The organism is Paenibacillus sp. 79R4, from assembly GCF_013393165.1.
Lineage (GTDB): Bacteria > Bacillota > Bacilli > Paenibacillales > Paenibacillaceae > Fontibacillus.
This window is the reverse complement of record NZ_QJOT01000004.1, coordinates 288,241-345,911: the sequence shown is the minus strand read 5'-3', so window position 1 is coordinate 345,911 and position 57,671 is coordinate 288,241. Positions and strand designations below refer to the sequence as shown.

Here is a 57,671-nt window from a genome sequence, read left to right as displayed (position 1 = left end):
CGTGAGCCAACACCAAACATTTTATTTATTGGCTGCGGCCACAACAGGGTTTCTACATCACTTTTGGGTAACGTGAAAATTCCTGTTTCGTTTTTCTTTGCCCATATATCTGTTGCCATTTTAGCAAGTATCTTTGTTGAGCTTATACCTACTCTAATCCAGACACCTGTATACATCATTACCTTTACTTGGATTCTGCGCGCAATCTCCTCTGGAGAACCAAAGTAAGAGAGGGAACCAGTCACGTCTAAAAACTGTTCATCAATTGAAAAAGGCTCCACCAAATCTGTAAAGGATTCAAATATTTCCGTTATCATGAGTGACACATCAATATAAGTTTGCATATGTGGGCGAATAACTACTACATCAGGACATTTCCCAAGAGCCTCTCCTAATGTCTCAGCAGTTGTTATACCGTATTGCTTAGCAATTGGACATGCCGCAAGGACGATTCCAGATCTCCGTGTCGGGTCACCAGCTACAATTAGTGGCTTATCGCGATATTCTGGGTGCGCTGCTTTTTCGACTGACGCATAAAAAGATTGACAATCTGCTAACATAATAACGGGCTCCACAATGACACCCTCCTCTGGGATGCGAAAGTATGTTCCCGTATTTATTATATACCGAATATATGTTCGTAATTCAATGGTTAAATTTCCTAGTTAAAGTTTATTTTTCAAATTCTCCTTTTACGTGATTAATGATAAAGGTAATGTTTCATGATTTTGCTCGAGACAAGAACTTAATCTCATTGCCGATTTGTTAAAATAGAGTTAACAAAGCTCAATAGTTACGACATGAATGAATACCTAAAAGTTTTAACAATACACCGACAATACTAACTTCTTCAACCCAAGTGATATTTCAATAACAGTTTTTCCTTTCTAAAAAGGGAAGTTTTTTTGTTTATAAATCCCCTTAATAAAAGTATTTTGTCGATCTTGGCTTAAAGAAGTCGCAAAATCGCGGCATTTTTTTAAACGATATAAGTTCTTGTCTCGAGCTGAGGACAAAAACTTATATCGTTAGCCGAAATGAACAAAGAAACTATATCCTAAGACAATTTAAAGCTCTGAATAAATGATATTGAGTAAGCAATGGCGTTAAGCTAACGGGCAGGATAGCGCAAAAGTTTCGCGAATATCCTACATATGGAATTATTTGTGAAGTTCATGAAAAAGACGTTATCCGAAATACCCGAGAAATCTAAAAACAAGATAAAGCATAGATTTAATAGGAGGTTAAACGATGAAAGAAAATTATAAGGCATGGTGGAGATTATTTGCCAATTGAAGATATTGATTTTTCAATAATAGCCAATGATCTTAGGTCTCTCCCGTTTTATAGAGATGATATATTTCTTGGAATGCAAGCAATGAATATTGGTATTATCGATCCTAACATTACTCAATTTGAGTATAACCTATTAGAAACGTATATTGAGAAAGAGAGAACTCCATCTTTTGAAGCGATGACTGTAGGGGCATTCTCTCAAATGTGGATTTTTGCATTATATGAAGTTCTACGTTTGTGGCGAGAAAGAAAGTATGATTTTTCTAAACTGTTCAAAAACGCTGGAATTGAATTAAAACTAAAATCACTTGCTGATAATGAAGATCATATGAATTTAACTTTACATGCTAGAAGGAGACAATTGGAGAAATTTCGAGATGATCAGTTTTTTAGAGATGAAGTTGAATATTGTTGGGTTCAATTAGAACCTATTTACAAGTTGGTTGAATTATATAGAATGAATATGGCCAAATATGCGGCACCGGGCAAGAGTAATGCTATTCCAATCGCGCCTGGCTACGGCGAATTAACATGCTATGTGGCGCATTAGATTATGAGTTGCTTTTAGATAGAGATAGTTATGAATTGCTTAATAGAAGAGATGTTGCAGATAATTTGAGGGAAGCTCTGTTAGTTATTAGAGCTAATAAAAAATAAAATTCAATAGACTAATCGAGAAGTCGAGTACTTTGGATAACACCATATTCACGCATCGGGTCGACGTTGTCGTCCCTCGTTCCGGCAAGAAGTTAGAAGTGTATTGAATCCATTGACAGCCTTTGATTGCATTTACAACCCATGCACTGGAGTCAGCGTTTGTGACATATTTGGTGTAGAATTAGGAAAAGAATTATCTAGGTAATGGTTCTTAACACAGACTCAAAAGCAGCTTAATTATAGACAGGGGAATAAAGGTATGTACATAAATCTTAATTGCAACACATGCTTTAGGGGAGATCAAAAAAATAGAATACTAAAAGAAGCAGTAATGGAAACTGAATCACATTTTTTAGATTCTTATTTCGATCAAGCTAGTGAGGATGATGAATTAAAGTGTAAGTGTCAAAAAGATATTGCTCAAAATGCATATTACATATCTGATGATAATTTTTTCGATATTTGTATAAGAATTTTGTCTGAAAGTATTTCGAATAAGATTCACTATTGTTTTAATTGCGAAGGAGCTTTTATTGATCAAGTAATTAAAGATGATTCTGAATATAAAGGAATGTATGAGCTAAGCGATAACGATATACAAAATCTCACCTCATTAGGTCAACCAGTTGATAATTTAATATATTATCCACTTGAACCTAAAACGAAAGAAAGATTATTGTTAATGTTAAAATGTCAAAATTGTGGATTTGGTTATAATAGATATGACCCGTCAACAGATAGAACCAGATCCGAATATAAGTTTTTTAGAGAAGACACTGTCTATTCGGAAACAGACATCCAGCAATTTTATAAAATCATTAAATATTTAAGAATTCGAGACTTCGCATCCGATTATGGTGTGAAAATTAACATAGAGGATTTAACAGAGTTTGGAAGTTATTTAAGGGCTAATCATATGCTTGGTTATTTTCATAACGTAGGCCAAACAATCTTTACATTACTGAAAACACATTACGATAAAGCACATTATGAAGTATTAGAACCCGGCACCATTGTTCTCAGAGGTAGAACTGTCCCGAAAAACAGTACAGATTATGGAATAGAGCAGATGTGGAACCCCCCTCAATCATGGGCCAGTCATGGGCGTTTTAATCCTGTTGGAAGCTCAGTATTGTATTGTTGTGATAATATCGACTCAATACCTTATGAAATTAATCCTACTGCAAAACAAGATATCTGTATTGCTCACGTTTATATCCGAAGACCATTGATAGTGCTCAATATTGATAGGTTATTTTACAAATTTAATGATTTGGTTCGAGAAAGTTCAAATAATGATGGGATTTACAATTCCGATTATGCTTTAACCAATTATATTGCTGAATGTTGCAAGGAAATAGGATATCACGGTATTTCTTATAAAGGGGTAAGAGGTGAAGATTATACCAACTACGCTATTCTAAATTTCACAAGCACCGAGGATATGAGTATTACTCACGTTAAAAGAATGAAAATAAACATAAAATATGAAGTTGAAATTTAGAATATTATTAAGAATTTTCTTCAGACTGCTGTCAGGGGGACGAAAACTTGGTACCATTGAAAGTCGCTATTTTAGCGGCTTTTTTACTTTATCTGTGCAAGTTCTGGTTAGTCCCGAGATAAACAAGTTCCATTACCGATTAGGCACATATCTAAGCTAAGGTTGCAATCCTGCCGGGAATTTGGAAGTTGTAACACCAGAAGGGGACGTGATATGTCAGTGGACAAGAACATGGTCCCTTTAGAATCCGCGCCACGTAAAGCTTCGGAATTTTTTATGAAGAGAATTATACTAGCATCTAATGGTGTCGTTTGTTTAGTGTGGAAGGATATGAACACGACTATGGCTCATATACAACGCAGAGGTAAGGAAGGATTAAGCAATCAACTGTCGAATAAGGCTGACTATCATTATATAAATGAAATTTTAGGCGGTCATCCCATGGGCTTGTTGTTGGAGAATTTGATGTTTCCTCTGAAGCAAAACCAAATAAAAACAATCTAAGTCAAAGAAGGTGTGAGATTAAATGAGTTTTGATCTTAGGGAGGAAGTTCTGAGATTAATTAATTCTATGCGAGAAGACGATTACTGGGACTTCAAGGAGAAGTTTCATTCAAATGCAGCTGACCTGTTACATGATATTATTTGTATGTCAAATAACCGTGTTGATAGGGATGCCTATATCATTTTTGGTATTGCCGATAAAACCTTCGAAGTAGTTGGGGTTGAGAACGATGAGAATCGAAGGAATCAGCAACAGATGATTGATTTCTTGAAGAACAAAAAGTTTGTCTCTGGGATACGACCTCAAGTAGAATTACGCACTGTAAAGATCTCAAACCATGAAGTCGATGTTTTGATTATCAAGAATAGCACTGATACGCCTTATTATTTGACCGAAGACTTCCCAAATGCAGGAAGAAGGGTTCGAGCCAACCATATTTATACCCGCGTAGGAGACACAAATACTGATATTGATAAAAGTGCAGACATCAACAATATCGAATATCTCTGGAAGAAACGCTTCTTACTGACCAGATCTCCCTTCGAGCAGATCATGAAGCGTATTGAAAACAAGGACGAATGGGAAAATGATGAATATGTCTATTTCAATGTCAATAATCCAGAGTTCACCATTACGCTTGAAGACGATGATGAAGGGCCAGAACTGATTCCCGAGTTCTATGCATATGCGATGACTAATTCGTCAACTATGTACCAAACGTTGAGTATCAAATATTTTGGAACGCAGTTATTCCGTAGACAGATAGTGATTCTCGATGGAGGAAGGTATACTACACCTACACCTGAATGGGAATTTCTTGATTTTGGAGAATATAGGATTCATGTTGATTACGCTCTAAAGTATTTTACGAAGGATAGTCCTTCTTATAAATTGAATGAGTTTCTTTTTAATGAAGATAATCACGAACAGGGGTATGCCAGAAGGCGATTTTTCGAAGTAGTTCTGTTATTTGAAGATACCCTTGAGAAGGATACGTTTCTTAAATACGTCCACCTTCATAAAGACGATTTTTTGAATAGAATAGCTGCCCTAGATAGAAAGTATTCATGGATCGAATCTAATACTAAACGTCAGCAGGAACAGGTTGTGTTGCGATTGAAAACCGGGAAAGTACTGAACAAGTTGCTATATGAGTTTCGGCAAGTTGATGTCGAATGACACAAAGCTTTATAAGCTTTATACATAATATAGCAATAAAGGACTGAAATAACGATTAATAACTTGAACTTGCGGAGATTTTCTGTTTTAAGCGAGCATCAATTGACGCTCTTACACCGGTAATGGACAAAAAACACGATTCCATTGCCGATTGGTTCCTGATTAGTCAATAGACCGAGTTTAGGTGTTAAATAGGTAAAAGGGTGCTCCGAAAAAAGATTACATCTGCTGATTCAATTCTAGTTTTTCCAGGACTGGTGTATGGTTATATTGGCCGCACATTTACCATGAGACTCATATAGGCAATAATTAGAATGCTATAGTGTATGACGTGCAAATGGAGTATTAGTGTCAGTGGAGATTTATTTACAATTATGCTAGATAAATGATTCGCAAATTTACAAGATGTGTTGAACCTTGGAGAAAACCAAATGGAGGGAAATATGATTGATAAAGCATTACTTGCTGTTTTGCTGGAAGAACTAGAGGAGCACATTTCCCATATACACGAAGAATTTTGCTTCTTACGTCTAGATGAAGAGAAATTTATCTTTCTCCATAAAGACAGCGGCATAAAATTGGCTTTAGATTATTCTCAAATCATTCGTGATCAGAGGTATTCCTCATCACAAAGAATTCTCAAATCATTTAATAAAAAGAATATTGAACATGAGAACAAAACTATAGCAATTTACGAAGATTGTGGCATTGTTTCAAAAAAACAAAAATATTCTGAATTCCTTTTAACTTACGATTCTCTCTTTTATGAATATCCCCAATATGAAGATAGTTTTAATATCGGCAAAATTGAAATAATGATTTCTGAGCCGAGCTCACTATATAAGATGATTTTCAATTCATTTACAGATGACAAATCCTTTTATACTTGGGGTGATTTAAAAACAATAAAATTAATTGGTTGTCAATTTGAAGAGTTAGAAAAAACTATACAACAAGTGTTGTTTTTAATTGCGAAATATGATGCTCCTGAATTCGAATTCAAGGGTGATTATCCTAATATCATACCTTACCAGTACCATGGTGAAAGTACGATATGGAATAATCCTGATGAAAGTGAAGAGTTTGATGAATCTCTATATAAACCAATAAAATATCTTGAACCTATTGCATTCTACAATAGGGCAAGAAAATCAGATGATCCAATCTTCTATTATCGTACACTCGAATTTTTTTTCATAATCAATAAAAAGTCAGAACTAAAAAGAAATGTGGAAGCTTATAATGAATCAGAAGATTTAGATAAACTTATAAAGGATGTATCCTTCTTATACGGAACAAAAGAACCAGATTTGCTTAAGAGCCTTCTCAATAATATTGATGGTGTGGAGGAAATTGTTAAGTATGCAATAAGTGAGGGACTTACTGAAAATTTAGATATCTCAACTTTCTCAACAAGAATATACAATTTTAGAAACAGCATTGTTCATGGAAAAGGTGATACAAAATTTTCATTAAATATACCAGCACTCGAAATTTTACACCCAGAGTCAAAAGATAGATCTTGGACTGAAGTGCTAAAAAGGCTAGCTGATCAGGTTATCAAACAATTTTGCTATTGAAAATAATAGGCAAAGTAAGGATTGATAACTCCACGACTCCAGCAATATCGAAATCCCAATTATGACAATACAGGAAATATTATGGATTAAGGAAGTGGACAAAATGGCATTGACGGAAGAACTAATTTCGCTTTTTGAATTCAACAAGCAAAGAAATGAGTGGGATAATTGGCTTGACGATGAAGCAACTTGGAAGTTTATCAACGCGGTTGGTTCTGACCCTTCTTTTATAAACATTATGGATTCAGAACTGGCGGCTGACTTTTTACCTACATTATTTGATAATTTTGAGTTCCCCTCGAAAGAAAGCATCGGGGTAATGGAGGCGAACAATTTTCTCCAACTATTGAATAAAAATATGTTGATCAACATGTCCGATTATTGGATCATACTTCCTTTGCTGAATGCGGAAGCTACGAAGAGCATCAAAATCAGCGATTATATTTCTATATTGGTTGGGAAGCGAGAGGAAAAACTGAGGGAATTAACCCAAATTATCGGTTTAGAACTGCATGAGGCAGAATCTCGATTTGTACATACGGAAAAGTCGAGGTCGCCTAATTTTTTTAAGGATCCCTTGCTTGTGATAAAAATTAATCATCAGCATAGAATTGTCAACGAAAATGCAGTCGCGATTGCATATTATGCCGTCAACTTCATCAATGTCTTATACTGGGGGTATGTTACTCCAAATCATAAAGTAGAGAGTTCTTTTCGCTTGCTCAGGGGTGAACGAGAACACGTAAATCAGCATGCTGTGATACAAAACGTAAATGGCTCTAATTGGGGGCATAGACCGCTTAACTTTGAATATAACTGCAATTTCAATTTGGATTGGCTCAATGAAAAAGTTCATGGGGAGAGACTATCAGATTTAATGAATCTGATTAGTTTTAAGTATGAACAAAACGGGTTATCGGACCGATTTTTGCGGGGAATCCGATTTTTTGTGAGAGGAATTAATGTAAAAAGCGGGAACCGCTTCTTCGATGCAGAGTCAGACGCAATACTGCTATTGAATATAGCAAGCGAGTGCGTTCTTATTAAAAGCCAGGAGGAAGGAAGCAAATCACGGAAAATAAAGGGTAGGCTCTCTAAGTTGGGCAATATCGAGGAAGTAGGCATAGAGTCTCGCAAGCTAATCATTAAGCGCATGAGCAACCTAAGGGGGAGCTATGTGCACGAGGGTCTCTCTAATAATGTAAAGTCATTCTTGGATGGCGAAGAGAAATTAACTGAGCTTGAGGCGTTTAAGAAAATTGTGGCCAGATTTCTCTGTGGCGCGTTCGAATTGACTGAAAAATGCCGCGCACAAGCTGCTATTGATGGTAAAGATGTCGAAGAAATTTGGTTCGAGTCATTTCAGGGTTGAGAAATTTCTCCTTTACCAATTGGTGGATGAGAGTCTAACAGGTACGATACTTCAATAACGCAACCTGTCGAAGTGATTTAGAAGTTGTTTCAACTAGTTTTGGGATTAGGATTAGGAGAAGACGCTGCTGAATGGTTTATCAAATCCCGAGTTGAGGACAAGAACTTATATTCATAGCCGAATTACCGGCTCCTCAAACGGCGGGCTGCCCCAATATAATGCAGTGGAGCATAAGCGTCTTTGGGATCATAACAAATAATACACGTTGCAAATCTTCATGCCAAAAGAGGCCCGAGTGCTGAGCATAGTGGTACTCGGACCCATTTTGGCTTTTTTGGCACAGCATGAGTGTTACAGAATGCGAGCACTTGAGTCCGAAACATTAAACAAATTTCAATTGAAAGCCGATACATAAATGAGAACCTATGGAAAGAAAAGTAGTGAGTAATATGCGGCTTGAATCAGGCACCACGGCAAGTTTGAAATAAACAAGATATCCGCCGTCCAGATCTCCATCGGTCACTTCAATCGGTGGTAACCATGATGACATGTTCATAAATTGGTTAGACGGGAACAACTATCTATTGTCACCATATACTTCAGCTCGTAATAGGGTCAACACACGATCCGTTCATACTGTCCTTGGTATTATGACGAACAAGATGACGAGAAGGCTCGTTCTTTCACCATGGAACGGTTCACCCCGCAAGTCAATTTCCTGCGTAGCTTACCTGACCATCACGAGGATGCCAATCACATCTATGTACATGCCGGAGTAAATTCTCAGCTAAGTGATTGGAAGCTGACTACTGATGGGGGAGAACACAGAGGCAGATTAAATGGGCTGTCTCTTTTTATGTTGAATTACGTCGACTTAATAAAAGGGATTAGGAGGTATTCCGTTGAAATATGGAATATGATGGTTTGCAGTATTGGTTCCTATGTGGAGGAATCTTTCTTTTAAGGGCTAAACCCACCATATTCAAGATTAGAGCAGAGGACATATAATTATGAGGTTTAAAGTATTCGGTTATCACGAAAGATTTTATCAATGGATAGCTTACATCTCAGTTGTATTAATCACGATTGGTGGTGTCGGTTACTATTTAGTATTAAAAGAAAACAGTGTTGCAGGTACTAAGGATGCAAAGGGATTCTTGATTGAGTTTCAGGATTCCTCGTTTATCATAGGGGTTGCTTACGCACTTTTCCTTTTTATTATTGGTTTATATTTATCTTCAATGTCATCTAAAGTCCAAAACCTGTACTATCGTCGAAAAGAGCAGTACATAAACTTAAAAAGATTAAGCAATATGGTGTTAGATAAACGATTGGACAATGTATCAGATGATAAAGTGAAATCGAAGATTATTTTTCATCGAGGGGTTACTGGGAGGCTTGAGGAGAAAGAGCGGAGACCTTACATTATAGAGGACGGTTACAAATACACCCCAAAGTATTTGAAACTTGAAGACGATCTACTATTAATAGGAAGTAAGCTAACTAAGTTCTTTGATGTTAAAATCAACAAGTATATCGATTGTTACAGTCTAAAGAAAAGACACCCGTATGTATTTATACACGATCTGGACGATTTTTTACTTAATACTGAGAATTGGATTGATAAGCATCTTGACGTAGCTGAGGCGCAACGGACAGCACTCGTTGACTATATACGGAAGTTAGTTAATGCAAACTCGGATATTAAAAAACATAATAGGAACAAACGTAAGTTTAAGCGGGTATATATCAAGAATGATCGAAAGGTTAGAAACATTACCTCTAGGATAGAAAAGATTTATGGTGCTAGACTGCATAACGACATAAAGTTCGAGGACAATCTTACGATTAGTCTAAATGCACTTGAGGATCTAATTATAGGATTAGAGAATAAAACTCTTACAGATGAAGACCTTCTGGAAATGTTAGGTGATCAAAGTAGTGAGTTACTTGGTGAAATAAATATAATACATGCTCGGCTCCATGAATTGCAAGAAATCATCGAGGATATTAGAGGGTTATGATTTTGAAGCTGAACGTAAAAAGGACAATTTAGTTCTCGTTATTCGAGTTGTACTTTATCGAAACTTGTAAAAACCGAGATTTAATGCAATTGTTGTTCTCTCATCAATATCTACCTTCGGAGGCAGCGCTCATGCGCTGTCTTCATTTATGTTGATTTAAGTCGATTTGATGGAAGGTATTAGGAGCTTAGCTGTTGAATTATGGAATAGGTATAAGACGTATGTTTATAGAGAAAGGGGATCTACTTTTGAAGGATAAGGATCATTCTGTCCAAAGAAAATAAAGTGTTGGACTGAAAAATAAAGTATTAGACTCGGAAAATAAAGTTGTAGACTAAGAAAATAAAGTATTTTCTTAGTGCTTAGGTTAAGATAAGTCCCCTGTTTAAGCACTACATGCTACCCACGTACGTTCTTTAATAGGTGATTGGAAATGGAATATAATGAGGAGGACGTAACCCAAGCGAAGGCGGGGAGCGTTCTTTTTATTTGAACTAACGGGCAGGATAGATGAATTTTGTGAATATACTTCAGGTATGCGAACGATAAAAAAATAAGTTTAACTTTTAAGATTAAAGACGTGCTACAGTCTTCAGAGTTCACTGAATTCGTTAAAGGAAGTACGATCGCAGAAAAAAGAGGTCGAACCAGTAAGTTCTGGTGACCTCAAATCCGATCGGATAGGTTATGAATTCATGAGAGATACAACCGGGCTAAAGAACAGGGAATCTTGCTAGGCCTGACAGACATCCAATGCAAGTGACGATCTATTCTTTAGTGCTAAGTGACAACAAGTGTTTTAGATTGTCATCAATAAATTGATTATCGGCACTGTTGATTCCACGACCGGCAAAATGGCCCCAGATCGATTGGATTGGTTTCAAGACAGCATTAGGTATACGCTTAGCTTCGTATTCATTATCGTCCGCTGTGCAGAAGAGATCCGTGCTTCCCGGCATGATACAGGCAAGAGCTTTTATGCTCTGAAGTGCTTTATCAAAGTCTCCGTTATAGGAGGGGGTTGCACTGATATCTGCATGTTGGCCTGTCCATAACATTGCCAGAACATTATGAGGATCCATATTCATAAAGCTATCTTCCCAGACACCAGCTACAAAATCCTCCAATGTGTCAAATCCCATCTCACGGTAAAGCTCTTCTCTATAAAACGCATGTGATAGTCCCCATCCCGCATACACCCGACCAACGGCACGCATGTCTGTAGAACTTAGTTGGTTTAATTTACTTGAGTCGAAGCCGACTGCAGATAGCAGTGAGGCTTTTACACCTTCCAGCACTACATATGTGTGAGGCCAAGGTTTGGCGATGCCTCCGAAAGGTGCGATTCGTTCAACCATCTCCGGGTAACTTGCCCCCCATTGAAATGCCTGAATGCCGCCCATCGACCACCCGACGACGAGAGCAATCTTTTGAATACCGAATTTTTCGGTCAGCAGTTGGTGCTGGAATCGAACGTTATCATAGATGGTTACCTGTGGAAAGTTAGCCCGATCAAATGGAGGAGGCGTGTTACTGGGAGAGGAAGATAGCCCATTGCCTAGCAAATTGGGAACGATAATAAAATATTTCTCTGGATCGAGTGCCATTCCGCTGCCAATGAGCCATTCATTCTGAACATGCTGATCCCCAAAAGCCGTTGGATAGACAATAACATTATCCTTCTGTTCATTTAATTTTCCGTATGTTTTATAAGCAAGAAAAGCATTTGGTAACGTCACTCCTGATTGTAAGAGTACATCACCCAAATTAAAAATTTCATAGTCCATCGTATAGTCGCTCCCTTCAAAATGAAAAACCACATGTTCACTGTGATCTCTTGTGCTCAGTATAGAGCTGTGATACTCTCAATAAAAGTGAATAGAATTCAAGATAGCATTCAATAAAATTGAAAGATGAAGGGGGAGCATCGGATGGAATTGCGTCAACTGAATACGTTTTGTACGGTTGCAACAACATTGAATTTCACGCGGGCAGCAGAAGTGCTGAGCTACGTTCCTTCCAACGTCACGATGCAAATTAAAGCATTGGAAGATGAGCTAGGTGTTCGCCTCTTTGATCGATTGGGCAAGCAACTCGCGCTCACAACTGCGGGTAAACGCTTTTTAACACACGCCCAAGGCGTTCTTGAAAAAATGGACGAAGCTCGTAGTGCTGTCCATGATAATGAAAAACTAAGTGGTACCTTAACGATAAGTGCGAATGAGGTTATTTGCTCCTACCGGCTTCCACCTGTCTTCCAACGGTTTCGTTCGCAGCATCCGGGAGTTCGTCTAATCTTCCGCTCAGTTCCGAATCAAGAGCTCAAGCAAACGCTCTTTGAGGGAACCACGGATATTGTTTATATGTTGGATGAACCCATTCGCTCGAGTGGACTTTCCGTGGAACCTTTGCTGGAAGAACATTTCCGATTGTTAGCTGCTCCAGATCACCCACTCGCCAAACGAACTGTGCTTCAGTTGGAAGATTTTCACGGAGAAGTATTCCTGACGAATGAAAAGGGTTGTCCTTATCGAACTATGTTTGATCGATCATTTGAGAAAGAGGGCATTGATAGCATTACATATTTAGAGTTTCAAAGTGCTGAAGCCATTAAACAATGTGCAATTTCAGGAATCGGTATTGCCTTTCTTCCTGAGATCGTCGCGGAATCCGAAGTTGAACGCGGAGAACTTGTTGTCCTCCCATGGCAGATTCCGGACTTACAGGTATATACACAGATGTTGTGGCATAAAGACAAGTGGCTTTCACCAATCATGTTATCTTTCATAGAAGCAACCAGCGCAGTTTTTGGTTCACAGAATGAGAAACTAGTTTTTCCGACCAAGGGCAAGAACTTAACTCCATAGCTGAAAAGGTTAAGAACATGGACCAATGTCGATTAGAATATTAATCTGTTTCGTTAAGCTAACGGGTACGTTAGCTCAACAAAATAGCGACAGTCTAGGACTTTATTTTCTCGTCCTTGGCTGTCGCTGTTTCATTTTCTAGGCTCAGTCTAAAACTTATTTTAGGGAGTCTGACGGTATGACTATTCGAATAGGCGCGTGGAATAAAGTTTTCTGCTGACACATTCAATCTCTGATGAGGAGAAGTTAAAGATAATAGACGTCTTGAAAGGGGTTTTGGCGGCAGTACATCATATATCGCTTGTATTATGACGATGATCAGGACGACATCAACATATCCTGAAGATCAACAGGTTGGACAAGGAGAGCATTCATTATGATTCGGATCTGTCGAAGGACAAGAACATAGTCCTTTAAGAAACCGCGGCCCGCGCGGTTTTTCTAATTTAAGGGATCAAGTTCTTGTCCTTTGCTCGAGACAAGAACTTGATCCCTTTGCCGATAATGGACAAGAACTTAGTCTCATTGCCGATTTGTTAAAGTAGAGGTAACAAAAGCTCAATAGTTACGATGGATGAGTACCTAGTAACTGTAAATTAATCATTTCATAAGATTATCTTATTTTCTTTTCCTAAAGGTATATTACAAGAAAACATTAAAACTCCCCGCAAATATGGTAAAATTTCGGTATAGTTGAAAACATACAAAAGGAGCTGTCGAAATGACGCGAAAATCACGTTTTATGCGACCGCTGTCATCTGACATACACCTTTATACTGCGAAAATGGAACAGTCGACAATCGTTGTTTTTATCGTAGATGAGCTTGTCGGAAGCGGAAAAATCGAGGATATAACGGAAAATAGCGTGAGAATCGGCGGTGAGATGCTTCTTCGCGGACTGTGTACGTTTAAATATGCGGGGTAAAAGGAGGTGCTTTTATTATGGGCAAAATTAAAGTAGTAAGAAATATTGAAAATGTTGATTTAGTTGGTTTACTAGATACTCTTGCTAGCACTATAGATTCGCAGGTTGATTTTGGAACAACTGTAATTGAAATGATTATTGACAATCCAAGAGATGAATTTATAGATAGTACACTGATAGTATTACTAAGAGACTATCTTGAGCTTCTTGATGGAATCTCAGTGCTTGTCAGGCAGGGTTGCTCTGAGGCCGCTATACCAATCATTAGAGCAACGTTTGAATACTATTTAAGCATATTATATATCCTTCAAGAGGAATCTTATAAGCGTGCATTATCATACCAAGTCGGCACCCTCAAAGCAAAAAGCCGTGAACTAAACAAGACGAACGTAAAGGGTGGAGGGAGAAAATTCAAAAGGACTTTAGAGAAAAATTCTTATAAGGTTACTTTTAAGGGTACTGATAATACTGTGAAATTAACAGCATTGCGCAAATTACTAAACAGCGAGCCCTTTAAGGAGGTAAACATTGAATGGGATAGGGTTCAGAGAGGTATGACAGTACCTCCAAACTGGTACTCATTATATAATGGACCCGGAAATATTCAGAAGTTAGCTGACAGATTAGGCGTAGTCGCAGAGTACGAGTTACTTTATCGCAATTGGTCTTCTAAAATACATGGAACGGATTCATTTAGAAATCTTTCAAATAGAGGGTTAAAACAAATTCGAATGCCAGAGAGTATTCAGTTAGTTTGCACTTGGGCGATGACCTGGACACACAAAATAACTATAGAATTAATTACTCTCTATAAGCCGACAGAGAGGGCAGCATATTTTATATTTTACCTAGGGATAAGAGACATATATAAAAATGTGACATCTAGGAAACCTTTAATACTTTTTAAGGAATAAAGTATAAAAAAGCACCTTATCAAGGGTGTTTTTTATACGGAATGATTAACATAAATTGTTTCTAATGCTTCCATCTGAATAGGTTTGATTGATAGGATAGGACGAATTTTCTTAGCTTGAGCCTCGGCTACCTGCAAGTTCGTACTAATCCTATTTGCCTTAATGAATGATAGAAGTCCAATAAATAAGCGTCAAAAAGAATGGAATATCCGAGCGTTCTAAGGAGCACAGCATGTCTCTAATCAGAAAAACCTTTATAAATAGGAATCGAATAAATAGATTTCTAAAGTTGAATACAGATGAGTGGAGTTATGAACTCTTCAATCTGGATAACTTGAAAATACATGTGAAGGATTTCAATCTTCACGGCAAATGCGTTAGTTTCTCTTTACATGCAGGAAATTGTCATGCAATAAAAGATCCCTCAAAACAATGTTCATTGTTTCTTCAAGGTCTTTATGATCTTAGGGATCATAAAGAAGAAGATAAATCAAATCCGAGGCATTGCCCGTATATTAATCAGTTAATGTTGGAGCAGCCAGAGCGAATGTTTCCTATATACTTTTACAAAAACAAATGTAGGCATTACGGTACAGGTCAAGGTCAACACAGGATCTGTATCTCTGGAGTATTAGGCAAAGCATTACCCAAAATTCTTTTGGGTTTTGAAAGACACATAAATTGTGGAGCATGTAATGAACCAGACCAGAATACCTTAAAGAGTTATTAATAAGGATCATTAACCCCAAAATTTGAGATGAGAGGAATGCTATTGTGTTAGAGTCAATAAATGAGTTGAAGGAAAAAATATATCACCATAAGACCAGGTCATATTTTAACGAAGTCGTCAGTTCAATTGAACATAAAAACTATAGATCAGCAGTTGTTATGCTTTATTCGGTGGTAATATGCGATTTAATATTTAAGCTAATGGATTTAAGGGATATACATAACGATGAAAAGGCTAGAAAAATACTGGAAGATCTAAATGCAGAGAAGGAAGATGCCCCAGTTTCACCGGCATGGGAAGGTAGTTTAATTGAAAAGTCATTTAGGGAAGCAAAGCTTTTGGAAAATGATGTTTATACTCATATTATAACTTTGAAGAATTATCGGAATTTATCGGCTCACCCTGTTATTAGTTCAATAGATATATTATTTGAACCTAATACTGAATTAGCGGTGTCACTCACTACCAGTATGCTTGAAGGATTACTGACCAAGAGTCCAATATTATCGAAAAATGTATTTATCCCTTTCATGGAAGAGATAGAGCGAATAAAAAATGAGTTTGCAAATTCAGAAAGGCTTGAAACTTATATTCAGTCTAAATACTTGCAGCATTTTAATAAGGAATTGACAGAATATATCTTTAAGAATTTATGGAAATTTGTTTTTAGGAATAATGGCGATAAAGAAAGAAAAAATCGAGATATTAATTACCAGGTACTCATAATCATTTATCAAAACAACGAGGGCATCTTATTTCCGTACATAAAGAATGAGAGTACTTATTTTAGCGTGTTTTTGGACAATAGCCTTACAATTAATAAGTTCGTAGATTTCTTAACTCTATACCCGAATGTATACCCTTTATTAAGCGATCACGCGGCGGAACTATTAAGAAACCGAATCCGGGATAACTTCAAATTACTCATTAAAGCTCATTTTCTATCAGGATCAGTTGAAGAACATCTCAATATGCTCGAAGAAAAATTATGGGATCAAAGTTATTATTACCATAACCAACCTTACGTTCACAATTACGAACTACAATTAAATGAGGTTAGAGTTCTATATCAATTGTCTGAAAGAAATCAATGCGTATCACAATTTTACGATAACATGATTAGTTATTACGTTCACAGTGGTCAGTATAGTTCGGCTGAACAAGCTTTTGATTATTGTATTGAACCTTATTATAAGAACTTTACTGGAGATCAATTCAAGGATCTACTAAGTGAAGCAAATTATAATGAACAGTGTTACCAAAGAAGGTACGCTGTATCACAACATAATCATTTGATGGAGGAAGCGAAAAAACTTTTGGGGGACGATTTTGATTTTAAGAAAGAATACCCTAATTTATTTTAGTAATGCTTTTGGGAGGACAAATGGAAGAACTTAAGAAGGATATCAGACAATTCTATAAAGCGATCTTGCACACGGAGGATTTACCTTTCCCATACAATAATTTCCCACATGGATGCTGCCAAGATGCATCGTGGATATTGCATAGATATTTATATGAAAAAGGCTATATCTCTGTGGAGCTAGTTGGCGGAGAATATCACGGTAGTAATGGAGAATTCATGAGCCATGCATGGCTTGAATGTGATGGAACGATTATAGATATCACATACTCACAATTCAATGAAGTAGATGATATTGTCATTACAAAAGAACGGCATTTACATCAAAAGTTCAATGAGAATTACAGGTATAGAATGCCATACTGGGAGACCTATACGGATGATCATACTTCGATTATGCTTGACCTATTCTATAAGAAAGTCATCAAAAATATGAACGATAATGGTGCAATATCATGAGTAAAGATTTGATTGAACGGCTTAGACCTCTTAGTGAAGGATTCGATAAAGAGCCATTCGATGCGTATAAGTTACGTGTTGCATCGGAACTGCCAAATTTTCCTGAGTGTGCGTTGGAGAGTTGGATTTATAGACACTATTCTCAAATTAACGATTATTCGTTCCTAGGGTTTGGAAAGATGGTCTTTAACGATGAGCTATGGTCAAAAGAAGATATTTTCAATAACATCAAGTCATATTACTCTGATATGATTGATTCCTTGGGGTATCAGATTTATGAACGGCATGATAAAACATGGTTGCAGAAATATATGCTTGAGCATAGGACATGGAATGTGCCTATTATTGTATACCAGAACAACTCACATCCAAACATGGGTAAACCATATCATTTGATAGAAGGTCATCTTCGTCTAAACTATTTTAGGACGATTTACCGCAACGAGAAAGAGACACTGAGGGATACACATAGGCTTTGGGTGGTCACAATACCATGAGATAAGGATTATTAATAATATTTAAGTGAAGGAACGTGAGAATTCAATGGGAGATGGTTCTAAAAGCAATAGAATGAATCAGAAAAAGACTCTGTTCTGCACACGAGTGTATTTGATATGTGGATTAGACATTATGATGGGTCAGAAATATATCGCGAGGTAAAGTATGAAGCAGAACTAAACAAAAATGATCCTTGGAATGATAGAACTCTGCGCCAGATTGAGGCACAAAGGGCTTACTGTATTGAAAACAACTTTACATATGAAGTTGTAACAGAAAAGTCAACCGACATGAAGTGTCACAGGACAAGAACATAGTCCTTTAAGAAACCACGCCCCGCGTGGTTTTTCTATTTTAAGGGAACAAGAACTTGATCCCTTTGCTGATGATGGACAAGAACATGCTCTCATTGCCGATTAGATAGTTATTTATTCATATTTCGGTGGTAAAATCGCGCAGGTAAAGTATTCATTCAGATGAAATATCGACACTTTAGGCACCAACGAAGCGAGACAAGATCAGGCAGTTTCATATCAAGGACTCTGTTCTGGAAGTCTTGATCGAATACTGTTCGAAGTACCAGGTAAGTAACCCTAGTATTCGACTTTTTTAATGCTTCTCAAATTGGGCCTGAAACTCCTCCAAATCGATGCGGGAGAGAGAGCTCAGCAGTCAAGATCAATATCATAATAAAATTCAGATCCGCCCAAAGATGCCCCTCAACCGAAAAATATGAAGAGATTGGCGAAACAATTGACGTGTTTAACCCTTATATATTGACGGATACAAAGAAAAATCAAGATCGTACGAATTCACCCCTTAATTTAACGGATAATGAGACGTCTATAATACCCAAATTCTTCATGTTACAATTGAATCATGAATTGTGGAGGTGGAAAAATGTCAATCATTACTGCAGAGAGTCATATACGAAATTATATTAGTGATCCAGAGAAAGTCGAAAAACTCTTGTCTTATATGGATAGACACGAAACCATCGGAGAAGAGATATTTCCATACCTTGGTGAAAGTGATAACCGACTATATTTCAACGCTCCGTCAGTGCCCAAAGAAGTTTTTCTTAAGCGCATCCCTTTCTATTTTTACAAACCGGAAATAAACAGCCTTGAAGATATAGGTGATCTTAATGAATACATCATGGGTATATATAGTACGCCAAGGTTAGCCAAGAATGTTGCAGAAAATACGGACCTTCTATACAGCGTTATAGAGAAGATGCACTATCACCATCAACTCACAATGAAACAAATATTTAACTATCCTCATCAACAAACAGGCATGGGATGCCAGACTGAGTTTCTTTTTAAATGGTCGCACTACTTGGATCTGACAGAGTCCTTCCCAGGTGCAGAGAAAATGCCGAAGAAGTTTATTGTATCCTATAACAATATACTTGAAAGTGTCGGACTTCCACCGATAATTTATTATCTGCAAGAAAGTTACACATACGAATATATCAGTCGGAAGGGCCAGGTGTTCGAAGTTTCTGGTACATTCCCATGTGATGACGATGGGAGACCAATACTTAGGTGGATCGGGCTTAAAATAAAAAACCCAATGCGAGTATGGGCTGAAGTAAACAAACGTTTCAAGGGCAAGATTTTCATAGAGGCTGGTCCAAAGACAGCTATTTGGGGATTGAATCTATGGGATGAATCTGAAGATGTTGAGGAGCTATGGACTCCTTTGCACATAGGCCCGCAGCTTATGGAATTTGATAATATTGAACTCAAATATATTCGCGATCGTGAAGGGTACACTCAGAAAGAAGTAGCCACAGCAATCGGTACATCAATTCGCACTTATCAAAAATGGGAATCTGGAGATACCACACCGGACAGCCATAATCTACTTCGACTTATGAACTTTTTGGATATCAGCGATACTAAAGAATTAACTAGGTATATGGACATTAAAGATGTATCTACCGAATGATATTCTAGAAACTTCAGCATTAGGGTCCGTAGCTGGTCCACCAAATCTTCGAAGGCCGTTCTGTGCCGGCAGCCTTGGGGCATCCCCATAACGGCCCTGCAGGCACGAACTTAGTCTCATTGCCGATTTGTTTAGTAGAGTTATATTAATGATCAATCTAATTTTCTAACCTCGAGGAAGAGAGTATGGTCTCTTGACACCGGTGAGAATAATGGGTATATTTGTTAACAAATCCGAAAGTATCGGTCAAAGTGGTCTGCGAGTTCTGCTTGCAGACTTTTTTTGTTTATTATTCTCTCGCTATATCAATTAAATCCTTAAAGGTAGGTATTTAATATTATTAACTATATTTGCATAAAGGAGGGTTTAAAATGAAAGAAAAGGTTACGGTAAGAAGTTTAATAAAGCATAATGGTATCGACAAAGACTTTACACCTGTACCAACTGGATTGTTTGATAATGGTTGGATGGGGGTTCTTCCAGTTTATGACGCAAAATTAATCACTACGTTAGCTCATTTAATAAGTATGGGACTCACGAAATCCGAGGTTCTCGAGAAACTTGATCAGTATATGGATAAAGAAGATTTCAATACATTAGTTTTGAAAGATAGTTTTGAAACAGAAGAAGAGGAGGAAGATTTTTTAGTATCATATCAGCGTGAATTTTCAGTAAAAGAACGGTTAGAGATGAATGGATACTCTTATCCGAGTAACATAGAAGAAGCTCTAGCTTTATTTTTGGAATTTAATATATTAATGGAAATCGTTGAAGATAATGTTGAATACTTCGATTTAGCAATAAATCCATTTCCAAATCCAGTAGATTATTTTGACAAATAGAAAATGTAACCCGGTAAAGCTACGCGTACTTGACATAAAGCCTCGTCTTCTAAGACGAGGCTTTTAAAAATATTTTGCGACTGCATATGTGTTGAATCTAGTCGAAATGAAGAAGGGGTTCGAGTAACGAGTAGGGAATCTTTACTATACATAGGGTTAGTGAAATATTATTAGAAAAGAGTGATTAAATGGAAAAGTATAAACCGTTTGATGAAAAAAGCTCAAAGCAGCTTACTGATATATTGAAGGAGTTATTTGGAGACAGCGAACCGTTCCCAGTGCTAAAAAGTGAATATAAGCCAATCCCATTAAAACAAAAGGATGATATTAATTACGAAATTCAATGGCAGACCGATAATATTGAGAATGAAGGACATAAGGTAATCCATGTAGACCAGAACCGACATGGTGAAACTATAATAATCTATCGTTTGGTGTACCAAGACGATATAGATGATAGGAATATTCACTTGCGTATAAGGATCATTACTCCGAAGGGGGTTAAGGCACCTGACTCGAACGCTTTCCTGGTTATCTACCCTGAAACCCTGCGTATGGAGATTGCGGACATACGAATTGAAGGTGACAGAGTTAGTCGCGGCTACGGATCAATCACAATGAATGCCATTTTGAAGCTTGTCGACCAGATGCATATCCGGTTTATCACTGGTTGGATTTCGAGTGTCGACTGGGATCACATCAACCGATCGGAGCAATTTTACAGTAAGTTTGGCTTTGAGTGCGATCTAAACCATGAAACTAAGTATGGCACGATCACTTGGATCAATCAATCACTCGGGGCTACTCGAGAAGAACTAAAGAACCTAATGAAACCTAAAAAGGCAAGATCAGAATAAGTCTCAATGAATGGATTTAACAACATTTACCTTTTTCTTCAATAGTATTGCCTAATCATTTTTGGAATAATCAAATGTCTGTTTGCTTAATGTACCGATTGGAGGAGTATCCTTGGCAAATGTAACAGTAAGAGAGGCAGATGAAAATTCTTTGCCTCATATTCTACGCATTTATAATCAGGGCATCTATCGTCAGATCAGAAATTGAAAAATCGTCTTATTCAACTTATCATTTGAACCAGGCAAAGCTGTACAAGAAGCAAAGTATGAAAGTGGGCTATCAATTTGCGGGTCATAAAGACGTGGAATTATCTACGCAACTTTTACTTAAGGCTGTTATCAAACGCGGAATTCGGTTTGACATCCTCGACCGAGAAGAGAATTTTATCCGGTTACAGAAAGGAGATCAGATTGAATATGTGAAGCAGGCGACTAAAACCTCATTAGATTCTTATAGCACCGTACTTATCATGGAGAATAAGATCGTTACAAAAGAAGTTCTACGAGATAATGGTATTCGTGTTCCGAACGGGGAAGCGTACACAATATAGAAGAGGCCATGTCATCGTTTGCAAATTATTTAGGTAGACAAATTGTTATAAAACCTAAATCCACTAATTTTGGGCTTGGGATTACGATATTCACTGGTGAGTTTACAGAAGAGGATTATCGTAAGGCATTTGAGATAGCCTTTGATTATGATCGTACAGCACTGTTAGAGGAATTCATGACGGGAAAAGAGTATCGCTTTCTAGTCATGGGCGATGAAGTAGTCGGAATCTTACATCGTGTTCCCGCAAATGTGATCGGGGATGGGGTACACACCGTTGCCCAATTAATTCATGAGAAAAATAAAGACCCGCTTAGAGGAAAGGGATATAAAACTCCACTTGAACGAATCCAATTAGGTGATGCTGAAAAACTGTTCTTAAAAGGACAAGGTAAAACGGCTGAAGATATTCCAACTAATGGTGATATCGTTTATTTACGTCAGAATTCTAATATCAGTACAGGTGGGGACAGCATTGACTATACTGATGACATTCCAGACAGCTATAAACAATTAGCCATTAGATCGGCTAAAGGAGCAGTTGGAGCGACATTCTGTGGAGTAGATATGATGATTGATGCTTATAAAGATGAGGCAAATGATCATAACTACAGTATTATCGAAATTAACTTTAATCCAGTCATTCATATTCACTGCTACCAATACAAAGGGAAGAATCGTAAGGCGGATGATAAGATTCTGGATTTATTGTTTAGCAAGGATAGGGAATAACCACAACTGATTTAACCTAATAACAAAATCAAATCTAATAGAAAATTAAACACGGGACCTCCTTTAAGGTCCCGTGTTCTTTTATAAAAAATCCTTTCAAGAGTTGCTATGAAAGTATTCGATAATTCTACCCAAGAAAATATATCGCAACGAGACTACGTTAATAAGTATGTAGCCAAGTTTTCTTTTACTCAAAAATGAAGGATAAAAGAGGGGAAGAAATTCAATAAAGCGAGAAGACGATTCTTCTCTTGATTCACGAATTGCCCAAATGGACACTACAATACCGATGATAGCAATAGGAACGTTAATATAGAAAATGGATTGCCAATTCACTTCCTTTAAAAATTATTAGTAACTGTCGCACTTCGTATTACAACCCGTCATAAGAAGATAATTATCGACATATTCATATAAACAATGATTTAGATCAACATTATTAATAATTTTCAAAAATTAAGTCTTGATAAATTGATTGCCAGTCGTTCTACGCCAGTGTGGAGAAGGCAGATCATCCGCAATATCAGGACCGCCCGTTGATCGTGGCAGGTGATCCTGAACGCCGTTCCGGCATTGTGCTGGCGGCTTGTCCGATCGCCAAACGGTATGGGGTGACGACCGCTGAGAATGTGGGAACAGCGCTGGCGAAGTGTCCTGAGCTCGTGGTGATGAGACCAAGAATGGAGAAATACATTCATGTATCGCTGCAGATAACAGAGATTATGAGACAATTTACCGATCTGGTGGAGCCTTACAGTATTGATGAACAGCATCTGGATATAACCGGGAGCTTATCCTTATTCGGGGACCCGGATACTCTGGCCCGTATGGTTCAGGCTGAGATTTTGCGTAATACAGGAGTATACTGCCGTTTTGGAGTCAGCTATAACAAGGCGGTGAGCAAGATGGCCTGCGACAACTTCGCCAAGAAGAATGCGGATGGCATCTATCTGCTTCCCCGGAATAAGCTTCAGGAGGTGCTCTGGCCGCTGCCGATCCGGAAATTGCTGATGGTTGGTTCGCGGATGGAACGGCATCTTCTGAATATGGGCCTGCCAACCATCGGTCATTTAGCCAACGCGCCGATGCAGCGGATGAAAGCCCGCTTCGGAGTGAATGGGGAGGTGCTGTGGCGTCTGGCTAACGGCATCGATCCTTCCCCCGTCAACCCGAATAGCCATCAAGGCGTCAAATCTATTGGCCATGAGATGACGCTGCCGCGGGATTACTATTCCTTGGAGACGATTGCCATTCCATTGTTGGAGCTGACCGAGCTCGTCTGCCGGCGTTGCCGGGACAAAGGGTTCATGGGCAGTGTGGTTAGCATCAGCTGCCGAGGAGCGGATTTCGACCGACCAACCGGATTTTCGAGGCAATTGAAGCTGTCCGATCCGACGAATGTGACTAACCAGGTCTACGAGGCGGTGATGGTGCTGTTCCGCAAGCATTGGGACGATCTTCCTGTACGCAAGGTAGGGGTTACCCTGTCGGGATTAGTGGCGGATGACGCCTATCAATTAACCTTGTTTGACGAGCGGCCCAAGTATCAGGCACTCGAGAGAGCAACGGATGAGATTAAGCGGAGATATGGAGACTCCGCTATCCTCCGGGCGGTATCGCTAACGGCATCAGGCCAGGCTAGAGATCGGGCCGGCAAGATTGGAGGACATTATCGATGACAGGTAAATTGCAAGGGAACGGGCTGTGGGAATCCTCACGGATGATGCTGCCGGAGCATAAGGAAGCGATCCTGAACAGCAATCGTTATCTGCAGAAGAGAACGCGGGTTCAGCTGGATGAACAGGAGCTGGAAAGGGTCTCGCGAATTGTAATGGAATCGCAGCAGGAGGGAAGAGAGGTGGCGCTTCGCTTATTTGGTGAATATAAGGAGCATCATCTTAATGGAATCGTTGTTCGCCTGGACCCTGGCGAGCGACGGGTGTGTCTACGGACAGACGCCGGGATGGAATGGGTGTTATGGCGTGATATTGTCAGCGCCGAGTTCACGGCGGGATACACCGACGATTAAGACGAATCGGATATGAAGTATGGTAAGGCCGCCCCATGGTGCCAAACGCATATTATGCTATAATATGGGTTACAGCATTTTGGATTGAATGGGGAGATTAATTGATGATCTTGCACAAAGGTGATGCTTTATTTCACCAGGGAGATGAATGTGAGAACTTGTATCGCATTAAGAGTGGCTTATTCAAAGTAATACGACTGCATGAGAATGGAAATGTGGTATTGTTTAATATTTTATATCCCGATGAGATTGTTCCGCATCATTCTCTGGTCTCACCCAAGGAAGTGCTGGGAACAGCGATTGCGCTGGTCCAAAGTGAGGTAGAGGTTATTCCGGCAAAGCAATGGTACCAGGATATGAAGAATGATCCGGACAAGGCGATGGAAGTGGCCATGCAGCTGCAGGAAAAGCTAAGATTTATGCAGGAGCGGTTGGATCACCTGTCAATTGGCACTCCGGCCGAACGGCTGGAGCTATTGGGGAACTGGCTAAGCCAGCATGTCCCGGGCACGCATCTTACCGATTACCTGACTCAGGAGGAAATTGGGCAATTGATCGGTGTGAGGCGCGAGACGGTGAATCGCCTGCTCAAAACATTGGGTTAGGATTTACGCTGGCGGATTCAGCATTATATCGCTGAGAATGGAAGAATGACAAGATCCGTATGATATGCGGCGTTTAATATGAGCCATAATGCTGGTATTTCCTGCTTAGCGGTAGAAGCGCGACGTTTTTGTCATGAACTGAATTGTGGTATAATAATATAGAATCAAAAACAGAAAGGATCAGGATACCATGTGTCCCTTAAGGACGAATCCCCAAAGGACGATTTGGAAACGTTGTGATCTCTCTTACACTTAGCTTCTTACGTGGAACGTCGGTTTGCGACAATACCCTTACGAAAGAAGCGAGTGATGATGCGAAGTATGAAGTCCTCAAGGATCTTCTTCGCAGGGTGTTGGCGTGAGGTCAACCAATCTGCGATAAGAGGGATTCTTTATGAGGAAGAAAGCAGCAAGATGGCAGTATGACGGTAAGCAGTTATTAGTTTTGATGTTTGGTACTTTTTTATTGGCGTTTGCGTATTATCATATTAATTTTCAGAATGGTCTGTCAGAGGGCGGCTTTGTTGGCCTGGCGCTGTTAGGCAAGTATTCATTGAATCTGCCTCCGGCGTTATCGTTGCTTGCGCTCGATGCTCTCGTAATGATGGTGGCTGTATTTTTTAAAGGCTGGAAATTTATTGCAAATACACTGTTCGCCTCGGTGCTGTTCTCGGCATTCTATGAACTGTTCGAGCAATTTTCACCGTTGTCTATAGATCTAACGAACAATTTGCCGCTAGCGGCGTTGGTGTCGGGTCTGTTGACAGGACTTGGTGCTGGACTTGTTCTACGTGCCGGCGGAGCGTCAGGCGGAGACGATATTTTAGCATTGATGTTAAGTGGATGGTCAGGCATCAAGATTGGTACGATGTTCATCCTGATGGATGCGGTCGTATTGATGTTATCCTTGTTCTATTTGCCATTTAAAGAGACGATGTTCACGATTATGGCGGTACTGATTGCCGGTAAAATGATTACCTGGACTGTACAGTATGGTCGTAAAGAAGTGCCATCGCGCAAAGTTTCTTACGGCATGAAACAGAAAACGGCGTAAGCCTCCGGGCTTCAACGTCGTTTTCTTTTTTTCGGATGATTGCGAACGGGCATAGGTTTTGAAATTCTGCTATAATATGGATATATCTTTTTTGCGGGAATGGAGAGATTAATATGATTTTACATAAAGGTGAGGTGCTGTTTCATCAAGGGGATGAAGGCGTAAACCTGTACCACATTAAGAGCGGGCTGTTCAAAGTGACTCGACTGCATGAAAATGGAAATATGGTGTTATTTAATATTCTTTACCCCGGTGAGATGGTTCCGCATCATTCCTTAATCTCCCCAAAGGAGACGCATGGAACGGCGATAGCCCTGGTGCGAAGTGAAGTCGAGGTTATTCCTGCGGAGAAATGGTACCGGGAGCTTGAGGAGGATCCGCATAAGGCGCTTGAGATCGCCAAGCTGCTGCAGGAGAAGATCAGGTTTATGCAGGAACGCTTGGATCATTTGACGGTAGGTACGCCTGCGGAGCGGTTGGAACTATTGAATAAATGGCTGAGCCAGCATGCGAACGGTATTCCGTTAACCGATTATTTGACGCAAGAGGAGATTGGTCAATTGATCGGGATCAGACGTGAGACGGTGAATCGCTTGCTGCGGGAAATGAATAAATAAGCGACATCACAAAATAAGAACCCCCGCGTAATCTGGCGATGCAAAGCACGTTGGAGCCGCGGGGGTTCTGTATATATAGGATCGTTATCGGCTGGGCAATTAATCCAGACTATCCGCTGGTCCGAAGAACTCGAAGTGAATTCTTTCAGCGGGAACTCCCCATTGCTTAAGAGCGCGGTTAACGGCCTGCATGAACGGAGTAGGACCGCAGAAATAGAAATCAGCGTTGGAATCAGCAACGGTCTGCAGCCAAGGAAGATCGATATAGCCGTTTTTGTCACAGCTTTCACCAGCAGCCGGAGCTTCATAAACAACGTAAGAGCGCAGGGACGGATGCGCCTCGGTCAATTGGTGGATATGCGCTCTCATCGCATGCTGGCTGCCGTTGCGAGCCGCGTGAATATAGACGACATCGTGGGCCGGGTTCTGCTCCAGCAAGGTCTCGAGCATACTAACCATCGGAGTCAAACCTACACCACCGCTGATTAGTACAACTGGATGCTGGCTGGAAGGTTCCAATTCCAATGTAAATTCTCCGGCCGGCGCGCTAAGCTCCAGAATGTCTCTTTCCTGCACAGCATCATGCAAATAAGTGGATACGATACCGGCTGGCTTATCGGCTATGGCCTCTTCGCGTTTCACGGAGATGCGGTAATAAGCGTGACCAGGTGAGGTGGACAGACTGTAGTGGCGAAGATGGGTGAAGGCTTGACCTTCCGGTTTAACCCTAACTGTGATGTATTGTCCGGGCACATAATTGGCGATTTCCTTGCCGTCTTCCGGCTTCAAGTAAAAAGAGGTGATCACATCGCTCTCTTTAACCTTGCGATCAACGACGAAGCGGCGGAATCCGCGCCAGCCGCCGGGCTGCTGTTCAGCTGCCTGGTACATCTCAGCTTCGACGCTGATGAATACATCGGCGATGACACCATAGGCTTGGCCCCAGGCCTCGATGATCTCATCGGTTGCAGCATCACCAAGCACCATTTTGATAGCGGCGAGCAGATTCTCGCCAACGATCGGATATTGCTCCGGCAAAATACCCAGCGCCCGGTGCTTTTGGGCAATTCCTTTGACAACAGGCAGGATTTCTTCCAGACGATCGATATGTGCGGCAGCAGCGTAGACAGCGTTGGCTAGAGCTGTTGGCTGCTTGCCTTGACGCTGATTGGCGTGGTTAAATACATTAAGCAATTCAGGGTGATTTTTAAACATCGTCTCATAAAATTGTTTAGTAATTGTTTGCCCATGAACCTCTAGTACAGGAACCGTCGATTTAATAATTTCAATGGTCTTTGCATCAAGCATAGGGGCACCTTCTTTCTATGTGATAAATCTTACAGTAATAAGTATAGGCACATAGAAATAGCGATAATTGTGATTGGTGTCACTTCAATTATTTACAAAACGTGAATTTAAAAATTGTGCAATTAGATTTGTCACACAAAAAAACAGCGTGAGCTTTAAGGCTTCCGCTGTTTTTGAACGATAGGTTACTTTTGGCTCTGCTGCTCGAACAATGGCAGGTACTCTCCATAACCTCCGCTCTCCAGCTTATCCTTCGGAATGAAGCGGAGCGCGGCGGAGTTGATGCAGTAGCGGAGTCCGGACGGGCCGGGGCCGTCATCAAATACATGTCCCAGATGAGAGTCGCCCTGACGGCTTCTGACTTCTGTACGGACCATGAAATGACTCTTGTCCACCTTCTCCTTGATATTGTAGGACTGCAGTGGACGAGTGAAGCTTGGCCAGCCACATCCTGCGTCATATTTATCCAGTGAACTGAACAGAGGCTCGCCGGATACGATATCCACATAAATGCCATCTTCGGTATGATCCCAATACTCGCCGGTAAATGGTCTTTCGGTGGCGCTGTTCTGCGTCACTTCATATTGAATCGGCGTCAGAACCTGCTTTATTTTGTCTGGGTCGGCAGGGCCGGACCAATGTTGTTCAATGAAATCCTCCCGGCCGGAGCCGATTCGGTAACGCTTGTAGTGCAGCGGATTCTTCTTGTGGTAATCCTGGTGGTAATCTTCAGCCGGATAAAAGACGGAGGCCGGCAAAATCGGCGTTACGATCGGCTTATCGAAGCGTCCGCTCTGCTCCAGTTCGAGCTTCGAGGCTTCCGCTTCTTCACGCTGGCGCTCATTATGATAGAAAATAGCTGTATAGTAGGACTCCCCGCGGTCATGGAATTGTCCGCCGGCATCGGTCGGATCAATTTGCTGCCAGAACAGGGTCAGCAGCTTCCGGTACGGAAAAACGGCCGGATCAAACGTAATCTGCACAGCTTCATAATGACCTGTACCCCCGGCACAAACCTCCTCATACGTTGGATTCTCTTTATGGCCACCGGTATAGCCCGAGATGATCCCGTGTATGCCCGGAAGCTCTTCAAATGGGGACACCATACACCAGAAGCAGCCGCCGGCAAAAGTAGCCAATTCCAGATTAGGCAATGGTGCTTGGTTCATGTTTTTCCCTCCGTTTCGATAGTAGTAAGATTTTGGGATGTGTCGATACTTATTATACCTGTTTTTAAGTAAAATTCGAAATAATTCCGGCAAATAGCCTAGCTAACGGAAATCACCGCCGCTATTTAACCGGAATAAGACCATCAGGAATTCTAACGGAACTGGGGGACCTTATCTGCCTAAAAGAGAGCGCCATAGGCCGAATTTGCCCCGAATAACGCATCTCATTTCCTTTAGAATTTGGAAGCTCTCAATTTTAGCGATATAACGGCTCTCATTTCCGTTAGCATTCCCCACCGATCCGAAGGTCAGCCGTAGCCCTTACTTTATAATTGGAGTAGGCTTGTTCACGAAGTTATATATTGACAGGTAAATTTATATCTTATAATATTATGAGGTATAGTATACGAATTCATATATGAGTGTTAAATGATTAAAGGGGAGTAGCTGTTTCAGTAAAGTCGTCATTACGGGATTAACGTCTCCGGCTTTATTGGCAACTTCAAGTTGTTAGCGAGACCTTTACCATTGCAGGGTAGAGGTTTAATCATAAAGACCTTTACCGCAATCGGTAAAGGTCTTTTTTTATTAGCTTTGAGCCACAATAACAACATTATACTGACTAATTGGGGGAAAAAAGATGGATATTGGCTTGCTGATGGAGTATGGCTGGGTGCTCATTGTTCTGGTAGTGCTGGAGGGATTGCTAGCGGCGGATAATGCGCTGGTTCTGGCCATTATGGTGAAACATCTGGAGGAGGATGTACGGAAGAAGGCGCTGTTCTACGGCTTGGCAGGTGCGTTTGTATTCCGTTTTGCCTCGTTATTTATTATCTCGTACCTGGTTGACGTATGGCAGCTTCAAGCGATCGGGGCAATCTATCTGTTGTATATGGCAATCAATCATATCGTTCGCAAGCTGGTCGTCCATCGAGCTGAAAATGAGGGCGGACAGGATCATGAGAACATCCCGGAGAAAAAGAAGAAAACTTCCGGCTTTTGGGGGACGGTGCTGAAGGTGGAACTGGCGGATATCGCGTTTGCGGTCGACTCGATCCTGGCCGCTGTTGCTCTAGCTGTTGCCTTGCCACCTAGCGGTCTGCCGAATATCGGCGGCATGGATGGCGGCAAATTTATCGTCATTTTGCTTGGTGGATTTATCGGTCTGATCATCATGCGCTTCGCAGCCAACTTCTTCGTGAAGCTGCTTCATTCCCGTCCGGGCCTGGAGATCGCGGCGTTCCTTATCGTAGGCTGGGTGGGGATTAAGCTGGCTGTACACACCTTGGCGCATCCGTCGCTTCACATCATACCTGAAACTTTTGCCGAGAGTACAGCCTGGAAGATCTCATTCTATATCGTTCTAATCCTGATCGCTGTCGGCGGCTGGTTCCTGTCGGGCAAGAAGATCGTAGAGAACAAGCCTAGCAAGGCAAACGGATAATTCAGGCAAATTTTCACATAATAAAAAAACGCTGCTGAAACCATCTATGGCTTCTGGCAGCGTTTTTTGTAACAACCGGTATTCGAATTCAAATCAGCAGTTATATCCCATGGCTGCGCGTGGTTTGCCGGTATTGCTTGGGAGACATTCCGAATTTCTTGCGGAATACTTTATGAAAATAGTTATAGTTCGGAAACCCGGAGCTTTCAGCGACATGCTCCAGCGACAAAGGGCTGAAGGTAATCCGCTCCCGCGCCATATTTAATCGTACTTCCAGCGCATACTGAATGATGCTTGTACCAAAGGTCTCTTTGAACAGGTGGACGGCTCGTGAGACGCTAATTCCAACATGGGCCGCGGCATCCTCCAGCTTAAAAGGAGAGGCGGCATTCTCTTCAATATAGTTCTTGATGCGGTGGGCGAGGTACGACGGATAAGTGGGCAGCGGCTGCTGCAGGAAGTTCCGATCGATATCCAGGCACAGGATTCTTAAGTAATACTCGGCTATTTCAGGTGTAGGATTGGAAATCCGTCGCTGTTCGAGCATAATTTGCCGGAAGGCGCCAATTATCCCCTCGGATAAAGGAACCTTGATTTTCTGCGGTCGGTCGTATTTCTCCCACCATTCATCGACCCAGCCTCCGGATAAAAATATATGGTAATCGGCGCTGGAGACCATTTTCTCACCGAGCTGGTTCTGTTCCGCTTCAATTCGAAGCTCGTAGGGCTCGCCAGGCTTGAACAGCAGCAGGTCGCCCGGTTCCAGCAGCTCTAGCTTCCCGTCCAAACGGGCTCGGCAGCGCCCGAAGGACTGCAGGCGAATAAGATAACTATGCAATCCTTCAGGATTCACCATATGAAAAGGCTTGCGGTGAGAAGAGTAGTTAGCGGTTAATATTTGCAAGTCCAAGCGTTCTGTCGGCGCTGCCATGCGGGTTTGCCGAGGGGAACCATGGGCAGTTAACAGTTGAAGGTTACGGCAATCCATCGCTGATTCTCCTTTAAATAATAATAAAATAATGACCAGATTGTTCATGTTTGAATCATATTATTCATTTTAAATGAAAGCGATTTGAAATACCATTGGATTTGTAGTGCTAATATAAAAAATCCTTTTCAGGAGTGGTGTCGTTGGCTGAATGCCAAAGATAGGCACTAGCTAAGTAAGACCTATGAATTCGGCGCACATGAAGATGTTGTGAGTTATAAAGTACACATTTTCGGTGTTCGTCTACAATCATTCGTAATGAGGTGAATCATATGGTGAAGGTAGGATTACAGCTTTATACGGTACGTGATTATTTGGAACGTGATTTTGAAGGTACGCTGCGAAAGGTGGCCGAGCTTGGATACCAGGGAGTGGAATTCGCTGGTTTCTATGGCCGTACGCCAGAGCAGGTGAAGGCATTGCTTGATGAGACAGGGCTTGTTGCTTTAGGTGCGCATACACCATATGAGCGCTTGCTCCATGCGCTGGATGAGGAGATCGCTTATAACAAAGCTATCGGCAACCGTTACTTGGCTATGCCTTATTTGTCAGAAGAGGACCGCGGGCGCTGGGACGAAGTGATAGAGGATTTGAAAGTGATTGGCCAGCGCTGCGCAGAAGAGGGAATGGTGCTGTTCTACCATAACCATGATTTCGAGCTGACACAGAAGCTCGAGGACAAGCCGGTACTTGATGCGATATTCTTTGAAGTATCCGAAGAATTGCTCAAGGTTGAGCTGGATTCATGTTGGGTGTACTTCGCGGGATTTGATCCGCTTGAATATATCGCTAAATACAGCGGTCGCATGCCTCTGCTTCACTGGAAGGATCTCGTTAAGAAGGCGGACGGATCGCCGGAGACGGTTGAACTGGGCCAGGGCGAAGTGAATGTTCGGGATATTGCTGACGCTGCGATCCAGGCAGGTGCTGAATGGCTGGTTGTAGAACAGGATTATTGTGCTAATGATTCATTGAAGAGCATCGAGACCAGTATGGAATTTATACGCGCTTATGCACAAGAAGGAGGAAAACTAAATGTCTAAAACAATAAAAGTAGCTGTAATCGGGTGTGGCGGGATCGCAAACGGCAAGCATTTGCCAAGTCTTTCGCAGGTAGAACAAGTTGAATTGGTCGCTTTTTGCGATATTATCGAAGAACGCGCGACCAAGGCGGCTGCTGAATATGGCGTAGAAGGCGCCAAAGTATTTACAGATTTTCGCAAACTGCTGGCAGAGACGGATGTTGAGGTGATTCATGTATGTACGCCTAACGATTCTCACGCTGAGATCACGGTGGCTTCCCTGGAATCCGGACGCCACGTTATGTGCGAGAAGCCGATGGCCAAGACGGCGGAGCAAGCTCGTCAAATGCTGGACGCGGCGAAGCGTACGGGCAAGAAATTGAGCATTGCATATCAGAACCGCTTCCGCAATGACAGCATGTATTTGAAGCAGTTGTGCGAAGAAGGGGAACTGGGTGATATTTATCTGGGTAAGGCGCTGGCGCTTCGCCGTCGTGCGGTTCCTACTTGGGGAGTATTCCTTGATGAAGAGAAGCAGGGCGGGGGCCCGCTCATCGATATCGGTACTCACGCATTGGACTTGACGCTGTGGTTGATGGACAACTACGAGCCGAAGAGTGTAACCGGACAAGTGTTCCATAAGTTAGGGGATCGTGAGAATGCGGCAAATGCATTTGGTCCATGGAATCCGGAAGAGTTCAAGGTGGAAGATTCTGCATTCGGATTCATTACGATGAAGAATGGTGCGACCATTATTCTTGAATCAAGCTGGGCGATCAATATGGTGGATATCGGCGAAGCAAGAACGATGCTGTGCGGCACTGAAGGCGGAGCGGATATGACGAATGGTCTGCGCATTAACGGCGAGAAGAACAGCCGCTTGTATGACACAAAGATCGACCTTGGCGCCGGCGGTGTAGCGTTTTATGACGGCAAAGTGGAGAATGAAGCTGTCCGTGAAGCGAGAACCTGGATCGAAGCGGTTATTGAAGACAAAGAGCCGGTCGTAAAACCGGAGCAAGCTCTCGTAGTTACTGAAATTCTTGAGGCGATTTATGAATCGGCGAAGAGAGGCAAGGCAGTATATTTTGACTAATGGCTTAAACACTATGAACTAAACATATGATAAACAAGAAATAAAGGTAGGAGGAAATACAATGAAATTAGGCGTCTTTATGGTTCTGTTTGGAGATCGTTCGTTCGAAGAAGCGTTGGATATGGCTGCATCCCGTGGCTTGAAGGCAGTAGAGATCGGTACAGGTGGGAATCCCGGGAAGGCTCATTGCAACCCAGACCTTCTACTTGAGAATAAAGCGGCTCGCGAGCAATTCAAGAAAGCGGTGGAATCCCGTGGCCTGATGATCAGTGCTTTGAGCTGTCACGGTAACCCGCTTCATCCGCAGAAGGCACTTGCACAGCAGGATCATGATGATTTCGTCAAGACGGTTCAGCTGGCTGAATTGCTTGAAGTGCCTGTTGTGAACACCTTCTCAGGCTGCCCGGGTGATCATGAGGATGCGAAATATCCGAACTGGCCGGTTGCTCCTTGGCCAAACGATTACCAGGAAGTGCTGGCATGGCAATGGGAGAACAAGGTCATTCCTTATTGGAAGGAATGGGGGGCTTACGCTGAGAAGCATCATGTCAAGATCGGTCTTGAGCTCCATGGCGGCTTCTCCGTGCATACGCCGGGCACCTTGCTTCGTCTTCGCGAAGCGGTTGGTGAAGTGATCGGCGCTAACCTGGACCCTAGCCATATGTGGTGGCAAGGCATTGACCCGGTTCAGGCAGTAGCCATCCTGGGTAAGGCAGGCGCAATTCACCACTTCCATGCGAAGGATACAACAATTGATCCGATAAATGTCAATATGCACGGGATCACCGACATGCAATCCTATACCTTAATGCAGGATCGTGCATGGCAATTCCGCACCGTTGGATATGGCCATGATATGAAGACCTGGGCGGATATTATCAGCGCGCTTCGTCTGCATGGTTATGATTATGCGGTAAGCATCGAGCATGAGGATGGATTGATGTCAATTGATGAAGGCTTCACGAAGGCTGTTCGCAATCTACAGCAAGTAATTATGGAGGACTCTGCCGCTGAAATGTGGTGGGTATAAATCATAAATACCTCGGGTTATAAATAGATTTAAAAATAACGGCTCCCCAAACGGCAGCCGTTATTTTTGTTTCCTTTAATTGCTAAACTTTTTGTATAGTATACTAATTTAAGGCCTATGTTAAGAGTACCGAGTATGTGAAAATGTTAAGGAAAGTATAATCTCGGTGTTAATTTATTTAAAAATATGCTAAACTGAAACAAACTAACTTATTGTAAGTTTTTAACGACAATGTTTCTCATGAAGTAATTGTTTCTAAATAGGTAAGAGGTGAAATGTAATGGATGATAACGGTACATCCATATGTCAGTTGTGTCCGCGCTTTGAGTTGGCTTTCTCTTTGCTGGGGAAACGCTGGAACGGATTAATTATTCGAACTTTAATGGACGGACCCAGGAGATTCAAAGATATTTCAAATGGCATCCCGTCGATGAGTGATAAAATGCTGTCCGAACGTATGAAGGATCTTGAGAATGAGGGTATACTTGTGCGGCATGTGTATCCAGAAACACCGGTTCGGATTGAATACGAATTGACGGATAAAGGGCGCGCCCTGCGTCCCGTTATGGACCAGGTCCAATGCTGGGCGGAAGAGTGGATTGAGTAACGTGGCTAAGCCGTGCCGCTACCTGTGACGGGGGCGGCACGAACATTTTAGTTCAGAAAGGTCGGTTTGGCACCGAAGCTGAGGCTTCCGATGTGCGTTGTTTCAAAACGCGGATGCTGAGCCGCTGTCTGATTCACTTTGTGATCAGAAGCAGACTTTTTGAGCTACCCCTAATATTATAGAGAGTAGGTGTAATTTTGGCTGAGGTAATAGTAATCGGAGCAGGACCTGCAGGGGCAAGTGCAGCTTTGTTTCTGGCAAAGGCAGGTAAGGAGACACTTGTACTGGACAGCAATGGAAGCATGACGAAGAGAGCCTGGATTGAGAATCATTACGGTGTCAAAGAGACGTCCGGACCGGATTTACTGCAGACAGGCCGTGAACAAGCTGAGAAATTCGGCGCTAAGTTCATCGAAGAGAAAGTAATAGCCGTAGACACAAATGGTGAAACGAAAATAACCGTAAAGACGGAATCGGGACGCAGCTATGAAGCTTCTCATGTTATTTTGGCCACGGGTGCGCTTACGGATTTAGCGAAGTCGATCGGTATTACACTGAAGGATGGAAGAGAGCCACGTATCAAGACCGTCATTGACACGGACGCTAACGGACGTACCAGCAAGCCGCGGATTTGGGCGGCAGGTACAGTAGCTGGTGTTAGCGTTCATACGATTATTACCGCTGGCGATGGAGCCAAGGTCGCAATTGAAATTATTAGTGAATTGAACGGTGAACGTTATGTTGACCATGACATTTTAAAATAACTTAAATTATAGGAGAGGCCTTCATTATTATGAAGGGCCTTTCTTTTTGTCTATTGAAGGATCGAATTGTGATCTCAGGTACTGTGCTGAGTGGAAGTATATGCTACGTTAGGGTCGCATTAAGATATAGAAGGGAGCGCTGAGAAATGTCTCCTATCGGAGTTGTATTATCACAAATCGGTACCCCTCTGGAGCCGACATCCAAATTCGTACGTCCTTATCTGCGCCGTTTTCTGTCGGATCGGCGGGTGATCGATTACTCTCCATGGCTATGGCAACCGCTGCTAAGGGGAATTATTTTGCGTGCGAGACCGCGGAAATCTGCTAAGCTGTACCGTGAAATCTGGCAGGAGGAAGGCTCGCCGCTGCTAATCCATTCGCTGGCTCAGCAAGCTGGCTTGCAATCCCGACTTGGAGCCGAGTACCAGGTTGAACTGGCTTTGGCCTATAGTGAACCAAGCATGGAACAGGCGATGGCTAGCTTGGAATCAGCGGGCATCACACGCATTATTATTGTTCCTTTATTCCCGCAGTATTCATCGACCACGAGCGCTTCAGTATATGATCAAGCCTGCTTCGCGGCACTTGGAAGGAGAAGTGCTAACGGTTCGGTGTCCAAACGTTTTGTGCCAGCCCTGCGCTTCGTGGACGCATATTATAGCGAACCTGGCTACATATCGGCAATGCAGTCACATCTGTCCCGTTATTTGGAGGAGATGGCTGATGCCCCGGATTATTATGTACTTAGCTTCCATGGAATACCGAAGCGATATGTCGCTACAGGCGATCCCTATCCAGAGCAATGTATGGAGACGGCCAGGCTGCTTGCTAACGCGATGGGCTGGGCCCCGGATCGTTATGAGGTGACCTTCCAATCGCGCTTTGGACCGGAGGAGTGGGTAGGACCGGCAACGAGTGAAGTGCTTGGACAATTGGCAGGAAGGGGGATCAAGAGGCCGCTGATCTTCTCCCCCGGACTTGTTACGGATTGCTTGGAGACGCTGCATGAGCTGGCGATCGAAGGAAGAGAGCAATTTGCTGCCGGAGGTGGAGAAGCTGGGCATTTCCTCGCGGCCCCTTGCCTGAATGATCATGTGCAGTGGTTAGATTTTCTATCCTTGCAGGTGGAGAAGAATGCTATGGGCTGGACAGACTGAACGAATGAAGTGAGCAGGTGTAATTCGGCTTACGCTACCAATAGGATGGATCGATACAAAAAAACCTTCATCTTCCGTTGGAGAAGATGAAGGTTAAGGGGATGGTGCCGGACCGATCGTCAGATCCGGCAGATTTCATTTGGACAGAGCTCACAGTGGCACATGTCCTGCAGCATAACAAGGTCTTTAATGACGATCATGCCATTCACATATTCAAGCGCATCTTTCTTGCGCAGATCGCTGAGCATACGGTTGACGCTCTCACGCGTAGCACCGATCATGTTGGACAAGTCGGTATGCGTGATTTTCTTGTTAATCAGAATGGAGTCTCCATAAGGCTCACCGTAAGTATTGCTAAGACGGATCAAAGTAGAAGTGAGCGCACCAGGTTTGCCGTACATCATCAAGTCGCGGAATTTAGTCTGGGTCAGCCGGTGATGGATTCCCATCCACTTCATGAAATCGATTGAAAAATCGCAATGCTGACAGATCATGATCTCCAGGTCCTTCTGCTCGATGACACCAACCTCGCTGTCTTCAATCACTTCAGCGGTAAAGCTGTGCTTCATACTAAAGAAAGGATCGGCCTGTCCGACCAGATCGCCGCGACCGTACATATATAGAATGAGTTCTTTGCCTTCATCGGTGGATTTGGTTAATTTTACTCGCCCGCGCTTAATGTAGAATAGCTTATCGGAAAGATCGCCTTCCCAGAAAAGATGCGTCCCCTCGGGATAAGATTTATCCTTCATCGTAACAAGAAGCCTATTGAAGTTTTGCTCGGAGAAACAACTTGTATTGCCGCGGGGCATGGTGGTATTTACGCTTTCACTCATCATCGATTTCCCCTTTTATACGAATTTGTCCTAAATTTTCTGAAAATTTTAAATTATTTTAAATTAATTATATAACGATTATTTGATTTTGGGTTGCCTCTAATACGTCAAAAAGTGTCTAATTTTTAACATTGTGACTAATTTCACTTCGGAAGCGTTATCCAACTGCAAACAGGTTTACTAAACGTGAAACTTAGTTTGTTAAATTGCTTAAAGTTTGGATCCCGGGCAAAATGGAGCATAATATATGTAAGAACATGTTGAAAATATACACCGAAAGATGAAAGTTTTCAACTATTTTAAACTATGTGAAAAAATTCACTATACAAACGAAAATCGATATGCTATGATCAAATCATAAAGAGAAGCACAAAGCTTCCGAGGGATGGACCTGAAAGTGAAACATTTCACGAAGTTTAAAAGACAGGTGCATCCATTAACTTTAGGAGGATGAGAGAGATGGCCGTTAAAAATGAAGTTGCGACCAAGGTCCAACAGCCAACTGCGCAAGAGTATGTTCAAACGTTGATTGACAAAGCAAACAAAGCACAAGAAGCTTTCATGAGTATGGATCAGGAACAAATTGATTCCATCGTACAGGCAATGGCGCTTGCTGGTCTAGACAAACATATGTACTTGGCAAAGATGGCCGTAGAAGAAACGGGCCGCGGCGTGTACGAGGACAAGATCATTAAGAACATGTTCGCTACCGAATACATCTACCACAGCATCAAGTATGATAAGACGGTTGGTGTTATTGAAGACAATGAATTTGACAGCTTCCAGAAAATCGCCGAGCCGGTTGGTATCATCATGGGGATCACACCGGTAACCAACCCGACATCGACGACAATCTTCAAAGCCCTTATCGCGATCAAGACTCGTAACCCGATTATTTTCGGATTCCATCCATCCGCTCAACGTTGCAGTGCTGAAGCAGCCCAAATCCTGCTTGATGCAGCGGTTAAACATGGCGCACCTGCCGATTGCATTCAATGGATCGAGAATCCATCCATGGACCGTACGAATGCACTGATGAATCATAACGACATTGCCTGCATCCTGGCCACCGGTGGTTCCGCAATGGTTAAGGCGGCATACAGCTGCGGCAAACCGGCTTTAGGCGTAGGGCCTGGTAACGTTCCATGCTTCATCGAGAAGAGCGCGGACATCGATCAAGCCGTCAATGACCTCATCCTATCCAAGACATTCGACAACGGCATGATTTGTGCTTCTGAACAAGCGGTTATTATCGAAGAACCGATCTTCGATCAAGTAAAGAAGAAAATGATAGCTAACGGATGCTATTTTGTAAATAAAGAAGAAGCAGGTAAATTGACCAAGGGAGCGATTATTGCGGATAAATGTGCTGTGAATCCGGCGATTGTTGGTCAATCTGCTGTAAAAATTGCTGAAATGTGCGGGATCGATGTACCGGCAGGAACTAAAATTCTTGTAGCAGAAATCGATGGTGTAGGCCCTAAATTCCCATTGTCCGCTGAGAAGCTTAGCCCAGTATTGGCCTGCTACAAGGTGAAAAATGCAGAACAAGGCATTAACCTCGCGCTTGAAGTCGTATCGTTCGGCGGAATGGGGCACTCCTCGGTTATCCATTCGAACGATGATGAAGTGATTAAGAAGTTCTCTGACCGTATGCCTACCTGCCGGATCTTGGTTAACCAGCCATCTTCGCAAGGCGGTATCGGCGATATCTATAATACGAACCTGCCATCGTTGACACTGGGCTGCGGCTCGTATGGACGCAACTCGACATCGTCGAACGTAACAGCCGTCAATCTGATCAACGTGAAAAGGGTGAATCATCGTACCGTGAATATGCAATGGTTCAAAGTACCAAACAAGATTTATTTTGAAAAGGGAGCCACTCAATACCTGGCCAAAATGCCTGACATCAGCCGCGTGTTGATCGTGACAGACCCAATGATGGTTAAACTGGGATATGTAGAAAGAGTGGAGCATTATCTCCGCCAACGTCAAACGCCGGTTGCGATTGAGGTCTTCGCCGATGTAGAGCCGGATCCATCGACAACGACGGTGGAACGCGGAACTGAGCTGATGAGCAAATTCCAGCCGGACTGCATTATCGCACTAGGCGGCGGTTCGCCGATGGACGCTGCAAAAGGCATGTGGTTGTTCTACGAATATCCGGACACCAGCTTCCACAACCTGAAGCAAAAATTCATGGATATCCGCAAGCGGATTTACAAATACCCTCGTCTTGGTCAAAAAGCGAAATTCGTGGCTATTCCAACGACTTCGGGTACCGGCTCGGAAGTAACATCGTTCGCAGTTATTACTGATAAAATCAACGGCAATACGAAATATCCTTTGGCTGACTATGAATTGACTCCTGATGTAGCTATTATCGATCCTGAGTTCGTATATACACTGCCAAAAACCGCTGTTGCAGATACCGGTATGGACGTATTGACTCACGCGATCGAAGCTTATGTCTCGGTAATGGCTAATGATTACACGGATGGTCTGGCCATCAAAGCGATTCAACTGGTGTTCCAGTACCTCGAGAAATCGGCGCTTACCGGCGACAAGCTGGCCCGCGAGAAGATGCACAATGCTTCGACATTGGCAGGTATGGCTTTCGCCAACGCGTTCCTGGGTATTAACCATAGCTTGGCGCATAAATGGGGCGGACAATATCATACAGCGCATGGCCGTACGAATGCGATCCTGATGCCGCATGTTATTCGCTACAATGCCAAGAAACCGACCAAATTCGCAGCTTGGCCTAAATACAGACATTTCGTGGCTGATGAGCGTTATGCAGAAATCGCCCGCATTCTTGGCTTGCCGGCTCGCACGACAGAAGAAGGCATCAAGAGCTTGATCAATGCGATCCGTGATTTGAACAGAAAGCTTGGCATTCCTGAGAGCTTCCAGGAGCTCGGATTTGATCCGAAGGATTTCGAGTCGAAGGTAGATTACTTGGCTGACCGGGCCTTCGAAGACCAATGTACAACAGCAAATCCTAAGCTCCCATTGGTTACCGAACTGGCGGAAGTATACCGCGATGCCTTCTACGGAAGATTTGACGAATAATTGAACAAATGCAAGGAAAATCGTGACAAATATCACTTTGATTGTGATATTTGTCACGATCATTTATACGGGATTGATGTATGATTATGACATAAACGATCCCGCATATTTGAGTAGTAGGTGATTGATTTTCATAGGTTCATTAGTGAATGAAATGTGAAAATTATCACAAATTTTAGGGATCACGAGGCGCGAGTATATCCTTCAACCGCGTGCTCCAAACTATATATATGGAGGGAATAAAGATGTCGGTGACTGAGAGAGAAGTAAAAGGTAATCAAGAAGTTCAATCCGCATGGAGAGGCTTCAAAGCAGGCAAGTGGATGAGAGAAGTTAATGTTCGGAATTTTATTCAAGACAACGTTACTTCCTATGAAGGAAATGAATCCTTCCTTCAAGGAGCTACCGCTAACACCAAGGCGCTCTGGGAGATCATTTCTGATCTGACCAAGAAAGAACGCGAAGCAGGCGGCGTACTTGATGTAGATGTTAACACACCTTCCGCCATTACTTCACATGCTGCTGGCTATTTGGATAAAGATAAGGAACAAATCGTTGGCTTGCAGGCAGACGAGCCATTCAAACGCACAATTCATCCGTTCGGCGGGATTAACATGGTTCTCAACTCCTGTCAAGCATACGGATTTGATCTGCCGGGTGAAATTGTAGAACTGTTTACAAAGATTCGCAAGACACATAACCAAGGTGTTTTCGATGCTTATACAACTGAGATGAGAGCATGCCGCAAAGCGGGGATCATCACAGGTCTTCCAGATGCTTACGGCCGTGGCCGGATTATCGGCGACTATCGTCGTGTAGCACTCTATGGTATTAATTTCCTGATCAAGCAAAAGAAACAAGAAAAGCTCAGCCTTGAAGTTGATGTGATCGATGAAGATGTCATCCGTCTTCGTGAAGAGCTCTCCGAGCAAATTCGTGCTTTGGAAGAATTGAAAGAACTGGGTCAAATGTACGGCTTCGACATTTCCAGACCGGCTGAAAATGCTAAAGAAGCGATTCAATGGGTATACTTCGGTTACCTCGCTGCTGTTAAGGAACAAGACGGTGCAGCAATGTCGCTTGGCCGCGTATCCTCGTTCCTTGATGCTTATATTGAACGTGATTTGGCTGAAGGCACGCTGACTGAAGAAGCAGCTCAAGAATTAGTTGACCATTTCATTATGAAATTGCGTATTGTTAAGTTCTTGCGTACTCCGGAATACAACGATCTGTTCAGCGGTGACCCAACTTGGGTAACTGAATCGATTGGCGGTATGTCTGAAGACGGCAGAACACTGGTAACCAAGAACAGCTTCCGTTTCCTGCATACACTTTATAATCTGGGACCTGCTCCAGAACCTAACCTGACTGTCCTTTGGTCCGAGAAATTGCCTGAAGCGTTCAAGAAATTTGCGGCCAATGTATCGATCGAGACAAGTTCGATTCAATACGAAAATGACGATTTGATGCGTCCGATCTATGGCGATGACTACGGTATTGCTTGCTGTGTATCCGCTATGAGAATCGGTAAACAAATGCAGTTCTTCGGCGCTCGCGCTAACTTGGCTAAAGTATTGCTGTATGCAATCAACGGTGGTAAAGACGAAAAATCCGGCGCTCAAGTAGGTCCTGAATATCCAGCGATTACTTCGGAATATCTGGACTATGATGAAGTTATGAAACGCTACATTCCAATGATGGAATGGCTGGCTAAGACATACGTTAACTCCTTGAATGTTATTCACTATATGCATGATAAATACTGCTACGAACGCATTGAAATGGCATTGCATGACCGTGACATTCTGCGTACGATGGCTTGCGGTATCGCAGGTTTGTCGGTAGCTACTGACTCCCTGAGCGCTATTAAATACGCTAAGGTTAAACCGATTCGCAACGAAAATGGCATCGCTGTTGACTTCGAAATCGAAGGCGAATATCCTTGCTACGGTAACAACGATAATAAAGTGGATGATATTGCAGTTAAGCTCGTTGAGTCCTTCATGGGCATGATCCGCAAGCACAAAACTTACCGTAACTCGTTGCCAACACAATCGATCTTGACGATTACTTCGAACGTCGTATATGGTAAGAAAACAGGCAGCACTCCAGACGGACGTAAAGCTGGCGAACCATTCGCACCAGGTGCAAACCCAATGCATGGCCGCGACAAGAAGGGCGCCCTTGCTTCCTTGAGCTCGGTAGCTAAGCTTCCTTACGAACACAGCTTGGATGGGATCTCGAATACCTTCTCGATTGTTCCTAAGGCGCTTGGTAAAGAACCTGAGATCCGTAAATCCAACCTCGTATCGATGATGGATGGATATTTCGGCAGCGATGCTCACCACTTGAACGTTAACGTGTTCGACCGCGAGCAATTGATCGACGCTATGGAACATCCAGAGAATTATCCTCAATTGACCATTCGCGTATCGGGTTATGCTGTTAACTTCATCAAGCTGACTCGCGAACAACAACTTGACGTTATTAACCGTACCTTCCACGGTTCGATGTAATAACGGATCTGAACAGTCTTAGAGATTGTGGCTATACATCAGGCAGCCTCAATGAGAAAGGGTGGCGAACAATATGCTTAAAGGTCGTATTCATTCATTAGAAACATTCGGAACGGTAGATGGACCGGGTATACGCTTCGTACTCTTCATGCAGGGCTGCCTGCTGCAATGCCAATATTGCCATAACCCCGATACCTGGAGCCTGACGGAAGGCAAGGAAATGACAGTGGAAGAGGTTCTGGCTGAAATTGAGCCATATTTGAACTACTATCGTTCGTCAGGCGGCGGATTAACCGTATCCGGAGGAGAGGCGACGCTACAGGCGCCATTTGTCACTGAATTGTTCCGAGAGGTGAAGAAGCGCTGGAACCTGCATACTTGCCTGGATACGAACGGATATAATGAAGGCGATAAGATCCGCGATTTACTGGATGTGACGGATTTGGTCATGCTTGATTTGAAGCACATCGACAATGAGAAGCATATCAAATTGACTGGCAAACCCAATGATCGCATGTTGAAAATGGCGCGCTGGTTGTCAGAGCATAACCGTAAAATGTGGATTCGTCACGTATTTGTACCGGGAATCCACGACGATGAACAGGATTTGATTCATCTTGGCCAGTTTATCGGCGGCCTCCATGGTGTAGAGAAGTTTGAAATACTTCCTTACCATACAATGGGGATTTATAAGTGGCAGGAGCTTGGTTGGGATTACCCTCTGGAGGGCGTTCCTTCTCCAACAGCGGAGGAGATCGAACGGGCGAATCGCCTGATCGAAGAGGGGCGGCAGCAGGTAGTTACAGCGAAGTAATCATTATGTCAGTTAACATGACTTAATTCATATTACTAACCCACACAAACGGTTGAATTTGACGTCACTTGTCAGATTTAACCGTTTTTCTTATTTTATAACTAGATAATATTATCCCCATTATAGAAAAATGTCCTCCTTATCAAGAATGGAATCGCTTTCTATAATGAAGATGTAACATACAAACCGATCTTGAGGAGGGTCCAAAGAAATATGAAGAAGAGTTTGACGCTGTTACTATCCCTGTTCTTCGTAGCTTCAGCATTGCTTGCTGGTTGTGGAAGTTCTAACGACAAGAACACGGCGGACAAAGGCAATGCAGGAACGAATAACAAGCCTGCTAACGAAGCAAAGGTAAGTGACGAACCGTTTGAAATTACGATTCGCCACACACAAATTGGGGAAGCAAAGAAATTCCGCTTGGCTATTCTGGAAGATGTAGTGAAAAAGACGGAAGCTGCAGTTCCTGGATTAAAGATCAAGCTGGACGGTGTGGATTCGGAAGTTAACCGTAAGGAGAAGCTGAGAGGCGAAATGGCCGCGGGTAAGCCGCCGGAAGTGTTTGACGTATTCGGTAGCCCGGATGCAGCGTTGTATGCTAAAGAAGGCCTAATGCTCGACATCACTTCGATCCTTGATGAACTCGGACTCAAAGACAAATTCACCACTTTGGCGCCATTTTCAACAGATGGCAAGGTTTACGGTCTGCCAATCGGCGGCTCAATCGAAGGTATTTTCTACAATAAAGAATATTTCGAACAAAAGGGCCTAACGGTTCCTACAACCATCGCAGAATTGGAAGCGATTGCGGAGAAGATTAAAGCAGACGGCAAGATTCCGTTCGCTCAAGCCTCCAAGGATGCCTGGATTCCATTGATGACAACGAATAACCTGTGGTCCTACTATGCTGGTCCGGACATCACTTATGGATTCAAGACGGGCGAGACAAAATGGACAGATGAGAACATGGTGAAGGCTGTTGCCAAACATCAGGAATGGGTACAAAAAGGCTACTTCAAGAAAGGCGAGCTTGGTTTTGAATATGCAGATATGAGAAACCAAGTAATTACCGGCGAAGCCATCATGATGATGGACGGATCGTGGGCGAACTCGGTATTCAGAGATCCGGCACAAGCGGGTGATCTGGTTGGTAAGATCGGTTACTTCAATATGCCGCCAGTAAATGCAGGCGATCCTATCGTAGTTATGCAGGATGCCAACAATGGTTACGGCTTCTCCAGCGCAGTTGCTGAAGATCCTCGCAAATTGGCAGCAGTGAAGGAATTTATCAAGAACATGTGGACGGATGAAATGCAGCTTCGCGGTCTGAAGGAAGACGGTGTGCTTCCTGCCATGAAGATGGATCTGGAGCAAATGAAGACAACATCGGACGATCCGTTGATGCAGGATATTTTCAAGGCTGTAAGTGAAATCGGAACTTCGTTCCCGGCTTTTGATGCACTTGTTCAAGCAGAAGTTAATACAGCGCTGAGCATGGGTATCCAGCAAATTATCGGAGGAGAAATCGATCCTCAGAAGATGCTGGAGAACGTGCAAGCCGCTCAAGATGCTGCCAATGCAGCCGGCGAGTAATTACTTTTTGAACTACTTTATTAGCTAGAAAAGGGCGCCACCCGCCTCGACTTTGTGGGGGCGTTCTTTCTGTCTAAGTGGAAAGATAGATAGATTTAGGAGCAGAAGAAACAAATATCAAAGATTACAACGGAGGTTACCATGAATAAAGCACTAAGAAACCCGCTGATATATGTCTTGTTCATACTGCCTGCCTTCATCTTGTTTCTGGCCTTTTTTATCTATCCGGTATTTACAGCAGTCAACAACAGTTTCACTAGCTGGAACGGGATATCCAAGAACGTTCATTATATCGGATTTGATAACTATGTGCAGGCATTTAACGATCTTGCTTTCTGGAAGTCAGTCAGAAATAACGTCTATTTTATTTTGTTCTCCTGTCTGATTCAAGTTCCGCTCATTATTATCTTCTCATTGTTAATAGCTAACGTGAAGCGCTTTAAGGGGTTATATAAGACAGCGGTATTTATGCCATCGATTATGTCAACGGCAGTTATCGGGATTTTGTGGGGCTTCATCTACAACCCGGATTTTGGTCTGGCGAATGAAGTGCTTGGGCTTTTCGGTGTATCGCCAGTCTATTGGCTGTCTGATAAGAACTGGGCCATGATATCGATCCTGATTACAAATGCTTGGCAATGGACCGGATTCTATATCGTCATGGTGCTTGCAGCTATTCTCTCGATTCCCAAAGAATTGGATGAGGCTGCGGCGATCGACGGGGCAACCGGATTCCAAAGAGCTATCAAAATCACGCTTCCGCTCATTATGCCGATTGTATCAGTCGTTATTATGTTGTCCATCGCTGGTGCGATGAAGGCTGCGGATATTGTGCTCGTTATGACGAAGGGCGGTCCTGCAGGCTCGACGGATGTTATGGCAACATACATGATCCGTTATGCGATTACAAGCTTTAGACACGGCTTCGGTAATTCCATCGCTGTATTGATCTTCGTATTTACGATAATCATCACAGTACTATATCAAGTCTTGATAGCAAAACGGACGGAAAGGATTGAATACTGATGAGAGCAATAAAGAAGACTATTCCGCACATTTTCCTAATGGCCTATTTGCTGATCATTCTGTATCCGTTCCTGTTTGTCATCTTCTCCTCATTTAAGACGAACAATCAGGATATCGCATCTAATCCGTTCGGACTTCCAGGCTCGATCTCATTTGATAATTACGTAAATGCTTGGGTCAATGCAAAGATCAGCACTTATTTCTTTAACAGTTTGTATATTGGGGTCATCGCTGCCTGCGTATCGATTCTGTTTGCAGCGATGCTGTCCTTTGCCGTAACGCGTATGCGCTATAATAAGATCAGTGCAATTGTGTTTCAATTGATTTTACTGGGGATGCTGATCCCGAACAACTCTTTGCTTCTTCCGATCTATGGAATCATGAGAAAGCTGGATATTCTCGATACACATATGGCTCTGCTCCTGCCTTACGTCGCTAATGCAATTCCATTCTCTGTCGTGATTCTGGCAGCTTTTATGCGATCTCTTCCGGGTGAAATCGAGGAAGCGGCGGTAATGGATGGATTGAGCTCTGCCGGACTGTTTGTTAGAATAATAATACCACTAACTATACCGGCGATCGTGACTGTCTTTATCATCAACTTCCTGGGCAACTGGAACGAGTTCTTGCTTGCGAACTATTTCCTGTCCAACGACGCGCTGAAAACGCTTCCGGTAGGTATGGTAGGTTTCAGGGACGCCTACAACACGAACTACGCACAAATGTCCGCTGGGATTGTCTTTAGCGTTCTGCCAGTTATGATTATCTACGCGATTTTGCAAGAGCAAATTATTGAAGGGGTCACAGCGGGCAGCGTCAAAGGCTAATTATGGATTGGTCGGGAGCTCATGCATATGAATCTGCGAATTAAATTGTTTACCGCTTTTCTGGGGCTGGTGATTATCCCCTTATTTATCCTGGGCATTATTACGTTTCTGGTCAGCTTTAATTCGATAGAGACGAAGTATAGTCAGCAGTCGGAATATTCGTTGAAGGCGATCGCCTATAGCATCACGAACGTATTTTATGAAATGGATAATGTAACCGATAATGGCATTGCCAAAGGGGTGTTCCAACAGGCGCTGATAGCCAAAGACCCGGATTCGCAGGATTTGACGGCATCAAGCCAGCAGCTTGAGCTCAATGCCAACCAGAAGAACTTCCGGTCACTGCTGTACAATCATCCAGCGATTGATTATGCGTTTTTGTACAATGTACATGGGCGTGCCGGATCGAATGTGATTACAATTTTCAACAAAGAAAATTTTCAGACCTTACCCTATGAACAGTTCAAGGAGCATCCTTTGTATAATGAGGTTGTATCGCTAAAAGGCGTACCGTTATGGATTGCTCCTCATGAATATCCTGAATTAACCGGTTCGGACAATGTATTTACGCAGATCCGCTTGATTAAAGATTTGAACAATCTGCGCAGCGTAGGTATTCTGGTTGTTCAGATTAAAAACTGGGAATTTGAGAAAATATTTCAGAGCCTCAGGCTGGGCAGCAGTATGAAGGATACACGCTTCATGCTGGTCAATAACAAGGGCCAGGTCTTATATGATTATCAATCCGAAATGGTTGGGCAATCCTTGGAACCGAACATTATGAAAAAGCTTGAGGACGGCGGGAATTATCAGAGCTTCAAGGCCAAGTTCAATGGGACAGAGAGCGTTATCTCGGCCTATGACTTGAAGGAGTATCCTTGGAAGCTCGTCTCTGTAACATCATGGCGTTATTTGTCGCGTGAGGTTGTCACTTTTGCCAATTGGTTCGTGATTATCTTCTTCGTCTGCGTTGTGACCGCCCTGCTGTTTAACCTGTTGTTTATGAACCGGATTACAGGCACGATTGGCGTCATCGTCAGATTCATGCGCAAGGTTGAGGATGGGGACTTGAGCGCGCGCGTGGATGAGAAGGGCGATGATGAGCTATTGCTCCTGCAGCAAGGCTTTAACAACCAGATGGTCAAAATCAATGAATTGTTCGAGCAGGTCAAAAGGGAGCAGTTTCAGAAGGCGAATGCTGAGCTGCGGGTGCTGCAAGCCCAGATCAAGCCGCATTTTCTATTTAATACACTGGAATCTATTAATGTTCTGGCTGTCCAGAATGAAGGCCGCAAGGTTAGCGAGATGGTGCTGCGGCTTGCCAACATTTTACGGATCAGCATTCAGGACAAGGAGGAGATTAGCCTCAACCTGGAAATCGAACATTTAAAAAATTATTTGGAGATTCAAAAGTTCAGATTTGATGATCTGTTCGACTATGAAATTGATATTCCGGATGAAATGATGGGCTGTCAGCTGCTCAAGCTTACCCTTCAGCCGCTTGTGGAGAACAGCATCCAGCACGGTTTTGAAGGGATCGAATATCAGGGGATGATCAAGGTCACTGGAAGGATGGAGGCGGATCGGATTACGCTTCGGGTTGAGGATAATGGAATTGGGATGACGAACGAAGCGCTGTCCAAGATTCAATACCTGGATTGGGATAATCCGGCCTACCATGAATCCGGCGCTTATCCAAGTCATGAACGAAGAGGCCTGGGCCTGAGAAGTGTGTATGATCGTCTCCGGCTTAAATACGGAGTGAGATACGGGTTGTTCATCTGCTCGCAGCCTGGATACGGTACGGTGATTCAATGTGTGATTCCTAAATATGAATTGGGTGATAAAAATGAGACTGAAGGCGTTATTGGTTGATGATGAGGTTCATATCCTGAACAATCTATCGAAAGTGCTGCCTTGGGAGGATCTGGGCTTTGAAATTATCGGCTTGGCTAAAAATGGTGTGGACGCTCTGGAGGCGGCCACCCTGCATCATCCCGATTTGATTTTATGTGATATCCGAATGCCGGTAATGGATGGTTTGACGCTGATCCAGAGGGTTAGAGAACAGGGGTTAACCGGGGAAATCCTTCTTCTGACAGGCTATCAGGAATTTGAATATGCACGTACCGCAATCCGCTACGGGGTTCGCGATTATATTTGCAAGCCGATCAACTACTTCGAACTGGAAGACACGGTAAGGAAGCTGGCAAAGCAGATCATCGAGAAGAAGAAGCAGAAGAACAAAGAGCAGCTTTTAAGCCGGGTAGCTTCCCTGGCTAATGAGAATATTCTGATTCATTCCTTATTGGGACAAGAGGCTGTCAAAGAGGATGAATTGTGGCAGGATGAAGAAGGCGCGGTTCATCCGGACAGCTATGCTGTCCTGCTGCTCGATATGGACGGATACGCGCACGAGTCCATCTCCTGGCCTGCCCCTGAACGGAAGGCCTGGAATCTGGAGATCAAACTGAAATTGAAGGAGCTGTTCCTGCCCCTGCTCAGAGATTACACGGTGCTTCAGGTCCGCGAAGGAGAATGGTGCATCATCTTCGACACCGTTGTAAATCAGCCTGTAGCGATGGAAGCCCTGAGCTTGGTGCATGAGAACCTGCAGGCGATAGTTAAAGACAAGCCGCATATGCTCATTCGTATGTGTCTGGGGCAAGCACCTCATTCCTTGAGTGAGATATCCGCGGTTTATCAGCGCATGCAGCAGATTTTGATTCTGAACCCGTCGCAGGGATGGTTTACCGATATTTCAAATGTGAGCGAAGATCTGTTTGAGCCTGTTCCTGGCGGCGATCTTGGCGTAGTAGATGCGCAGTGGCACTGGGTTGAGCAATTCGGCAGCGGCCTGCGAAATGGCAATTATGAAGCGATGACGCAAATGATCAGCGATTTGAAAGCTTATGTAGCCCGTCTGAATGAAACCTCGGTCGGCAGGGCCGAGAAGCTGTTGTATTACTTGCTGATTCATTTATTGCGTGAAATGCGCGAGATGCAGATGCTCCCTGGAGAACAAGAGGAAGCCGTCTGGTTGCGGCTTCAGGAATCGCTTAGCGTCAAGGAACTGATATCGTTGATCGTCTCACTGATTGAGCGCTATAAGGATTCGCTCTCAACGAAGAAATCGTCGGAGGTACTGATGATGTCGGCGCAGAACTATATTCAGCAGAATCTGGGCTCTGACTTTGGTATCGAGGATATTTCCGATTTTCTTGGCATTAGCTGCAGTTATTTCTGTTTGCTCTTCAAAAATCATTTTGGGGAGACCTTTGTGGAGTATTTAACGAGACAACGGATTGAGACGGCGAAGTATATGCTAAGCGGCAGTGAGAAGTCGATCACACAGATCGGTGCTGAGGTAGGTTATCAGGAGCGTCGTTACTTTACCAAGGTGTTCCAAAAGTATACCGGTATGACTCCGTCAGAATATCGTTTGAAGGACTCGCCGGCATCTTAATAACAGGGGTTTAATAAAATAAAATATATAAGTTCTCAGCTGTGCTGATGAAATTTTGTGTGGCAAGAGAACCTGCCGTTAAATCGCGGTCGCTTCTCCCTGAAGTGGCCTCGGTTGGTTTTCTTACATAAAGGGTGATTTCAAAATACCTCTAAAAATGGGAAGGTGAATAATGTTGGACTTGACTCAGTGGACTCTTGAGCAGAAGATTGGGCAATTGTTTATTTGCGGATTTCATAGCTTGACGCCTGATGAGCAAATAGCTGCATTAACTGGGGAATATCATGTCGGCGGTGTTGTATACTTCCGTCGCAATGTTGAATCGGTGCGTCAGCTTGCCGCTTTGTCGCACAATCTGCAGAAGCTTCCGCGCAGCCATTCCGAGGTTCCGCTCATTATATCGATCGACCAGGAAGGTGGGATGGTTGCCCGTCTCGATCATGACGGAATTAGCCGGATTCCTGGGAATATGACGCTTGGAGCCGTAGACGATCTGCAATTGACCTATGATGTAGCCAAGCTGGCTGCTGAGGAGATGCTGGCGCTTGGTATCAACATGAACTTTGCTCCATGTATTGATGTGAATAACAATCCGGCCAATCCAGTCATCGGTGTCAGATCCTTTGGCGAGGATCCTGCCAAGGTAGCCGGGCACGGCGTAGCAGCCACCCGCGGTTATCAAGAGCATGGCGTCATTGCGACGGTTAAGCATTTCCCAGGGCATGGGGATACGGCGGTGGACTCGCATCTTGGCCTGGCTGTTGTGCCGCATGACAAGGAAAGGCTGCACCAAATCGAATTGCTGCCTTTCCGCAAGGCGATTGAAGCGGGGGCCGATGCGGTGATGACAGCGCATGTCATCTTTCCGGCCTTTGAGAAGGAAGAGATCCCGGCTACCTTGTCGCATCGTGTGCTGACAGAGCTTTTGCGCGAAGAAATGAGCTTTGACGGTGTTATCGTAACGGATTGCCTGGAGATGCATGCTATAGCTAAGAGCTGCGGTATCGCCGAAGGAGCGGTGCGGGCCATTGAGGCGGGGGCCGATCTTGTGCTGGTCAGTCACACGCTTGGCGATCAGATTGCCGCTATTGAAGCAGTGCGGGAAGCGGTCGCAAATGGCCGAATCAGTGAAGATCGAATCGATCAATCGCTGCAGCGGATTTTGGAATTGAAGGCGAAGCGAATCTCTTCTTCCACGGGGACCGACCCTCAGAGTGTACCTGTTCCACTGACGCCTCAAGCGAATAGTGAGGCGTTGATAAGGGAAGTTGCCGAGCGTAGTGTAACGCTTGTACGGGATTCCGGCAATCTGCCCCTGAGCGGACAGAAGCCTCTGCTGGTCATCTGGCCGGAGCTGCGGCATCGCACTGAGGTTGATGAGCCTTCGGTACATCAATACACACTGCTCAACGCTTTGCAGCCCTATAGCGACAAGGTCAGCTTATCGGTAATCGGAACACGCCCGGATGAAGAGGAGGTGCTGGAGGTGCTGAAGCGAAGCACTGATTTTGAACAAATTGTCGTGGTCACCTACACGGCGGAAGGCGGGATTCCGGAAGGACAGAGCCACCTGGTCAATGCGCTGAATCGAATGCACGGCTCCAATGTTGTCGTGATTTCGACCCGGAATCCGTATGATGTCGAATCATTTAAGGATGTGGGCACGTATATCTGCTTATACGAAAATCGCCAATTCTCTCTGGATGCCGTTGCCAAAGTATTGATGGGTGAATTTAACCCGCAAGGAAAACTTCCGGTTAGCCTGAAGTTGAATTAATCAGGGAACTAATTAATATAATTATAGTCTAGGCCTGGCAGAGAGATCGTTCTTTGCCGGCCTATTTTTATGAGGAAAGTCAGGGGGAATCGCAGGATAACAACACAAATAATAGATAAATAGATCAACAACAGAAATTAATCTGGTAAATATCTGGAATGTCAGATACAATAACTTCGTTGTTGTTTTTTTATTTTTTGACAAGAAGCAACTTTTTTCGTTTACATGCGTTTAACATTATGTGGTTGTCAGAGAGACAAAATGGGAGTAGAAGGAGCTAGACATGAATTTCAAAAAATTAATTATTACTACGATTATTATTGCGTCACAATTAGCAATGGTTATTCCCGTAAGCGCTGAAGAAGCGGTTAAGCAAGATCCGGTTAGCGTTGTGGGGCAGCAATCTTCTGTTACATCAAATAATTTGGGAGCTAACGATGCTGCCACTCCGAATAGCGATACAACGAATTCTGGTCAAGAAGGTCAAGCGACTAACGATGATTCGACGGATCAGAACACATCTGTCACTGGAGAGAACGGCAAGACCGAGGGAACCGGTGATAATAACGGTGCGGAAGAGGGCCAGACGGAGCAACCGACCGGGACTGACGAAGGCCAGGATGTCGATGGCACGAATCCTTCAACGACCGATCCTGCTACGACAACGGGGAACAATGCGAATACGAATGCAGCTAACGCAGGAGCCGGACAGTTGGTTCTTATGATGAATAGCAACAAGATGTACCAGAACGGCAAAGAATACATAGCGGGCTATCCGATGGAAGTCAAGGATGGCGTCTCCTACGTATCTATCCGAGCGATTGTAGAGCGTGCCGGTTTACAGCTTTCTTTTGACAATAGTACAAAAGAGACGATTATCTCACGGGGGAGTGATGAGCTTCGCTTCAAGCTGAATACGACGAATTATCGGGTTAACGGTGTCGTGACAACGATGAAGGGCAAGTCTTACTCTGCCAAGAACAATTTTATGGTGCCATTGACGGCAATTACTAAAGCGCTTGGCATTCAATATTCCGTAGATAATGTGGGGAAGCGCGTAATTCTGAATCTATCGACGAAACCTGTAGCTTCCTTCTCGATTGGCAACAAGGAAGTGATCGCAGGGGAAACAGACGTTCAATACTTGACAAATTCCTATTCCCCGAACGGGCTTCAGATCATAAATGAGGAGTGGACAGGACGTCAGGATAAGTTCATGGACCCGGGGGCCTACACGGTGACTTACCGTGTTCAGGATTCTAATGGGCAGTGGAGTGATCCGTTCTCTCTGACCATTCACGTTGGGAAGCCGCATACTCCCCCTCTTGCCAATTTCATGACGGACAAAGATACGTATAAGATGGGTGAACTGATCACTTATACTGACCTTAGTTCAGATGAGGTAGGCATCAAGGAAGTCGTATGGGAGAACAATGAGCGCGCCTTCTTTACGCCGGGGCAAATGACGATCCGACTGAAGGTAGTCAATGTATTCGGACTATCTTCAACGGTGGAACGTACGATCACAATCACGAACGAGACGTTGTATAATCGCGACGATTTCAATAAATTATTCACGCCGATTGGGGAGAAATACGCTTTTGACGGCACATCTGTTCCATCTTGGGAGAGAGTGAACTACTCGATTTCTTCCGATCCTGTAACATTGATCCGCAGCAACAGCCCGGAGACCGTATATTCGGAAGGTAGAGTATATAAAGAGACGGCAAGCGGCGCAATTCGCTTTATGGTTCACCATGTTAACGCCACAGGCAAGAATATGAAGATGTATGTTGTTGCTACGAATAAGAATGAGACAACGACTCGTCTGACCCAGACTAGCCTCGGTTTTGGTGGACCAAGCCAGTATGCAACAGCTGCCGGAAAAGTTTCGGTTGAACGATACTACAAATCCTTGCAAAGCGGCGCCCAATATAAGGATGTTTGGATTGCTCCAGGCGAGAGCAAGGTTATTATGACTGAGCTTAATGCTACAACGATGAAGCAGGGAGACGTAATATCCCTATTTGCTGATATGAACAGCGATCAGGAATTGGAATTTAATGTAATCATGATTGATCCTAATAAAGATCCTCTAGCTATTGCACAATCGCTGTCCCTTCCAAACTTGAAGGAAGATGTTCACAATCGTGGAACCTATGAGGATTCGACTCGATATTTGCAATATAGTGATCTGGTTGGAACTACCCGCCAAAGACTGCTTATCGGTGACAATTCAAATGATCCGTTCCAGGTTGGGTATGATGGCATAACAAATGCTTATAAGCTGAATGCGGGCAACTTTGGAGTGCTGTATAAAGTGAAGCTGTATCGTGTGGCTCCAAATACACTGATTACGTTTAATCCGCGTGGTGGCAGATATTCCGGTTCGATCATGGTGAACGGCGATATCGTACAATTGTCTACAGGAGGCTCGCTGAGCGCGCCGAATGATGCCAACGTGTTGTTCCGCACAGGTGATCGCGAACAGACCGTTGAATTTGTCTTCACAGCTGCACCGGGCAGCAACTTGTCCGTTAACCTGCTGCTCCAGCCGTTGCCTGAAGTGAAGCAATAATTTACTACTAGAAGCGTTCCAAGTCATTTATGATGGCTTGGGACGCTTTTTTGTTGTATCTTTAAGCCAGGTTGAACTTGCGAAGTGTGCGAAAAAAATACCTGCAATTTTAAATCTCTAATTTGTTGGATGGTGTCTAACAATTGGAGCGTAGTTCATTTGACGGATGGTCATGATTGATATGTAAAAATTCCAAAGAAGAAGACCGGGTTAACGATAACTGGATTAATGAGTATTATGTGCCATTTGTAGTCTTGACCATTACGCAGCATACTTAAATCAATATTATATAATCGCTATGAAGCACATGCCGCTTTAATATGAGCATCCGTTTAGGGTTGCCGTATTGGAGCGTTTTTTTGTGTGCTGAGGATTCGTAGATTTAGAAGGGAGAACTACTTATGAACTCATTTATTGTGGACATATTAGGGAAATTTCACAGATTATAGTTTCTAGCGGACATGTAGACAGGTAATTTGGTAAAATCGCATCGTTTATCTATGTTTCTAGCGTTAAAGCGACTGCGATGACCGTTAAAATCTGAAAAAGACTGCTTTTCACTTTTGAGCGTTGTTGTCCGCTACAAGTACAACATTGGACGATCGTACAAAACGCTGCCATAACATATACGGATTTGCGTTGGTTATTGACAACGGGGCTTGTTGCATTGACGGAGGACAATTTTTGCGGCATTATTAAGAGAGATGTAGTGTAAAAGACGCATGGAAGGTAGCTCAGACGGGAGGAATGTCACATGCTGTCGACAGAGGATATCATCGGTGTGATGTCTGCCCAGGGTTTGCGAATCACCGACCAGCGCAAAAGCTTGGCCAAACTGTTCGCAGAACGGGAAGGTTATTTGACGCCAAAAGATGTATACGAGTATATGGGCAAACAATACAGCGGGCTTAGCTTCGATACCGTATACAGAAATCTCAGGGTTATGGAAGAGCTCGGCGTGCTTGAGCAAGTTGTATTTGAGGATGGACTGAAATTCAGAGTCGGCTGCAGCAAGGAAGGGCATCATCATCACCATATGATCTGCTTGCAGTGCGAGAAGACGTACCCCATTCATTTCTGCCCGATGCCAATGACGGATGCTCCTGAGGAGTTCCAGATCGTGAAGCATAAATTTGAAGTGTTTGGTTATTGCAAGAATTGCCGCCCTGACAAGGGTCAAGACCCGGCTTACAATCAGGGTAAGGAACCGGGCGGAGGCGCATAATATGGGCATCGTTCGCAAGGCTTTTCAGGCGCCGATCCATGTATACCGTAAATTTATTTCGCCGCTGAAGCCTCCAACCTGCCGCTTCTATCCAACCTGCTCGGCGTATGCGCTGGAAGCGATCGAAGTGCATGGGCCCTTGAAAGGCTCCTGGCTGGCTGCTAGGCGGATCGTGAAATGCCATCCATTTCATCCAGGGGGCGTGGATCTGGTACCGCCCAAGAAGACCCATGTC

49 protein-coding genes (2 of these 49 only partly in view) are annotated in these 57,671 nt (G+C 43.2%); 43 read left to right on the top strand and 6 right to left on the bottom strand.

What is annotated here, in order from left to right:
• A protein-coding gene (locus DMN77_RS07570; RefSeq protein ID WP_179014320.1) for a DNA polymerase IV crosses the window boundary here: on the bottom strand, positions 1-560 show its beginning. It extends 679 nt beyond the left edge of the window; 560 of the gene's 1,239 nt are visible here — the first part of the coding sequence; the start codon lies at positions 558-560; the stop codon falls past the left edge of the window.
• Positions 561-1,285: 725 nt separating this feature from the next.
• Here DMN77_RS07570 and DMN77_RS07565 point away from each other — a divergent pair.
• The 7 genes from DMN77_RS07565 (at position 1,286) to DMN77_RS07535 (ending at position 10,117) form a co-directional block, all read left to right on the top strand.
• Complete coding sequence (locus tag DMN77_RS07565; protein WP_179014237.1) at positions 1,286-1,846, top strand: hypothetical protein; 561 nt, start codon at positions 1,286-1,288, stop codon at positions 1,844-1,846.
• Positions 1,847-2,212: 366 nt separating this feature from the next.
• On the top strand, positions 2,213-3,457 hold the full coding sequence (locus DMN77_RS07560; RefSeq protein WP_179014235.1) for an RES family NAD+ phosphorylase: 1,245 nt from the start codon (positions 2,213-2,215) through the stop codon (positions 3,455-3,457).
• Positions 3,458-3,670: 213 nt separating this feature from the next.
• Positions 3,671-3,961: a hypothetical protein gene (locus DMN77_RS07555; protein ID WP_179014233.1), complete on the top strand. Its 291-nt coding sequence runs from the start codon at positions 3,671-3,673 to the stop codon at positions 3,959-3,961.
• Between the two features lie 22 nt (positions 3,962-3,983).
• A complete protein-coding gene (locus tag DMN77_RS07550; RefSeq protein WP_179014232.1) occupies positions 3,984-5,141 on the top strand; it encodes an AlbA family DNA-binding domain-containing protein in 1,158 nt (385 codons plus the stop codon).
• A gap of 443 nt (positions 5,142-5,584) precedes the next feature.
• A complete protein-coding gene (locus tag DMN77_RS07545) occupies positions 5,585-6,721 on the top strand; it encodes a hypothetical protein (RefSeq protein WP_179014230.1) in 1,137 nt (378 codons plus the stop codon).
• A gap of 103 nt (positions 6,722-6,824) precedes the next feature.
• Positions 6,825-8,093, top strand: coding sequence for a HEPN domain-containing protein (locus DMN77_RS07540; protein WP_179014229.1), 1,269 nt, complete (start codon positions 6,825-6,827; stop codon positions 8,091-8,093).
• A 1,010-nt stretch (positions 8,094-9,103) separates the two neighbouring features.
• Positions 9,104-10,117, top strand: a complete 1,014-nt coding sequence (locus DMN77_RS07535) for a hypothetical protein (RefSeq protein ID WP_179014227.1) — start codon at positions 9,104-9,106, stop codon at positions 10,115-10,117.
• Positions 10,118-10,884: 767 nt separating this feature from the next.
• Here DMN77_RS07535 and DMN77_RS07530 read toward each other — a convergent pair.
• Positions 10,885-11,904 (bottom strand): alpha/beta fold hydrolase, encoded by a 1,020-nt coding sequence (locus tag DMN77_RS07530; RefSeq protein WP_179014225.1) that lies wholly within the window; start codon positions 11,902-11,904, stop codon positions 10,885-10,887.
• A 144-nt stretch (positions 11,905-12,048) separates the two neighbouring features.
• Here DMN77_RS07530 and DMN77_RS07525 point away from each other — a divergent pair, with 144 nt between their 5' ends.
• The 17 genes from DMN77_RS07525 (at position 12,049) to DMN77_RS07450 (ending at position 27,115) form a co-directional block, all read left to right on the top strand.
• Positions 12,049-12,984 (top strand): LysR family transcriptional regulator, encoded by a 936-nt coding sequence (locus DMN77_RS07525; protein WP_256872278.1) that lies wholly within the window; start codon positions 12,049-12,051, stop codon positions 12,982-12,984.
• Between the two features lie 721 nt (positions 12,985-13,705).
• Positions 13,706-13,909: a hypothetical protein gene (locus DMN77_RS07520; RefSeq protein ID WP_256872277.1), complete on the top strand. Its 204-nt coding sequence runs from the start codon at positions 13,706-13,708 to the stop codon at positions 13,907-13,909.
• A gap of 17 nt (positions 13,910-13,926) precedes the next feature.
• Complete coding sequence (locus DMN77_RS07515) at positions 13,927-14,823, top strand: DUF5677 domain-containing protein (RefSeq protein WP_179014224.1); 897 nt, start codon at positions 13,927-13,929, stop codon at positions 14,821-14,823.
• Positions 14,824-15,597: 774 nt separating this feature from the next.
• On the top strand, positions 15,598-16,917 hold the full coding sequence (locus DMN77_RS07510; RefSeq protein WP_179014222.1) for a hypothetical protein: 1,320 nt from the start codon (positions 15,598-15,600) through the stop codon (positions 16,915-16,917).
• Between the two features lie 20 nt (positions 16,918-16,937).
• On the top strand, positions 16,938-17,375 hold the full coding sequence (locus DMN77_RS07505; protein WP_179014221.1) for a hypothetical protein: 438 nt from the start codon (positions 16,938-16,940) through the stop codon (positions 17,373-17,375).
• Positions 17,372-17,872, top strand: a complete 501-nt coding sequence (locus DMN77_RS07500) for a hypothetical protein (RefSeq protein WP_179014219.1) — start codon at positions 17,372-17,374, stop codon at positions 17,870-17,872. The genes DMN77_RS07505 and DMN77_RS07500 overlap by 4 nt, the downstream gene beginning before the upstream one ends.
• Before the next feature lie 96 nt (positions 17,873-17,968).
• Positions 17,969-18,190 (top strand): TnsA endonuclease N-terminal domain-containing protein, encoded by a 222-nt coding sequence (locus DMN77_RS24200; RefSeq protein WP_372775568.1) that lies wholly within the window; start codon positions 17,969-17,971, stop codon positions 18,188-18,190.
• 583 nt (positions 18,191-18,773) lie between these two features.
• Positions 18,774-19,829, top strand: a complete 1,056-nt coding sequence (locus DMN77_RS07490) for a helix-turn-helix domain-containing protein (protein ID WP_179014216.1) — start codon at positions 18,774-18,776, stop codon at positions 19,827-19,829.
• A gap of 371 nt (positions 19,830-20,200) precedes the next feature.
• The gene (locus DMN77_RS07485; protein WP_179014214.1) at positions 20,201-20,671 is read left to right on the top strand and encodes a DUF6042 family protein; all 471 of its coding nucleotides are present in this window, start codon (positions 20,201-20,203) and stop codon (positions 20,669-20,671) included.
• Between the two features lie 188 nt (positions 20,672-20,859).
• Positions 20,860-21,528, top strand: coding sequence for a hypothetical protein (locus DMN77_RS07480; RefSeq protein WP_179014213.1), 669 nt, complete (start codon positions 20,860-20,862; stop codon positions 21,526-21,528).
• Between the two features lie 266 nt (positions 21,529-21,794).
• Positions 21,795-22,079, top strand: a complete 285-nt coding sequence (locus tag DMN77_RS23800) for a hypothetical protein (protein ID WP_256872276.1) — start codon at positions 21,795-21,797, stop codon at positions 22,077-22,079.
• 8 nt (positions 22,080-22,087) lie between these two features.
• Complete coding sequence (locus DMN77_RS23795; RefSeq protein WP_256872275.1) at positions 22,088-22,810, top strand: hypothetical protein; 723 nt, start codon at positions 22,088-22,090, stop codon at positions 22,808-22,810.
• A gap of 470 nt (positions 22,811-23,280) precedes the next feature.
• The gene (locus DMN77_RS07470; protein WP_179014317.1) at positions 23,281-24,489 is read left to right on the top strand and encodes a DNA polymerase IV; all 1,209 of its coding nucleotides are present in this window, start codon (positions 23,281-23,283) and stop codon (positions 24,487-24,489) included.
• Positions 24,486-24,839 (top strand): YolD-like family protein, encoded by a 354-nt coding sequence (locus tag DMN77_RS07465; RefSeq protein WP_179014211.1) that lies wholly within the window; start codon positions 24,486-24,488, stop codon positions 24,837-24,839. Before DMN77_RS07470 ends, DMN77_RS07465 begins: the two co-directional genes overlap by 4 nt.
• A gap of 104 nt (positions 24,840-24,943) precedes the next feature.
• Positions 24,944-25,444, top strand: coding sequence for a Crp/Fnr family transcriptional regulator (locus DMN77_RS07460; RefSeq protein WP_068781891.1), 501 nt, complete (start codon positions 24,944-24,946; stop codon positions 25,442-25,444).
• 394 nt (positions 25,445-25,838) lie between these two features.
• On the top strand, positions 25,839-26,498 hold the full coding sequence (locus tag DMN77_RS07455; RefSeq protein WP_068781890.1) for a YitT family protein: 660 nt from the start codon (positions 25,839-25,841) through the stop codon (positions 26,496-26,498).
• Between the two features lie 113 nt (positions 26,499-26,611).
• On the top strand, positions 26,612-27,115 hold the full coding sequence (locus DMN77_RS07450; protein ID WP_068781889.1) for a Crp/Fnr family transcriptional regulator: 504 nt from the start codon (positions 26,612-26,614) through the stop codon (positions 27,113-27,115).
• A 99-nt stretch (positions 27,116-27,214) separates the two neighbouring features.
• Here the strand turns inward: DMN77_RS07450 and hmpA are convergent, their stop codons facing one another.
• The gene (gene hmpA / locus DMN77_RS07445) at positions 27,215-28,423 is read right to left on the bottom strand and encodes an NO-inducible flavohemoprotein (protein WP_068781888.1); all 1,209 of its coding nucleotides are present in this window, start codon (positions 28,421-28,423) and stop codon (positions 27,215-27,217) included.
• A gap of 185 nt (positions 28,424-28,608) precedes the next feature.
• Positions 28,609-29,592, bottom strand: coding sequence for a peptide-methionine (R)-S-oxide reductase MsrB (msrB, locus tag DMN77_RS07440; protein WP_068781887.1), 984 nt, complete (start codon positions 29,590-29,592; stop codon positions 28,609-28,611).
• A 640-nt stretch (positions 29,593-30,232) separates the two neighbouring features.
• Here msrB and DMN77_RS07435 point away from each other — a divergent pair.
• Entirely contained in the window at positions 30,233-31,036 is an 804-nt protein-coding gene (locus DMN77_RS07435) for a TerC family protein (protein ID WP_068781886.1), read from the top strand.
• Positions 31,037-31,136: 100 nt separating this feature from the next.
• Here the strand turns inward: DMN77_RS07435 and DMN77_RS07430 are convergent, their stop codons facing one another.
• Entirely contained in the window at positions 31,137-31,967 is an 831-nt protein-coding gene (locus DMN77_RS07430) for an AraC family transcriptional regulator (protein WP_179014315.1), read from the bottom strand.
• 329 nt (positions 31,968-32,296) lie between these two features.
• On the opposite strand from DMN77_RS07430, the gene DMN77_RS07425 reads away from it, so the two are divergent.
• The 6 genes from DMN77_RS07425 to hemH all read left to right on the top strand — a co-directional run bounded on the left by DMN77_RS07425 (position 32,297) and on the right by hemH (position 37,700).
• Positions 32,297-33,067, top strand: coding sequence for a sugar phosphate isomerase/epimerase family protein (locus tag DMN77_RS07425; RefSeq protein ID WP_179014210.1), 771 nt, complete (start codon positions 32,297-32,299; stop codon positions 33,065-33,067).
• The gene (locus DMN77_RS07420) at positions 33,060-34,142 is read left to right on the top strand and encodes a Gfo/Idh/MocA family protein (protein ID WP_179014208.1); all 1,083 of its coding nucleotides are present in this window, start codon (positions 33,060-33,062) and stop codon (positions 34,140-34,142) included. Before DMN77_RS07425 ends, DMN77_RS07420 begins: the two co-directional genes overlap by 8 nt.
• A 61-nt stretch (positions 34,143-34,203) precedes the next feature.
• Entirely contained in the window at positions 34,204-35,172 is a 969-nt protein-coding gene (locus DMN77_RS07415; RefSeq protein WP_068781883.1) for a sugar phosphate isomerase/epimerase family protein, read from the top strand.
• A 280-nt stretch (positions 35,173-35,452) separates the two neighbouring features.
• Entirely contained in the window at positions 35,453-35,779 is a 327-nt protein-coding gene (locus DMN77_RS07410) for a winged helix-turn-helix transcriptional regulator (RefSeq protein WP_068781882.1), read from the top strand.
• Between the two features lie 197 nt (positions 35,780-35,976).
• Positions 35,977-36,543, top strand: coding sequence for an NAD(P)/FAD-dependent oxidoreductase (locus tag DMN77_RS07405; RefSeq protein ID WP_068781881.1), 567 nt, complete (start codon positions 35,977-35,979; stop codon positions 36,541-36,543).
• A 146-nt stretch (positions 36,544-36,689) separates the two neighbouring features.
• Positions 36,690-37,700, top strand: a complete 1,011-nt coding sequence (hemH, locus tag DMN77_RS07400) for a ferrochelatase (RefSeq protein WP_179014206.1) — start codon at positions 36,690-36,692, stop codon at positions 37,698-37,700.
• A gap of 119 nt (positions 37,701-37,819) precedes the next feature.
• On the opposite strand, the gene DMN77_RS07395 is transcribed toward hemH, so the two are convergent.
• Positions 37,820-38,536: a Crp/Fnr family transcriptional regulator gene (locus DMN77_RS07395; RefSeq protein WP_068781879.1), complete on the bottom strand. Its 717-nt coding sequence runs from the start codon at positions 38,534-38,536 to the stop codon at positions 37,820-37,822.
• Positions 38,537-38,995: 459 nt separating this feature from the next.
• Here DMN77_RS07395 and adhE point away from each other — a divergent pair, with 459 nt between their 5' ends.
• The 12 genes from adhE to yidD all read left to right on the top strand — a co-directional run.
• Entirely contained in the window at positions 38,996-41,614 is a 2,619-nt protein-coding gene (adhE, locus tag DMN77_RS07390; RefSeq protein ID WP_068781878.1) for a bifunctional acetaldehyde-CoA/alcohol dehydrogenase, read from the top strand.
• A gap of 245 nt (positions 41,615-41,859) precedes the next feature.
• The gene (gene pflB / locus DMN77_RS07385; RefSeq protein WP_068781877.1) at positions 41,860-44,130 is read left to right on the top strand and encodes a formate C-acetyltransferase; all 2,271 of its coding nucleotides are present in this window, start codon (positions 41,860-41,862) and stop codon (positions 44,128-44,130) included.
• A gap of 73 nt (positions 44,131-44,203) precedes the next feature.
• A complete protein-coding gene (gene pflA, locus DMN77_RS07380; protein WP_068781876.1) occupies positions 44,204-44,944 on the top strand; it encodes a pyruvate formate-lyase-activating protein in 741 nt (246 codons plus the stop codon).
• A gap of 213 nt (positions 44,945-45,157) precedes the next feature.
• Positions 45,158-46,537: an ABC transporter substrate-binding protein gene (locus tag DMN77_RS07375; RefSeq protein ID WP_179014205.1), complete on the top strand. Its 1,380-nt coding sequence runs from the start codon at positions 45,158-45,160 to the stop codon at positions 46,535-46,537.
• A 141-nt stretch (positions 46,538-46,678) separates the two neighbouring features.
• Positions 46,679-47,563, top strand: a complete 885-nt coding sequence (locus DMN77_RS07370) for a carbohydrate ABC transporter permease (RefSeq protein WP_068781874.1) — start codon at positions 46,679-46,681, stop codon at positions 47,561-47,563.
• Positions 47,563-48,390, top strand: a complete 828-nt coding sequence (locus DMN77_RS07365) for a carbohydrate ABC transporter permease (protein ID WP_068781873.1) — start codon at positions 47,563-47,565, stop codon at positions 48,388-48,390. Before DMN77_RS07370 ends, DMN77_RS07365 begins: the two co-directional genes overlap by 1 nt.
• Positions 48,391-48,417: 27 nt before the next feature.
• On the top strand, positions 48,418-50,265 hold the full coding sequence (locus tag DMN77_RS07360; RefSeq protein WP_068781872.1) for a cache domain-containing sensor histidine kinase: 1,848 nt from the start codon (positions 48,418-48,420) through the stop codon (positions 50,263-50,265).
• Positions 50,240-51,856 carry a response regulator transcription factor gene (locus tag DMN77_RS07355; protein ID WP_068781871.1) on the top strand — a complete coding sequence of 539 codons (1,617 nt, stop codon included), beginning with the start codon at positions 50,240-50,242 and terminating at the stop codon, positions 51,854-51,856. Before DMN77_RS07360 ends, DMN77_RS07355 begins: the two co-directional genes overlap by 26 nt.
• A gap of 172 nt (positions 51,857-52,028) precedes the next feature.
• The gene (nagZ, locus tag DMN77_RS07350; RefSeq protein WP_179014197.1) at positions 52,029-53,633 is read left to right on the top strand and encodes a beta-N-acetylhexosaminidase; all 1,605 of its coding nucleotides are present in this window, start codon (positions 52,029-52,031) and stop codon (positions 53,631-53,633) included.
• 283 nt (positions 53,634-53,916) lie between these two features.
• Positions 53,917-56,211, top strand: a complete 2,295-nt coding sequence (locus tag DMN77_RS07345) for a copper amine oxidase N-terminal domain-containing protein (RefSeq protein WP_179014195.1) — start codon at positions 53,917-53,919, stop codon at positions 56,209-56,211.
• A gap of 754 nt (positions 56,212-56,965) precedes the next feature.
• Complete coding sequence (locus DMN77_RS07340) at positions 56,966-57,436, top strand: Fur family transcriptional regulator (protein WP_068781868.1); 471 nt, start codon at positions 56,966-56,968, stop codon at positions 57,434-57,436.
• Between the two features lies 1 nt (position 57,437).
• Positions 57,438-57,671, top strand: the 5' portion of a protein-coding gene (yidD, locus tag DMN77_RS07335) for a membrane protein insertion efficiency factor YidD (protein WP_179014194.1). It continues 30 nt past the right edge of the window; the window shows 234 of its 264 coding nt (coding positions 1-234); its start codon is at positions 57,438-57,440; its stop codon lies off the right edge, out of view.

Excerpts from the sequence above, each read along its gene's own strand:
- DMN77_RS07480 (WP_179014213.1), top strand. The coding sequence starts at position 20,860 with ATGGAAAAGTATAAACCGTTTGATGAAAAAAGCTCAAAGCAGCTTACT.
- DMN77_RS07455 (WP_068781890.1), top strand. The coding sequence starts at position 25,839 with ATGAGGAAGAAAGCAGCAAGATGGCAGTATGACGGTAAGCAGTTATTA.
- DMN77_RS07435 (WP_068781886.1), top strand. The coding sequence starts at position 30,233 with ATGGATATTGGCTTGCTGATGGAGTATGGCTGGGTGCTCATTGTTCTG.
- DMN77_RS23795 (WP_256872275.1), top strand. The coding sequence starts at position 22,088 with ATGTCATCGTTTGCAAATTATTTAGGTAGACAAATTGTTATAAAACCT.
- DMN77_RS07540 (WP_179014229.1), top strand. The coding sequence starts at position 6,825 with ATGGCATTGACGGAAGAACTAATTTCGCTTTTTGAATTCAACAAGCAA.
- DMN77_RS07370 (WP_068781874.1), top strand. The coding sequence starts at position 46,679 with ATGAATAAAGCACTAAGAAACCCGCTGATATATGTCTTGTTCATACTG.
- DMN77_RS23800 (WP_256872276.1), top strand. The coding sequence starts at position 21,795 with ATGAAAGTGGGCTATCAATTTGCGGGTCATAAAGACGTGGAATTATCT.
- DMN77_RS07500 (WP_179014219.1), top strand. The coding sequence starts at position 17,372 with ATGAGTAAAGATTTGATTGAACGGCTTAGACCTCTTAGTGAAGGATTC.
- DMN77_RS07365 (WP_068781873.1), top strand. The coding sequence starts at position 47,563 with ATGAGAGCAATAAAGAAGACTATTCCGCACATTTTCCTAATGGCCTAT.
- nagZ (WP_179014197.1), top strand. The coding sequence starts at position 52,029 with ATGTTGGACTTGACTCAGTGGACTCTTGAGCAGAAGATTGGGCAATTG.
- DMN77_RS07355 (WP_068781871.1), top strand. The coding sequence starts at position 50,240 with ATGAGACTGAAGGCGTTATTGGTTGATGATGAGGTTCATATCCTGAAC.
- DMN77_RS07555 (WP_179014233.1), top strand. The coding sequence starts at position 3,671 with ATGTCAGTGGACAAGAACATGGTCCCTTTAGAATCCGCGCCACGTAAA.
- DMN77_RS07460 (WP_068781891.1), top strand. The coding sequence starts at position 24,944 with ATGATCTTGCACAAAGGTGATGCTTTATTTCACCAGGGAGATGAATGT.
- DMN77_RS07545 (WP_179014230.1), top strand. The coding sequence starts at position 5,585 with ATGATTGATAAAGCATTACTTGCTGTTTTGCTGGAAGAACTAGAGGAG.
- DMN77_RS07520 (WP_256872277.1), top strand. The coding sequence starts at position 13,706 with ATGACGCGAAAATCACGTTTTATGCGACCGCTGTCATCTGACATACAC.
- DMN77_RS07340 (WP_068781868.1), top strand. The coding sequence starts at position 56,966 with ATGCTGTCGACAGAGGATATCATCGGTGTGATGTCTGCCCAGGGTTTG.
- DMN77_RS07425 (WP_179014210.1), top strand. The coding sequence starts at position 32,297 with ATGGTGAAGGTAGGATTACAGCTTTATACGGTACGTGATTATTTGGAA.
- DMN77_RS07360 (WP_068781872.1), top strand. The coding sequence starts at position 48,418 with ATGAATCTGCGAATTAAATTGTTTACCGCTTTTCTGGGGCTGGTGATT.
- DMN77_RS07530 (WP_179014225.1), bottom strand. The coding sequence starts at position 11,904 with ATGGACTATGAAATTTTTAATTTGGGTGATGTACTCTTACAATCAGGA.
- hmpA (WP_068781888.1), bottom strand. The coding sequence starts at position 28,423 with ATGCTTGATGCAAAGACCATTGAAATTATTAAATCGACGGTTCCTGTA.
- DMN77_RS07395 (WP_068781879.1), bottom strand. The coding sequence starts at position 38,536 with ATGAGTGAAAGCGTAAATACCACCATGCCCCGCGGCAATACAAGTTGT.
- DMN77_RS07485 (WP_179014214.1), top strand. The coding sequence starts at position 20,201 with ATGAAAGAAAAGGTTACGGTAAGAAGTTTAATAAAGCATAATGGTATC.
- DMN77_RS07465 (WP_179014211.1), top strand. The coding sequence starts at position 24,486 with ATGACAGGTAAATTGCAAGGGAACGGGCTGTGGGAATCCTCACGGATG.
- DMN77_RS07410 (WP_068781882.1), top strand. The coding sequence starts at position 35,453 with ATGGATGATAACGGTACATCCATATGTCAGTTGTGTCCGCGCTTTGAG.
- adhE (WP_068781878.1), top strand. The coding sequence starts at position 38,996 with ATGGCCGTTAAAAATGAAGTTGCGACCAAGGTCCAACAGCCAACTGCG.
- DMN77_RS07505 (WP_179014221.1), top strand. The coding sequence starts at position 16,938 with ATGGAAGAACTTAAGAAGGATATCAGACAATTCTATAAAGCGATCTTG.
- DMN77_RS07525 (WP_256872278.1), top strand. The coding sequence starts at position 12,049 with ATGGAATTGCGTCAACTGAATACGTTTTGTACGGTTGCAACAACATTG.
- DMN77_RS07420 (WP_179014208.1), top strand. The coding sequence starts at position 33,060 with ATGTCTAAAACAATAAAAGTAGCTGTAATCGGGTGTGGCGGGATCGCA.
- msrB (WP_068781887.1), bottom strand. The coding sequence starts at position 29,592 with ATGAACCAAGCACCATTGCCTAATCTGGAATTGGCTACTTTTGCCGGC.
- DMN77_RS07415 (WP_068781883.1), top strand. The coding sequence starts at position 34,204 with ATGAAATTAGGCGTCTTTATGGTTCTGTTTGGAGATCGTTCGTTCGAA.
- DMN77_RS07450 (WP_068781889.1), top strand. The coding sequence starts at position 26,612 with ATGATTTTACATAAAGGTGAGGTGCTGTTTCATCAAGGGGATGAAGGC.
- DMN77_RS07430 (WP_179014315.1), bottom strand. The coding sequence starts at position 31,967 with ATGGCAGCGCCGACAGAACGCTTGGACTTGCAAATATTAACCGCTAAC.
- DMN77_RS07550 (WP_179014232.1), top strand. The coding sequence starts at position 3,984 with ATGAGTTTTGATCTTAGGGAGGAAGTTCTGAGATTAATTAATTCTATG.
- pflA (WP_068781876.1), top strand. The coding sequence starts at position 44,204 with ATGCTTAAAGGTCGTATTCATTCATTAGAAACATTCGGAACGGTAGAT.
- DMN77_RS07535 (WP_179014227.1), top strand. The coding sequence starts at position 9,104 with ATGAGGTTTAAAGTATTCGGTTATCACGAAAGATTTTATCAATGGATA.
- hemH (WP_179014206.1), top strand. The coding sequence starts at position 36,690 with ATGTCTCCTATCGGAGTTGTATTATCACAAATCGGTACCCCTCTGGAG.
- DMN77_RS07345 (WP_179014195.1), top strand. The coding sequence starts at position 53,917 with ATGAATTTCAAAAAATTAATTATTACTACGATTATTATTGCGTCACAA.
- DMN77_RS07490 (WP_179014216.1), top strand. The coding sequence starts at position 18,774 with ATGTCAATCATTACTGCAGAGAGTCATATACGAAATTATATTAGTGAT.
- DMN77_RS07560 (WP_179014235.1), top strand. The coding sequence starts at position 2,213 with ATGTACATAAATCTTAATTGCAACACATGCTTTAGGGGAGATCAAAAA.
- DMN77_RS07515 (WP_179014224.1), top strand. The coding sequence starts at position 13,927 with ATGGGCAAAATTAAAGTAGTAAGAAATATTGAAAATGTTGATTTAGTT.
- pflB (WP_068781877.1), top strand. The coding sequence starts at position 41,860 with ATGTCGGTGACTGAGAGAGAAGTAAAAGGTAATCAAGAAGTTCAATCC.
- DMN77_RS07375 (WP_179014205.1), top strand. The coding sequence starts at position 45,158 with ATGAAGAAGAGTTTGACGCTGTTACTATCCCTGTTCTTCGTAGCTTCA.